Raw genomic sequence first — 54,656 nt, 5'->3', positions numbered from 1 at the left:
ACGGCATCGAGGCGGATGATCCGCACCCCCTGGTCGATATGCAGGCGCAGGAGGCGGATGATCTCCAGCAGCACCTCCGGATTGTGGAAATCGAGGTCGACCTGATCGTGGCTGAAGGTGCACCAGACATGACGGGTGCCGCGGCTGGTCTCGACCGCGCGCAAGAGGGGCGTGGTGCGGGGCCGGACCACGGCCGAGAGGTCGTCCTCGGGCGAGGCTTCCTTGAAGAAACCGTCATAGGGCGGCTTGCCCTGCCGGTAATCGGTGAACCAGGGGCCCTGGCTCGACACATGGTTCAGCACCATGTCGGACATCAGCGTGAAGGCCGCGCCGATGCGGCGGATATCGGGCCAGTCGCCCAGGGCCGGGTCGACCCTTGTGTAATCGGTGACGGCGAAGCCATCGTCCGAGGTATAGGGAAAGAACGGCAGGATATGCACGCCGTTCAGCGCGCCGCCCAGCCTCCGGTCGAGGAAATCCAGAAGCAGATCCAGAGGCTTGTGGCTGCCGTCGGTGATGGAATTGCCATAGGTGATGACCAGCGCGTCCCGCTCGGACCAGAGCGCGTTCGAGGGCCGCCGCGGCCGCTGGCGCCGGGTGCGCCCCTCGGGCCAGAAGGCGGCGATCACCGCGCCTGTCAGCGCCATCGCGTCGCGGTCCGGGTAGAGCGTGGCGAGCAAGCCGTGAAGGCGGCTGCGCAGGCTGCGGGTGACGGCGGGATCGGGGATGGGGACCTCGACTTGGCTTGGGGTGGTCCGGAAAGTGTATCGCCCGGGGGCCAAAGAACAAGCCGCGGGGCGCCCGGGGGCGCCATCACCCCGGCGCTGCCCGCGCGCTGAGCGCCGCTGCCCGATCCGGTGGCGCCTGTCGGATGGGCAAAGCGGCGGGAGGCACGCTCCCACCCGCCCACCCCGCGCGCCTCCCGCCGCGGCGAGGTCGGCACGGGTTGCGAGACCCGGGGGCCTTCTGCCCCCGGACCCCCGAGGATATTTGCAGAACGAAGATTGAGGCTGGAGGCCTCTTAACCCTCATCTTCGTTCTTGAAATATCCTCGGGAGGATTTTCAAGGAGGGTGGAAAACCCTCCTTGAAGCTGGGGGTGCGGGGTGCGGGCTCCCGGCCGCGCCACGGGCGCGGCGTTCGCGGCTGAAACGCGCCACCGGCGCGTTTCCAAGACGCCGCTCACCCCCCCGCCTCCGGTCGCCCGCAGCGCCCGCGGGAGCGGGGAAGGAGGGCGAAGCCCCTCAGCCCTTCAGCGCGGCGATATCGGCGGGTGTGCCGACTGCCTTGCAGTCGGCCTCGCGGTCGATGCGGCGGATCATGCCGGAGAGGGCCTTGCCCGCCCCGATCTCCCAGAATTCGCGGACGCCCTGCTCGACCATCCAGGCCACCGACTCGCGCCAGCGGACCGAGCCCGTCACCTGCTCGACCAGCAGCTGGCGGATGGTTTCGGGGTCGCTCACCGCCTCGGCGCGGACGTTGGCCACCACCGGCACGGCAGGGGCGTTGATGGTGACGGCGGCCAGCGCCTCGGCCATGGCCTCGGCCGCGGGCTGCATCAGCGCGCAATGGAAGGGGGCGGAGACCGGCAGCATCAGCGCCCGTTTGGCGCCGCGGGCCTTGGCCAGTTCCACCGCCCGCTCGACCGCCGCCTTGTGGCCCGAGACCACCACCTGCGCCGGGTCGTTGTCATTGGCGGCCTGGCAGACCTCGCCCTGCGCCGCCTCGGCCGCGACCTCGGACGCAGTCGCGAAATCGAGGCCCAGGAGCGCGGCCATGGCCCCCACGCCCACCGGCACCGCCGATTGCATGGCCTGCCCGCGGATCCGCAGCAGCCGCGCGGTATCGGCGAGGCTGAGCGAGCCCGCGGCCGCGAGCGCCGAGTATTCGCCCAGCGAATGCCCGGCGACGAAGGCCGCGTCGGTCAGCGCGAAGCCCTCGGCCTCGAGCGCCCGAAGCGCCGCCAGCGAGGTGGCCATCAGCGCCGGCTGGGCATTGGCGGTCAGCGTCAGCTCGGCGATATCGCCCTCCCAGATCAGCGAGGACAGAGTCTCGCCCAGCGCCGCATCGACCTCGTCGAAGACGGCTTTCGCGGCCGGATAGGCCAGGGCCAGATCGCGCCCCATGCCGATGGTTTGCGCCCCTTGTCCGGGGAAGACGAATGCGCGGCTCATGCAATTCTCCTGAAAGTCCGATTCAGGATTAGGCATAGCGTCAAGAAAAAATCCACCCCCGACCCTTGAACCCCGGCTTGCCATGCCCACCTATGTGAATGTAAATAACATTTACACCACAACAGAAGGAGACCTCATAATGACCGCCATCGCCGCCTGGCCGCGCAGTGCCGAAACGTGGCTCGACGAACGGGGCAAGGGGGCGTGGATCGCCGCCATGGTGCTCGGCTTCATCGTCTTCTGGCCCATCGGGCTGGCCATTCTTGCCTATATGATCTGGGGAAAGCGCATGTTCAACAAATCCTGCAACCGTTCGCACCGCCACAACCAAAGCCACGCCTGGGCAATGCACCGCCCCTCGGGCAACGCGGCCTTCGACGCCTACAAGACCGAAACGCTGAAGCGGCTCGAAGAAGAGCAGGAGGCCTTCTCGGACTTCCTGCGCCGGCTGCGCGAGGCCAAGGACAAGGCCGAGTTCGACCAGTTCATGGATGACCGCGCCCGCCGCCGTGCCGACGAGGCCCGCAGCGTCCAGCCGGTCGACAACTGATCGGGGCAACCTCCCCCCAGGACGAACCCAAGACCAACCCAAGACTGACAACGAAAGGGGCCCACGGGCCCCTTTTTCCTATTCCCACCAGCGGTCTATCGTGGCGATGTCCTCGTCCGACCAGCCCAGGTGATGGGCAAGTTCGTGGACATAGACATGGGTGACCAGCGCATCCAGCGCCACATCGCCGCGCGCGCACCATTCGTCGAGGATCGCGGCGCGGAAGAGCCAGATCATGTCCGGCTGCTGCGCCACATCCATCAGGGATTTCTGCGTCAGCGGCACGCCGTCATAGAGCCCGGTCAGCTCCAGCGGGTCGTCGATGCCCAGCTCGTCCAGGATGTCGTCGGGCGCGATGTCCTCGACCTGCACGGCGACGCCCCGGGCGGCGGTGGCGAAGGGTTCGGGCAGCGCGGCGATGGCGGATTGCACCAGCGCCAGCAGCTCGTCCACGCTGGGCGCGAAGCGTCCTTCCCAGCTCATGCCCCGCGCCTCCAGAGGCCCGGCGGCAGGCCATAGGCCGCGCGGAAGGCGCGGGAAAAGGGCGCCGGGTCGCCATAGCCCACGGCGAGCGCGATCTCGGCCACCGGGCGATGCGCCTCGGCCGGGTCGCGCAGCATCTGCGCCGCCAGTGCCAGCCGCTCGCGGCTCAGCGCGGCGGCGAAGCCGTCGCCGTCGACCGCCAGAAGCCGCTGCACCTGCCGCGGCGAGAGGCCCAGCTCGGCGGCGCAATCACCGAGGCTCCAGCCCGGCCGCGCCGCCCTGGCCCGGATCAGCGCCCGGAGGCGCAGGAGCGGCCCGGCTTCGCCGGTGTCGGCCCCCGCGACCAGCCCCAGCAGCGTCCGCAGCACGGCGTGCAGACCCTCCACTGCCACCCCGCGCTCGGCGCCCTGAAAGAGGGCCTGCGCCGCTTCGGTCAGCAGGCGGCCATAGACCGGATGATCGGACAGCCGATGCGGCCCGGGGGCGAAATCCGCCGCCACCAGCCGCTTGGGCAGCAAAAGCGAGGCCACCCTCAGGCCCGGGCGCCGCGAATGGTCCAGCGTGAAGACCCGGTCGCTGTCAAAAAGCCCCAGCTCGCCCGGATGCAGGTCCAGCCGCCGCCCGGCCTGTTCGATGCCGCAGATGCCGTCGAACTGCAGGTTCACGTACCAGCAGGGCTCGGGCGCGGCGGCGATCCCGGCCGGGGTGCGGCGGACCTGATGGGCGCGGGCCGAGACATGGTTCAGCGCCCCCTCGGGCATGGCATGGGAACGCACGGTCGAGCGGAAGCCCGCGCGCGCGGCTTTCGGCAGGTCCGGCGCCAGCGGGGTGAAGGCGGCGCAGATCCCTTCGCGGTAGAAATCGAAGGCCTCTTCCGGGCGCACGTCGCGGGTGTCCCAGACGCGGGGCGGGCTGGCGGATCGGGTCATCGCGGCGGCGGTTTGGGTCATGGTCGCCAGATGAACATTCTGACAAGGTGCCGTCCAGTCAAAGCTGAATGAGGAGCAGATGGCGACTTACGTTCTCGTCCATGGCGCGTGGCATACCGGCGCCGAATTCGAACCTACCGCGCAGGCGATGCGCGCCGAGGGCCATATCGTCCATTGCCCCACCATCGCCGGGAACCGGAAGGGCGACAGCAGGCGCGTCGGGCTGGAGGAGGCCATCGCCTCGATCGTCGATTATCTGGCCGACAACGGGCTGAGCGATGTCGTGCTGCTGGGCCATTCCTATGGCGGGATGGTCATCACCGGCGTTGCCGACCGGGTGCCCGAGCGGATCCGGCGCCTTGTCTACTGGAACGCCTTCGTGCCCAACGACGGCGAGGCGCTGAACGATCTGGTGCCGGCGCATTACGTGGCGCTCTTCGATGCGGTGTCGAAGGCGCGCGGCGACAATTCGGTCATGCTGCCATTCCCGATCTGGCGCGATGCCTTCATCAACGACGCCGATCTGGCCACGGCCCAGTCGGCCTTCGACGTGCTGAACCCGCATCCCTATGCCACCTTCACCGACAAGATCCGCCTGTCGAAGAACCCGGCCGCGATGGAACTGCCGAAATCCTATCTCTATTGCACCGAGGATTGCGCGCTGCCGCAGGGGCTGGGCTGGCACCCGCGGTTGTCGGAAAAGCTGGGCCTCTTCCGCCTTGTCGCCATCCCGGGCAGCCATGAGCTGTGCTTCACCGATCCGGTGGCGCTGGCCGGGGGCATCATGAGGGCCGGGCGCGACTGAACCCGGGGGGCGGGACGGGCGACGATATGGACAAATCGCGGCCGCTGGTTCAAGACAGCGACCAACAGGAGTTCGCCATGACCGTCACCCGTTTCGCCCCGTCCCCCACCGGTTACCTGCATATCGGCAACCTGCGCACGGCGCTGTTCAACTACCTGATCGCCAAAAAGACCGGGGGGCAGTTCATCCTGCGCCTCGACGATACCGATCAGGAGCGGTCGAAACAGGAATATGTTGACGGCATCCTGACCGACCTCGAATGGCTGGGCCTGCATTGGGACCGGATCGAGCGGCAGTCGGAACGGCTGGAGCGCTACGCCGAGGTGGCCGACCAGCTGCGCGCCTCGGGCAAGTTCTACGAATGCTTCGAAAGCCCGACCGAGCTGGACCTCAAGCGCAAGAAGCAGCTGAACATGGGCAAGCCCCCGGTCTATGACCGCGCGGCGCTGGCGCTGACCGAGGCTGACAAGGCCAAGTACCGGGCCGAGGGGCGCGAGGGTTATTGGCGCTTCGAGCTGGTGCAGGAGCGGATCGAATGGACCGACGGCATCCTCGGGCCGATCTCGATCGACGCGGCTTCGGTTTCCGACCCGGTGCTGATCCGCGCGGACGGGCAGGTGCTTTATACCTTCGCCTCCTCGGTCGATGACACCGATATGGGCGTCACGCATATCGTCCGCGGCGCCGACCACGTGACCAACACCGCCACGCAGATCCAGATCATCGAGGCGATCGGCGGCACGCCCCCGGCCTTCGCCCACCATTCGCTGCTGACCGGCGCGCAGGGCGAGGCGCTGTCGAAGCGCCTCGGCACCCTCTCGCTGCGCGACCTGCGCGCGCAGGGGGTGGAGCGGATGGCGCTGCTCAGCCTGATGGCCCGCCTTGGCTCGTCGCAGCCGGTGGAACTGCGCGCCAACCTCGACGAGATTGCCGAGGGCTTCGACCTGTCGCAATTCGGCGCCGCGCCCACCAAGTTCGATGCCGAGGATCTGTGGCCCCTGACCCGCGCCCACGTGCAGGCGCTGCCCTTTGAGGCCGTGGCCGACCGCCTCGCCGCGCTGGGCGTCCCGGCCGAGACGGCGCCCGCCTTCTGGGCTGTGGCGAAGGAAAACGTCACGAAGTTGGCCGACGTCGACGGCTGGTGGGCGCTCTGCCGGGACGGGGCCGAGCCGCTGGTCGCGCCCGAGGATGCCGAGTTCATCGCCGAAGCCATGACGATGCTGCCGCCGCCGCCCTACAGCGCGACCAGCTGGTCGGAATGGACCAATGCGGTGAAGGCCGCCACCGGCCGCAAGGGCAAGGGCCTGTTCATGCCGCTGCGCAAGGCCGTCACGGGGATGGAGCACGGGCCGGACATGGCCTCGCTCATGCCGCTTCTGCAAAAGGTGCCGGGCCGGGGTTGATCCCGTCCCGCAAGCGAACCGACGCCGCCCCGCAACGGGCGGCGTTTTGCTTGAGGAAAGCCAATGTCCGATGCCCTCTGCCACGCGCTGGCCCGCGCGCTGATCGCCGATCCCTTCTACCGCGCCGTGACCGACCGGGCGGGGGATGAAGGCGAACGGCTGGATCTGCTGTCCCGCTACCTCGACGCTTCGCGTACCGAGGCCCGGGTGATTGGCGCCGTCGAGGAGGAGGGCGCGCAGGCGGCGGCGTTCTGGCACCTGCCGGGCGTCGCGGCGGAAGTGGCGGAAACGGCGGCGAAGGCCAAGAAGGCCGCGTTCCTCGCCGCCATCGGGGCCGAGGGGCTGACGGCCTATGAGACGCTTTGCGCGGCGATGGGGGCGCAGACACCCGGGGCGCTGGGCTCGGCCTGGTATCTCTCGATCCTCGGCACCGATCCCGCGGCGCAGGGGCAGGGGCTGGCCTCGCGCCTGCTGTCCCGGACGCTGGCCCGGGCCGATGCGGCGAGGGCGGTCAGCTATCTGGAGACGTTCAACGAGGCGAGCCTGCCGTTCTACGCCCGCCACGGCTTCACCGAGGCGAAAGCGCTGGCCGAGCCGGTGACCGGCAGCGCCTATTGGCTGCTGGTCCGCCCCGCACGCTGAGGGCCGCCCGCGTGGGGCGGCCCCCCGGGGCTCAGCCCGCGCGCCAGAAGCGGTGCAGGCCTTCAACATCGCCGCTGGTCAGAAGCGGCATCGCGGATTTGAGCCGCTCTTCTGGCCAGTCCCACCAGCGCATCTCCTGCAACAGGGCGATCCGCTCGGGCGTGAACCGCGCCCGGATCGGCCGCGCCGGATTGCCGCCGACGATGGTGTAGGGCGCCACGTCCTTCGTCACCAGCGCGCGTGTGCCGATCACCGCCCCGTCGCCCACCGTGACGCCGGGCAGGATCACCGCCTCGGCCCCGATCCAGACATCATGGCCGATCACCGTGTCGCCCGCGGGCAGATAGCCGTTGGCGGCACCCGCGAAGGCCTCGACCTCGGACATCCAGAAGAAGGGGAAGGTGCTGATCCACTCGGCCCGGTGGCCCTGATTGCCGGCCATGATGAAGGCCGCCCCCGTACCGATGGAGCAGAAGCTCCCGATCACCAGCCGGTCGGCGCCCGGTTCGGGCGACAGATAGCGCGCGCATTCGTCGAAGCCATGGCCGTGATACCAGCCGGAATAATAGCTGTAGCGGCCGACCACGATGTTGGGATTGGTGACCAGACGGTCAAGGGTGATCCCCCGGAAGGGGCTGTCGAAAACCTGGGTCATGAGAGACTCCGTTCTGAAGAGCCTGCGCAGGGCAGGCGAAAACCCGGCACGGACCCCGGGGTCCGGCCGCCTTGCCCCGCGTTCTGGCGGGGCCGTCTTCAGAGGGTTCGTCGGGTCGCTTTCATGGTCCCTTTCGCCCGCAGGGGCGGTCCTGTCCGCATAAACTGGGGCAGGGAAGGGGCGGCGTCAATCCGGGGAAAGACGCCGCCCGCAGGTCACTTGCCGGGCGCCGCCGGGGCAGGGGGCGGCACGATCCCCGGCACCACGGTGATCGCCCGCCGCGCCAGGATCTGCCGGTTGCCGCGCATGTCCTCGGCCACGAAGCGCAGCTCGTAATCGCCATTCTCGGCCGGGGCCCAGAGCGTCATCCGCGAGGACCCCGGGGCGAGGTAATCGTAGCTCAGCTCGCCCGAGAAGTCCTGATTGCCCACCGGGCTCAGGTCGATCCAGCTGCGGCCATTGGCAGGGCCGGTGAAATCGACCGTGACCTCGGTCCCCGGGCCGACCCGGTCGGGGGCGCTGAGCGTCGCCTGCGGGGCGGTCACCGTCAGCGGGCGGGTCAGGGCGATGACGCGGCCCTCGGCGCCCTCGACGATATAGCGGATGTCGTAGGACCCGGGCGCCAGCGGCAGGATCAGCGACAGAGGATTGCCCTCGTTCACATAGGCATCCGAGGCCGCGGCATTGGTGCGCTCGGCGCCCGCCTCGATGATGTCGATGTAATCGCGCTCACCGGCGGGGCCGACCCAGTCGACGTTCAGCATCGCGCCGCCCATCCCGCTGTCGGGTGCCTGCAGCGCGTAGGCCAGCTCCGTCACCTCCAGCGGTTGCGAGGCGAGGACGCGGGGTTCCTGGCCCTCGACCTCCTCGACATAGCGCAGGGTATAGCGGCCGGGCGTGGCGGGCACGGCGATCCGTGCAGGCACGCCGTCCCGCAGATAGACATAGCTCGGCACGGCGTTGAACCGGTTGCCGCCCTCCTCGATGATGTCGAGGTAATCGAGGGGGTTCAGCGGTCCGCCCACCTCGACCGTCAGCACGCTCAGCGCCGGGGCGCTCAGCGGCGCGGTGAGGTTGGCGTCGGGCAGCGGCCGCTCGAAGGGGCGGGTGAATTGCGGCACCTCGGGGTTGGTCCCGGCGACGAAACCGGCGTCGAAGGAATAATCGAACTCCGCATCGCCATTGAACAGGGTGCAGCGGGCTTCCTCGATGAAATACGAGCCCGGCGGGTCGAATTGCCAGGCGGCGCAGGCCGTGTCATCGGCGCAGGCCTGCTGGCACATCTCGGGCGTGCCATCGGCGGGGAAGCTGATCTCGGCGGGGAACGCCCCGCCCAGACCACGGCTGCGGCCGGTCGGCTGCAATTGCAGACCGTTCATGAACGCGGGGCCGGGATACCAGGGGCCGGGCTGGACGACAGGTTCGACCGGCAGCGGCTCGGGCTCGGGCTCCGCCACAGGTTCCGGGGCGGGCGCGGCCAGCGTCTGGGTCAGCGCCTCGGTCAGCGCCGCCGCGTCATCGGCCTGGAAATAGCGCCCGCCCGTTTCCTCGGCGAGGCACGCGACCTGCGCGCCTTCCTCGGCGCTGAGGCCGAAGCCCACCACATGGGCGGTGAAATTCACGCCCGAGGCTTCGAGTTCGCGCCCCAGGGCGCAGGGATCGGCCTCGCAGGTCTCGATCCCGTCGGTGACCAGCACCACCGTTGCCGGATCTTCCGAGGACCGCAGCACCTCGGCCGCGCGGCGCACGGCCTCGGTCAGCGGCGTCCGCCCCTGAAACCGCATGGTGTTGACCCGCTCGGCGATGGCCGAGGCGCTGCCCGGCGCGGGTTCGACCATCACCTCGATGTCCGAGCAATCGCCCCGGCGGCGGTGGCCATAGGCGATGAGGCCCAGCGTGGCGCCCGGGTCCATCCCGGCCAGCACATCGGCCGCCACGTTGCGGGCGATCTCCAGCTTCGGCACGCCGTCGATCTGGCCCCACATGGAGCCCGATCCGTCCATGACGATCATTGTGCGGGGGGTGATGGGGGTGGTCTGCGCCAGAACGGGCAGGGCGGTCGGAACGGCAAGGCCCAGAAGAAGCGGCCTGAGGAATGAAGGCATCACGGAAATCCCGGTAGTTGAAAACCGGGAAGTATTCTCGCGCCTTGGGCTTCAAGGCAAGAGGGGGTCACGGCGACGTCAGATGCGGACCGCCGATCAGGCGATCCGGCGGAACATCGACTCGGGGCCGGAATTGTCGAAGAAGGGCACCGAATCCTGCGGCCCCTCGCGCAGCACCGCCTCGGCCTCGGCCAGCACCACCTCGGTGATGAAGGGCAGATCCAGCGCCCGCGCCTCGGCCAGGCCGATCCAGTGCAGGTGGCTCAGCTCGTCCGTCGCGCGTGAGAAATCGTCGGGATCGCCCGCCAGATCCTCGGACCGGGCCAGGAAGAACCGCGCGTCAAAGCGGCGCGGGCGGCCGGTCGGCGTGACGGCGCGGAACACGAAGCGCAGGCAATCGCCCGCGGGCAGCATCCCGGCGCTGGCGAAATCGGCCCAGTCGGCGGGCGCTTCGCCCGGCCATTCCCCGGGGCGGCCCAGCATCAGCCCGGCCTCTTCCCAGAGCTCGCGCACGGCGGCGGCAGCCATCGCTTCGGGCGTGGGCGCGGTCTTGGTCACCGGCAGTTGCACCAGCCGCCGACGCTCGGCCTCGGGCAGCGGCGCGGCGGGGGTGACGCTGCGGTCGCCCGGATCGACGGCGCCGCCCGGGAAGACGTATTTCGACGGCATGAAGACCGCTCCGGCCCCGCGCTGGCCCATCAGCACGCGGGCGCGGTCGGTGCCGCCGTCGCGCACGAGGACAATCGTCGCGGCGTCGCGGATCTGCGGCGGGGCGGGGGCCTCGTCCTTCATCGTGCGCTCAATCCTCGCCGCCAAAGCCGTGCATCCGGCGCGACCATTGCAGGGCGACCAGCGCGCCCTTGAAGCGCGGCAAGAGCCACAGCGCCATGACCAGCGCCAGCGTCCAGCAGAGCGTGATCATCACCCAGGGCTCGGGCCGGAAGGCCAGGAAGACGGCCAGATACAGCGCCATGATGGATTTGCCGACCACCAGAATGGTCAGATAGGCCGGGCCGTCATCGGCGCGGTGATGGTGCAGGTCCTCGCCGCAATCGGGGCAGGCATCGGCCACTTTCAGATAGCCCGTCATCATCCGCCCGGTGCCGCAATTGGGACAGCGGCGCGCCCAGCCGCGGCGCAGGGCCGGGCCAAGCGGGCGGTCGTCGACGGGTTCGGTCGAGGTGACGGTCAGGGTCATGATGCGCCTTTCGCCGAAGAGCGGCAATGCGGGGTGCGCGCGGGTCTTCTGGCGCACCAGCACGTCTGCAGTGGCATGTCTGGATTGGCCAGACCATGGTCCAAGCAAACGGACAGGTCAAGTTCGCCTTTTGCCGAAACCCTGCGACGGAATGACCGGCGTGGCCCGTTAGACAGGCATCAACGCGCCGACAGAGGCTTCGGCGCCGGATAGGAGAGAGAGAATGAACGCCAAGACCCTGACCGCCGTCGCGCTGCTGATCGCCGCCCTGCCGGCCGCGTCCTTCGCGCAAGGCGCCCCCGTCCGTCCGACCCCGCCGACGCTCGATTTCGCGGCGGCCGATACCGACGGCTCGGGCGGCATCTCGGCCCAGGAATGGACCGCCTATTCGGCGACGCTGCACAGCGAGATGCGGGCCCAGCGGATCGCCGAGCGTGCCGATGCGCTGATCGCCGCGGGCGATGCGAATGGCGATACCGCGCTGGACCGGGACGAGCTGATCGCGGCGATGACCGCCCAGGCCGACGAACGCCGCGAGGCGCGCGGCGAGCGCCGCGGGCCGATGGGCGGCATGATGCGCGGGATGATGGGCGGTCACCACGGCGAGGATGGCCACGGCCGCGGCGGCTGGGGCCGTGACGGCGGGCGCCCGGAAATGCGCGGTGACATGCACGGCCCGCGCGGCGGTGAACGCGGCGGCGACCGTGGCCCGCGGGCGATGGGCGGCGATCGTGCCGGCCACGGCTTTGCCCGCATCGACGCCAATGGCGACGGCCAGATCGACGCCGAGGAACTGGCCCATGCGCAGGAGATGATCAACTGGATGGCGCAGCGCCCGGTCCGTAACTGACCCCGGCAACCGCGTAACGGTTGCACGATGACCTCCCGGGCGCTAGGCCGAAGCCTCGGCGCCCGGGTTTCCGAACCCCCGGCGACCTACCGGAATGTCATGCCAAGGGATACCACCGAGCGAATGACCGCCCCCGAGAGCGAGAGCCTCAGCGACGACGCGCTGCTCGGACGCTATGCGGCGGGCGATGCCTCGGCGGCGCGGGTGCTGGTCGACCGGCTGGCGCCCCGCATCCTGCGGCTGGCCACGCGCCTGCTGCAGGACCGGGCCGAGGCCGAGGACGTGACGCAGGAGGCGCTGCTCAGGCTCTGGCAGATCGCGCCGCGCTGGGAAGCGGGCGGCGCCCAGCCCTCGACCTGGCTGCACCGGGTGGCGGTGAACCTGGCGACCGACCGGCTCCGGCGGCGGCGGGGCGTGGATTTCGACAGTATCGACGAGCCGGACGATCCCGCCCCGGCGGCGGTCGAGACGATGATTGATGACGACCGCCGCCGGGCGCTGGATCAGGCGCTGGCGGCGCTGCCCGAACGGCAGCGCGTGGCGGTGGTGCTGCGCCACCTGGAGGGATTGACCAATCCCGAGATCGGTGCGGCGATGGGGATCGGGGTCGAGGCCGTGGAAAGCCTGACCGCGCGGGGAAAACGGCGTCTGGCCCAGCTGCTTGAGGGCCGGCGCGATGAACTGGGGTATGACCGATGACGACGGATCGCAGGACGGATGACGCGGGCGGCTTCGACGACAGCCTGCTCGACGCGCTCTTCGCCGAGGCCCGGGACGAAGCCCCGGCGCCGCTTGCGCAGGCATTCGAGGCACGGCTGGTGACGGCGGCGCTGGCCGCCCAGCCGGGGGCCATGGCCCCGCGTCCCGGCTGGCTGGCGCGGTTCCGGGCGATGCTGGCCGATGTCGGCGGCGCGCCCTCGCTCGCGGGCATGGGCGTGGCGGGGCTGGCGGGGATCTGGATCGGCTTTGCCGCGCCGGGCTCGACCTCGGATCTGGTGACGACTTTCTGGCAGGGGGCGGCCAGTGTCTCGCCCTCGGTCTCCGACTGGGCGCCCGCCACCTCCGGCGAGACGCTGGCGCTGGGCGAGCTGCTGACCCTGATCGGCGACGAGACGCAATGAGGCGGATATGACCGAGCCTGTGACCCCTTCCCCCGCTCCCCCTCCGGCGCCCAAGGCCCGCAAGCCCGGTCGTGGTCTGCGCGTGGCGCTGGTGCTGTCGGTGATGCTGAACCTTCTCGTGGTCGGCGTTCTGGCGGGCGGCGCCCTGCGCGGCCCGCATTTCGCGCCGCCCGGCATGCCGGGTCAGCCCGATATCCGCGCCCTCTGGCGGGCGCTGCCCGCCGAGGCCCGCGCCGATCTGCGCGCCATGGGCCGCGAACGGGGCCTGCCGGGCGAGCCCGGTCCGCGCCCCAGCCGCGAGGAGCGCCGGGCCCGGGCCGAGGCGCTGAACGCGCGGATCCTCGACGCGCTCAGGGCCGAGCCTTTCGATGCTCCCGGTTTCTCGCGGCTGATCGACGGCGACCGCGAGGCGCTGGCGAGGCGTCTCGACGCCGCGCGCGAGGCCTTCGCGGCCGAGGTGGCCGAGCTGAGCCCGGCCGAGCGTCAGGCCATGGCCGACCGGCTGCAGGAGCTCTGGGCCGAGCGCGGCAGGGACTGACCCGGCCGCGAGGCCGGACCAGAGACACGACCAGAGACGGGGGGCCACGGCCGGAGAGCGCTCCCGCCCGCCCACCCCGCGCTCTCCGGCCGTGGCCCGGCCTACAGCGCGCTGCCCTCTGGCGGTGTGCAGGACTGGGGGAGGGTCAGGGGCAGGGGGCCGAGCCCCTCGGCGGCAATGGCCTGCGCCATCGAGGGGCGGGCCTCGACCCGGGCGGCGAGTGCCTTGAGCGCCGGGAAATCCGTCAGCCGGAACCAGGCGCCGCCTGGCGCGTAAAGCGCGGCCCAGCGCAGCGTCGTCGCGACATAGAGGTCGAGCACCGAGACCTCTGCCCCGCCGAACCAGGGCACGCTGCCGCACAGCGCATCCAGCAACCCGTAATGCCGCTGCATCCGCGCCGTGACACCTGCGTGCAGCGCGGCCTCCGCGCCGGGCGCGTATTGGCCGGGATAGAACACCATCCTGAGATCGGCGTGCATCGTGTTCGAGGCGAAGAACAGCCATTTCAGGAAAGCCGCGCGCTCGGGCGCGCCGACCCCCGGCCCCAGCGCCCCGTGCCGGTCCACCAGCCACAGCAACACCGCCGCCGTCTCGCTGACCGGGCCGTCGGGCGTCTCCAGCACCGGGATCAGCCCGGCGGGATTGAGCCGCCTGTAGGCGGCGCTGTCCTGCTGGCGGGCGCGGCGGTCAACGAGCAGGGTGCGGAACGGCTGGTCCAGTTCCAGAAGCGCCAGCCGCACGATCAGCGAGGCGTTGTCGGGGGCGTAATGCAGCACATAGGTCATCGGGGGTCCTCCCTCGGCCGGGGCGAGTGAAGCGCGCCTGCGCGCCGAGGGCAAGACCCCGGGAGGGCGCGCAGGGGCGGGCAAACCGCGGCAGCCCTGCCACGGGCACGCGGAACATGCAGCGGGGGCTTGATTTCCAATCGCCACCCTGCGGCGGGCATAGTACCTTGCGAGCAACCGATTTCTGCCCGGACCGGGCAACCGCATTATCCCGAGAGGCCGTTCCCGCATGCCCAAGCCGACGCTCAGCCGCCAGCTTCACCCCTTGCGGGCCGGGACCGAAGCGGCGCGCCGCCTTCTGCGCGGTGCCGCCCTGGCGCTTTTCGGCCTGGGCCTGGCCATGGCTCCGGGCACCGCCCGTGCCCAGCAGGTGCCGGGGGACACGCCCGCCTTCCATGATGTCGGCGGCCGCATCATGATCGATTACAGCGCGCTGACGCTGACCAGCGGCGGCGATTTCGACCTGATGGGCGTGCATTACCTGCAGAACATCAACGAATGGCTCTCGTTCGGCGTCGGCGCCAGCGCGCCCATTGCGGGCGGCAATTACGGCGGCTTCTTCGCCGCCGACGTGACCCTGCACGCGCAGCGCGACATCGGCCGGAACTTCTTTGTCAACGCCGGCGTCGCGGTCGGCGCGGGCGCGGGCGGGGCCAGTGTCAACGGCATCCGCCGCCTGTCGGGCGAGGGGTTCTATACCCGCGCCTATGCCGGGATCGGCTATCACCTGCGGCGCTTCAGCTTCGGGGTGAATTATTCGCGCGTCGCCATCTCCGGGTCGGAGCTGAACGATTCCGCCCTGAATGTCTTCGTGCAGGTGCCTTTCTCCTTCGCCGTGGGGCGCTACCGCGACGCGGGCCGGGTACTGAGCGCCGACGCGTTCCGCGCCCCCCGGCACGAGAACATCGTCTCGCTGCAATACAACCATGTGCGGCAGATCAATCCGACCGGGCTCTATCAGGGTGACATCGGCTTTGCCTCGACCCAGTTCACCCATTTCCACAACCCGACGCTCTATTCCTATTTCGCCGTCGACATCGGCGCGACCGGCCTGCTGTGGTACAATCAGGCCCATGGCGGGGTCGGGGGGCGGGTGGCACTGGGGCGCAACGTCAACCTCTACGCCCAGCTCGGCATCGGCAGCGGCGGCTGGGTGACGGATACGATCGACACCGGCTCGGGCTTCATCATCTATCCCAAGGTGACGCTGGAATACCTCTGGGGCAACGGGCTCGGCACCACGCTGTCGGCGGGCTATTTCTACGCGCCCTTCGGCACCTCGCGGAACTGGACCGTGGGGCTTGGCCTCAATTACCACCTGTCGCATCCCGAACGCCGCGGCGGCGGGGCGCTGGCGGGGGCGGATTACACGCTGCGCGGCATCCGGCTGCACACTTTCGGCCGTATCACCTCGCCCATCTATTACAACGGGCGCGAGTCCGAGGGGCTGACCATGCTGGCGCTCCAGGCGGATTACATGCTGAACGAGCGCTGGTATCTGGCCGGACAGATCGCCGCCGCCACCAATGCCTTCCGCGGCTTCGCGGGCTATGCCGAGGGCTTCTTCGGCGTCGGTTGGCAGACCCGCCCCTATGTCGGCGGCCGCCTGCAGGGCTATGCGCAGGTGCTCTACGGCCTCAATGACGTGGGCGTCGATCCGGCCCGCGAAGTGGGCGCGCTGCTTTATCCCGCCATCGGCGTGAACTACCACCTGAACGAGCGTGTCTCGCTCTATGGCCAGCTGGGCGCCACGATCTCGCTGGGGCGCTACATGAATGCCTCGATGACCAATTCCTGGCGCAACACCTCGATCGGCCTGGGCATGACCTACCGCTTCGCCCTGCCGACGCGCTCCTGAGCGCGGGGCCGCGCAGGCAGCGGGCGGGGCAGGGGCGGCTTTCCCCCTGTGCCCCGGCCGAGGGGATGCTATAACGCGGCCATCGAGCCCAGGAGCCCGCCATGCCCGTGCAACTCACCCCCATCGACCGCGCCAAATACGCCGCCGCCCGCCGCGCCGTCGATCTCGTCGAAGACGGCATGAAAGTGGGCCTCGGCACCGGCTCGACCGCCGCCTGGATGGTCCGCGCCCTGGCCGAGCGGGTCCGGGACGAGGGGCTGAGGCTGACCTGCGTGCCCACCTCGGTCAGGACCGGCGATCTGGGGCGGGAACTCGGGCTGAAGATCGTCTCGCTGGAAGAGGCAGGCTGGCTCGATCTGACCATCGACGGCACCGATGAATTCGACGCAGATCTCACGTTGATCAAGGGCGGCGGCGGCGCGCATCTGATGGAAAAGATCGTGGCGACGGCCAGCGACCGCATGGTGGTGATCACCGACGCCTCGAAAGAGGTGAAGACCCTGGGCCATTTCCCTCTGCCGGTCGAGGTCATCCCCTTCGGCTGGCAGGCCAGCCGCATGCTGATCGAGGAACTCCTGAACGCCATGGACGTGATGGGCACCTCGGCCCGGCTCAGGATGAACGGCGAGCGGCCCTTCGTCACCGATCAGGGCAACCATATCCTCGATCTGGCGCTGGGCCGGATCGGCAACCCGCGGCAATTGTCGCTGGCCCTGAACCAGGTGCCGGGCGTGGTCGAGAACGGGCTTTTCATCGACATCTGCGACGCGGTGGTGATCGGTTTCGGCGACGGACGGGTCGAGATGCGGGATATCGCCTCGGGCACGGTCGAGCATGAGCGGATCGTCTTCGAGGAACCGGATAACATCTTCAAGGACCTCTGATCCGGCCCCCGCGTTGCGCCAGAAGGGCGTATTGGGGGCAGAATGAAGCAGGCGGGCGGCGCTTGTCCTCGGGCGCTTGTTCTCCGGGGATGGGGCGATTACCTAGACGGGACACGGCCGCCTGGAGAGAATGATGCCCGATTTCGACTACGACCTCTTTGTCATCGGTGGCGGCTCGGGCGGGGTGCGCGCGGCGCGGATCGCGTCCAGCGAATATGGCGCCAAGGTCGCCATGGCCGAGGAATACCGCATGGGCGGCACCTGCGTGATCCGCGGCTGCGTGCCGAAGAAGCTGATGGTCTTCGCCGCCGGTCACGGCGCCTCGATGGACGAGGGCGCGGCCTATGGCTGGCAGGTCGAAAAGGGGCGTTTCGACTGGATGGCCTTCCGCCACCGGCTGGATGCGGAACTGAACCGGCTCGAATCGATCTATACCCGCAACGCCGAAAGCGCCGGGGTGACGATCTTCCACCAGCGCGCCACCGTTTCCGGCGCCCATGAGGTGACGCTGGCCGATGGCCGTAAGCTGGCCGTGAAGCATATTCTCATCGCCACCGGCGGCACGCCCTTCGTACCCGAGGCCTTCCGCGAGGCGGGCGCCTGGACCTCGAACGAGGTGTTTCTGTCGGACCGTCTGCCCGCCTCCCTTCTGGTGCTGGGCGGCGGCTTCATCGCCTGCGAAATGGCGGGGATCTTCCAGGGGCTGGGGTCGCAGGTCACGCTGATGTACCGCGGCCGCCAGGTGCTGCGCGGCTTCGACGACGATCTGCAGGAGCATGTGGCGGCGGCGCTGGTCGGGCAGGGCATCGGGCTGGAGGTCAACACCGACCTCACGGCGCTGGAAAAGCTCGATGACGGCCGGTTCCGCGCCACCGACACCCAGGGCCGGACCCGCGAGTTCGAGGCGGTGCTCTTCGCCACCGGCCGCACGCCCAACACCCAGGGGCTGGGGCTGGAGACCGCGGGCGTCACGCTGGGCGAGGGCGGCGAGGTCATCGTCGATGCGTTTAGCCAGACCAACGTGCCCTCGATCTTCGCCGTGGGCGATGTCACGAACCGCATCCAGCTGACCCCTGTGGCGATCCGCGAGGGGCATGCCTTTGCCGATACCGTCTTCGGCGGCAAGCCGGTCAAGGTGGACCATACGAATGTCCCCTCGGCGGTCTTCACCCGGCCCGAGGCCGGCAGCGTCGGCCTGACCGAGGCCGAGGCGCGCAAGGATCACGCGGTCGAGGTCTATATCGCCAGCTTCCGCCCGATGCAGACCTCGTTCATCGGTGCCGAGACCAAGGCGCTGTTCAAGCTGGTCGTTGACCGCGACAGCCGCCGTGTGCTGGGCTGTCATATCGTCGCACCCGGGGCGGGCGAATTGATCCAGATCGCCGGGGTCGCGGTGAAGATGGGCGCCACCAAGGACGATTTCGACGCCACGATTGCCGTGCATCCGACGATGAGCGAGGAACTGGTGCTGATGAAGAAGCCCACCCGCTGAGGGCGTGCTTCGGTTAAAATGCCCGTCAGACGGGCAGGGCGGCGGCGGATTTGGCTTGAATCCCCGCCGAACGTGCCCAATTGAGGGCATGATACGCGAGAGATGACAGACCTGAACCAAGGAGAGGCCATGTCAGGCAACAGTGGAGGCCCGTGGGGCGGCGGCGGTAACCGCGGCAACTCGGGTGGGGGCGGCAATCGCCCCGGCGGCAACGGCGGCGGCAACAACAACGGTCCCGAGCGGCCCCCGCTCCCTGAAATCGAGGATATCGTCAAGAAGGGCCAGCAGCAGCTGAAGGTGATCTTCGGCGGCCGCGGCAATGGCGGTGGCACTGGCGGTCCCGGCCGTGGCGGCTCGGGTCCCGGGATCACCGGGCGTGGCGTGATCATCGGCCTGCTGGCGCTGGGGGCCCTCTGGGTCTATGCCTCGGTCTATCAGGTCCGGCCGGAAGAACGCTCGGTCGAGCTGCTCTTCGGGCAGGAAAGCAGCACCGGCAGCCCCGGTCTGAACTTCGCCCCCTGGCCGATCATCCAGGCCGAGATCGTGCAGACCACGACCGAACGCATCACCGAGGTCGGCACCGGCCGCTCGGCGCTGGATTCGGGCCTGATGCTGACCCGCGACGAGGCGGTGGTGGACATCGAATTCCAGGTCGTCTGGAACGTGACCAACCCCTCCGATTTCCTGTTCAACCTGGCCGATCCCACCAACACGGTGCGGGCGGCGGCGGAATCGGCGATGCGCGACATCATCGCGCGCTCGGAACTCTCGCCGATCCTCAACCGCGACCGCGAGGCGATCGCCGCCGAGCTCAGGACCGCCGTGCAGGAGATCCTCGACGATTACGCCTCGGGCGTGCAGGTCATCCGGATCAACTTCGACCGCGCCGACCCCCCGCGCGAGGTGATCGACAGCTTCCGCGAAGTGCAGGCCGCCCGCCAGGAGCGTGACCGCCTTGAGCGTCAGGCCGACGCCTATGCCAACCGGGTTCTCGCCGGGGCCCGCGGTGAAGCCGCGCAGGTGCTGGAAGAGGCAGAGGCCTACCGCGCCGAGGTGATCAACAACGCCGAGGGTGAGGCCAGCCGCTTCCTGTCCGTCTGGACGGAATACCGCAACGCCCCCGAAGTGACCCGCGAGCGGATGTATCTGGAAACCATGGAACGCGTGCTTGGTGGCATGGATCTGACGATCCTCGACAATGTCACCGGTGAGGGCGGTTCGGGCGTCGTGCCCTATCTGCCGCTCGACAGCCTGCGCCGCGATCCGGCGCCGAGCACCACGCGCAACGGCCAGACCAGCCAGGGGAGCAACTGATGAAACGTCTCACGCTTCTGATCCCCGCGGCGATCATTGCCGGCGCGATTGCGCTGTCGGCCATGTTCATCGTCGACGAACGCGAAAACGTGCTGGTCCTGCGCTTCGGTCAGGTCGAGCAGATCCGCACCGATCCGGGCCTCTATTTCCGGCTGCCCTTCTTCGACCAGGTGGTGCGCTACGATTCGCGCATCCTCGGCCTGCAATCGCAGCCGCTCGAGGTCACGCCGGCCGATGACCGCCGTCTGGTGGTCGATGCCTTCCTGCGCTGGCGCATCTCGGATGTGCAGCAGTTCCGGCAGGCCGTCGGCACCGAAGGCGTGCGCGCCGCTCAGGTCCGGATCGAGCGGATCCTGAACGCCGCCATCCGTCAGGTGCTGGGTTCCGTGCCCTCGAACGCGGTTCTCTCCGAGGACCGGACCGGGCTGATGAACCAGATCCGCGACGTCTCGCGGCGCGAGGCCCGGTCGCTGGGCGTCGACGTCATCGACGTGCGCCTGACCCGCACCGACCTGCCCGAGCAGAACCTCGCCGCCACCTATGCGCGGATGCGCGCCGAGCGTGAGCGCGAGGCCGCGGACGAGATCGCCCGCGGTAACGAAGCCGCGCAGCGGGTTCGTGCCCAGGCCGACCGGACGGTGGTGGAGCTCGTCTCCTCGGCCCGTCGCGACAGCGAGATCGTTCGCGGTGAGGCTGATGCGCAGCGCAACCGGATCTATGCCGAAGCCTTCGGTCAGGATCCCGAGTTCTTCGCCTTCTCGCGGTCGCTCACCTCCTACGAACGGGCGCTGACCGGATCGAACACCGCCATGGTGCTGAGCCCCGACAGCGACTTCTTCCGCTTCCTGCGGCAGATCGACCCGTCCGGCTCTGCCGCCGCCGATCAGGCGGCCGAGGATGAGGCCCGCGCCGATGCCGCCGCTGCCACCCCGGCCGAGCCCGAACCGGCCGCCGCCGAGGCCCCGGCGGGAGCACCGGCCGAGGCACCCGCCGAACAACCGGCGCCCGCCGCCGGCAACTGACCTACCCGCGCCCCCCTTACCGGGGGCGCGGCCTTTTCGGGACCCTGCCATGACCGCGACGACCGACCACCCCCATCTTGAACCCGGCGAGAAACTGATCGAGGCGATCCGCCCCGACCGCGGCCGCTACTGGCGCGATCACGGGGTGATGGCCGTGGGGCTGATGGCGCTGGCCGGGGGCGTCCTCTGGGCCACCGGCACGCCCTATCCGGCCATCGGCTCCTTGGGCGCGATCCTCGCCGTCGGCGTGCGCGCGGCCTATCTGGCGTCGGAAACGCTGGGGCTGAGGTGGTTCCTGACCGACCGGCGGGTGATCCTGCCGGGCCAGCGCAGCGTGCCGCTTCTGGAGCTGGAAACCGCCCGCACGCTGCTGGGCGATGTGCAGCTCATCACCCGTTCGGGCGACAAGCATCTGCTCAAGCATGTGGCAGATGGCGCCGGGCTGGTGACGAAAATCCTGCAAGCGCGCGAGCGGCGGGCGAAACGCCGCGCAGACTGAGCCGCGCACGAACGCTTTACTGGCCGCTAACGGGATTCGGTCCACCCTTTGCCCTGACGCAAAGGGTTTGTCCGATGAACGCCTCTGTCTCCGCCGAGATCCTGATCCTTGTCCCGCTCGCCCTGGCGCTGCTCTGGCGCCTGCCCGGCCTCGCGCCGGTGCGGCAGGCCTTCCTCACCCGACGACCGGCGCTGATCCTCGGCCCCGGAGAGCGGATCCTGGCCGAGATCCGCCCCGATCCCCGGGTGCTGGGCATGCTGGCCTTGTTCCTGCTGGCCGTGACCATGGCCGCGGCGCTGGCCGAACAGCTGGTCTTTGGCGCGGGGCCGGCGGTGGCCTATCTGTTCCTCGCGCCCTTCCTTCTGGCGGGTCTGGCCTATCTGGCGCAGGCAGCGGGCAGCCGCTGGATTGTCACCGACCGCCGCGTCGTCACCGATCTGGGCGCCAGCCTGCCACTGGCCGAGATCGGGCGCATCGCCGTCGCCCCCGCCCGGCTGCGGCTCGACGGGCAGGGCATCCAGTCGCTGCGGCTGACCGGGCTGGCGGATGCCCATGGCGCCGCGCGGATGATCCAGGGGCTTGTCGCCCGGCGCACTGGGCAGGGGGCCGGTCCGCGGCCCCTTGAGCCCGCACAACCCCGGTAGCGCCGCCCGCCGTCCGGCGCTATAAGCCGCCCGGGCCCCGTGCCGGGGCGGAACCGAGGCGGCGCGCATGATCCTTCACTTTGACAACGCACGGCTGATCGACCCCGAGGCCGGGACCGACGCCCAGGGCAGCCTCACCGTCATCGATGGCAAGATCGCCGCCCTGAACCAGCCCGCCCCCGCAGGCGCGACCCGCCTGGATGCGCGCGGCAAATGCCTGGCCCCCGGGATCGTCGATTGGGGCGTCCATGTCGGCGAACCGGGCGCGCGCCACAAGGAAAGCTACCGCTCGGCCGGGCTGGCCGCGGCCGCGGGCGGCGTCACCACCTTCATCACCCGCCCCGACACCACGCCCGTCACCGACACGCCCGAGGCGCTGGATTTCCTCGCCCGCCGCGCCGGGGTCGAGGCTTTGGTCAACGTCCGCCACATGGCCGCCCTGACCCGCGGACGCGAGGGGCGCGAGATGGCCGAGATCGGCTTTCTGCTCGATGCGGGCGCCGTGGCCTTCACCGACGGCGAAAAGGTGACGCGCGATACCAAGGTGCTGTCGCGCTGCCTGACCTATGCAAGGTCGCTGAATGCGCTGGTCGTGGGCCACCCGCAGGACCCGGGACTGTCCGCCGGGGCCGCCGTCACCTCGGGCAAATTCGCCTCGCTCAGGGGCCTGCCCGGCGTCTCGCCCATGGCGGAACGGATGGGCTTTGACCGCGACATGGCGCTGATCGAGATGACCGGCGCGCGCTATCACGCCGACCAGATTACCTGCGCCCGCACCCTGCCGGCGCTGGAGCGGGCCAAGAAGAACGGGCTCGACGTGACGGCGGGGATCTCGATCCACCACCTGACGCTCAACGATTTCGACGTCGGCGATTACCGGACCTTCTTCAAGCTGACCCCGCCCTTGCGGTCCGAGGACGATCGGCTGGCGGTGATCGAGGCCGTGGCCTCGGGCCTGATCGACGTGATCGGCTCCATGCACACGCCGCAGGACGAGGAATCGAAACGCCTGCCCTATGAAGAGGCCGCGCCCGGCGCCGTGGGGCTTGAAACCCTGCTGCCCGCCGCGCTCAGGCTCTATCACAACGGCCACCTGACCCTGCCGCAGCTCTGGCGCGCGCTCAGCCTCAACCCGGCGAAACGGCTGGGCCTGCCCGCCGGGCGGCTGGGGGCGGGCGCCCCCGCCGACCTCGTGCTCTTCGACGCCGATGCGCCCTTCGTGCTGGACCGCTTCACGCTGCGCTCCAAATCCAAGAACTCGCCCTTTGACGGCGCAAGGCTGCAGGGTAAGGTTCTGGCAACCTATGTCGCCGGTGCGCCGGTCTATCAGCGCGAGGCCGCCTGATGCTCCCCGAGATCACCTCCGCGCCCCTGACGCTCGCGTTGGTCGCGATCGGGGCCTATCTGCTGGGCTCCATTCCCTTCGGCGTGGTCATCACCCGGGCGATGGGGCTGGGCGATGTGCGCAAGATCGGCTCGGGCAACATCGGCGCGACCAATGTGCTGAGGACCGGCAACAAGGGCGCCGCGGCGGCGACGCTACTGCTGGATGCGGGCAAGGGCGGGGTGGCGGTGCTGATCGCCCGCGCCATCGCCGGGGCCGATGCGGCGCAGCTGGCGGCTCTGGCCTCGTTTTTGGGGCATCTGTTCCCGGTCTGGCTGGGCTTCAAGGGCGGCAAGGGCGTCGCGACCTTCCTCGGCACCATGCTGGCGCTGGCCTGGCCGGTGGGTCTGGCCTGCTGCGCCACTTGGGCTGCGGCTTTCGCGCTGCTGCGCATCTCCTCGGCCTCGGCGCTGATCGCCACGGCGTCGGCGGCGGTCTGGCTGTGGGTGCTGGGGCCGCAGACGATGATCGTGCTGGCGCTGCTGTTGGCGGCGCTGGTCTGGTTCCGTCACGCCGCCAATATCCAGCGGCTGATGGCCGGCACCGAACCCCGCGTCGGCAAGCGCTGAGGGTGACAAAGCGCGGCGCGTTCCGCGGCCGCGCAGGGGGGAGGGGCCTCCCCCCTCGGCGCTGACGCGCCTCACCCCCCGCCCGCGGCGCCCCGCTTGCGACAACGGCGCGCGCGCGACTGGTTGCCGCAGTGCGGCATCGCGCCCGATGGTCCGGCTCCCCGGCAAAAGCCATATCCCGGTAAATCCTTTATCCCGGAGATACCAATGGCCAGCGCCGACATCGCCGTCCCCAACACCCGCCGCTCCTTTGCCTATCGCCTGCCGATCCTCGGCGCGATGGCCCGCGAATGGACCGATGGCGACCCGGATTTCCCGCTCTATGTGATCGTGGCGCTGGTCTCGATCTGGGGCATGGCGATCCTCTTCTTCGGCCTGCCCGCGCTCTATCTGCCCGCCGTGGTCGCCGCGTTCCTCATGGTGATCATGCTGGTGCTGATCACCCGGGGCTGAGACGCGCTGTCGCCTCGCCCCCGCCACCGGAACGCGCTAAGGAAGGCGCAACGATGGAGGCAGCGATGCAGAAGACAGCGGTGGATGTGCTGATTTCGGGCGGCGGCGTCGCGGGACTCGCGGCCGCCGCCGCTTTCGGGGCGGCGGGCTATTCGGTGATCTGCGTCGATCCGGCGCCGCCGGTGACCTCGGGCGATGCACCCGGCGCCGACCTCAGGACCACGGCCTTCCTGCAACCCTCGATACCGGTGCTGCAGGCGGCGGGGCTCTGGGCGCGGCTCGAACCCCATGCGATGCCCTTGCAGGTCATGCGCATCGTCGATGCGGGCGGGGTCGAGCCGGTGGCCCGGGTGGTCCACGATTTCGACGCCTCCGACGTCTCGGCCCAGCCCTTCGGCTGGAACCTGCCCAACTGGCTGCTGCGGCGCGAATTCGTGGCCCGGCTGGACGAGCTGCCGACGGTCGATTTCCGCCCCGGTGTCGCCACCAAACGCCTGCTGACCCGCGACCGCGAGGCGCTGGTCTGGCTTTCGGACGGCAGCAGCGTGACGGCAAGGCTGGTCGTGGCCGCCGACGGGCGCCACTCGCCGGTGAGGAAAGCGCTGGGGATCGGCGTGAAGACCACGCGCTATGGGCAAAAGGCGCTGGCCTTCGCCGTGACCCACCCCGATCCGCATAACAACGTCTCGACCGAGGTCCACCGCTCCGGCGGCCCCTTCACCCTGGTGCCGCTGCCCGATCACCAGGGCAAACCCTGCTCGGCCGTGGTCTGGATGGAGACGGGGCCCGAGGTCGACCGGTTGAAATCCCTCTCCCGCGAGGATTTCGCGCAAGCGATGAACGAGCGCAGCGCCGGGCTGTTCGGCTGGCTGGAGCAGGCCTCGGCGCTCACCGTCTGGCCGATCATCACCCAGCAGGCGGAGCGCATGATCGGCCAGCGCACGGCGCTGATGGCCGAAGCCGCCCATGTCGTGCCGCCGATCGGCGCGCAGGGGCTGAACATGAGTTTGGGCGACCTCACCGCGCTGATCGACCTCGCCAACCCCGAGACGCTGGGCGAGCCCGGTCCCTTGGACGCCTACCAGCGCCGCCGCTGGCCCGAAGTGGCGCTGCGGCTGGCCGGGGTGGACGCGCTGAACCGCGCCTCGATGATCGAGGCGCGCCCCCTGCGCGATGCCCGCGCAGCGACCCTGAACGCGCTTTATTCGCTAGCACCGGTCCGCAAGGGACTGATGCAGCTAGGGATCGGCATGCGCTGAGCGGGGCGGGGCGCCCGTGGCGGCCCCCGGGGGTTTCACACCCCCGGACCCCCGTGGGATATTTGCAGAACGAAGATGGCGGTTAGGGTTTTGTTAACCTTGATCTTTGCGCCTCAAATATCCCGGGGGGTCCGGGGGCTGGCCCCCGGCGCGTGCCACCGGCGCCTCGTTCAGATCTCGGCCGCTGCCAGCGCCTCGGCGATCACCGTCTCGTCGCCGATATGGTTCATCAGGATCAGGATCAGCCGTGCGTTGAAGGCGTCGCTTTCGGCCTTGGTCTTGCCCTCATGGGCGTCGATCAGCTGTTGATAGACGTCATCGGCATGGGGCGTGTTGCGGGTCAGGATCAGGGACATCTCAGGCCTCCTTGCCGAGGGCGCGGTTCAGTGCGGCGTCAACGGCCATGCGGTCGAAGCCGGGCCAGCGGGCGGCGACATGCTGGTCGGGGCGGATCAGGTAGAGGGCCGCCGGGGCCTCGCCCAGATAGCGTTCCTTCAGCGCCGGCGAGGCGTCGGGGGCGAGCGCGATCACCTCGATCTCGATCCCCGGGACGGTCAGATCGGCGGGAACCTCCACGCCGATGGCGAGGAGCTGGAAGCGGGGCGCGCTGCGACCGCCAAGGCGTTCCAGCAGGAAGCCCTCGGCCAGCGGCAGGTCGGGGCAGGGGGCGCCGGGGCGGGCGCGGGCCGGGCCGCCGGGCAGCGCGTCCGGCGTGTTCAGGGGCGAGCCGTCATAGGTGCAGGGCACCGACAGCCGCCCGGAATTGACGAAGGGCCGGGCGAAATCGTGGCGTTCCGACAGGTCCAGCACCGCGTCGCGGAAGATCCGGCTGGTTTCCGACTTGGGCGTGATGAAATCGGTCGAGCGGGTGGAGTTGAGGATATTCTCCTTCGCCCCATGGATCCGTTCGACATCGTAGCTGTCGAGGAGGCTCTCCGGTGCAGTGCCGTCCTCGATCAGCTTCAGCTTCCAGGCGAGGTTGTCGGTATCCTGCAGCCCCGAATTCGCGCCGCGCGCGCCGAAGGGCGAGACCTGATGCGCCGAATCCCCGGCGAAGATCACCCGGCCCTCGTGGAACTTCTCCATCCGGCGGCACTGGAAAGTGTAGATCGAGGACCATTCCAGCTCGTACTGGATATCCTCGCCCAGCATGGCCTTCAGCCGCTTGTCGATATTGGCCGGGTCCAGCTCTTTCTCGCGGTCGATGTCCCAGCCGATCTGGAAGTCGATGCGCCAGACATTGTCCGGCTGCTTGTGGAGCAGCGCCGACTGGCCCCGGTTGAAGGGCGGGTCGAACCAGAACCAGCGTTCGGTCGGGAAATCGGCCTCCATCACCACATCGGCGATGAGGAAATTGTCCTGGAAGACCTCGCCCACGAAATCGAGGCCCAGCATCCGACGCACGGGCGAGCCGGCGCCGTCGCAGGCGATCAGCCAGTCGGCGCGCAGGCGGTAGGGGCCTTCGGGGGTGTCGATGTCCAGCATCACATGGTCGGATTGCTGGTCGATGGCGGTCAGCTTGTTCTTGCCGCGCAGCGAAATCGGCGCGCCCTCGGCCTGCAGCGCGCGGGCGCGGGCGACCAGGTAATCCTCGAAATAATACTGTTGCAGGTTGATGAAGGCCGGAAATTTATGGCCTTTTTCCGGAAGAAGGTTGAATTCGTACACTTGCCGGTCGTCGAAGAACACCTTGCCGAGGTTCCAGACCACGCCCTTGTCGACCATCGGCACGCCGCAGCCCAGCCGGTCCAGGATCTCCAGCGGCCGCTTGGCGAAGCAGATGGCGCGGGAGCCGAAGCTCACCTTGTCGTTGTCGTCGATGACCAGCACCTCGACGCCCATCTGCGCCAGGTCGATGGCCAGCGCCAGCCCCACCGGCCCCGCGCCGACCACCACCGCGGTGTGGCGCGCGGGCGTGGCCGCGTCCTGATCGGGGTGGCGGGCATAGGGGTAGAGCGGGGTCTCGAAAATCTTGGTCTGGGCGGTCATGGCCCCTCCTCCGTCAGGCAAACCAGGCCCGTGCGCTGGGCACGCGGCCGAACTCCAGGTGGAAATCGTCCAGTTGCGGCGGCGCGATGCCTGCGTCGCCGATCATCGTATGGGCCTGGCCCCGGTGGTGGATCTGGTGCTGGAACAGATGCAGCAGCAGCGGCCCCACCTGTTCCGTCACCGGCCCGCCCGGGCGGTCGGTGGCGCGCGGCGCGTCCAGCAGGGCGGGCGTCAGCCCCACGCAGAAGCGGATCAGCCGTGCGTCGGCCCCGGCCTGCGCGGCGCTCAGGGCGGCGACCGAGGTCAGCTCGGCCCGGTCGAAGACGCGGCGCCCCTCGCCCCCCTCTTCCAGTGCGTCGATATAGTAAAGATCGACCAGCCAGATGTGGTTGAGCGTGGCCTTGAGCGAGGGGAAGAACCCCGGCCGGGGCGCGGCGAGATCGGCGTCGCCCATCCCGGCGATGGCGGCATAGAGCGTCTGGTTCGCCCAGGCGTTGTTCTGTGCCATCGTCAGGAACGGGTCGCGCATCGGCTCAGCCCTGCAGATCGGCCCACATCTGCTGATCGCGCTCGGCGGTCCAGATGCGGGGGGTGTCGAGGCCGCGGGCCTCGTCATAGGCGCGGGCGACGTTGAAGGGCAGGCAATGCTCGTAGATCGCGTAGTCCTTGAACTTGGGGTCGCATTCGGCGCGGACCGCGTCCCAGGCTTCTTTCAGGGAGCCTCCGCGCGCCGCCACCTTCTGCACCGGGCGATAGGTGGAGCGGACGAAATCGGCGGTGTTTTCCAGGGCCTTGGCGACCATCTCCTCACCGACCAGCGCGTCGCCGCGGCCGGGGGCGATGGCCTTCGGCTCGTAGGCGGCGATGTTCATCAGCGTGTCTTCCCAATCGCTGAAATGCCCGTCGCCGCAATAGCAGGCCGAGTGGTATTCGACGATATCGCCGGTGAACATGACCTCCTGATCGGGGACCCAGACCACGGCGTCCCCCGCCGTATGGGCGCGGCCGAGGTGCAGGATGTCGACCCGGCGGTTGCCGAGATAGACGGTCATGGAATCGCTGAACGTGGTGGTGGGCCAGGTCAGGCCGGGGATTTCCTCATGCCCCTGGAAGAGGCGCGGGAAGCGGCCGAATTCGCTGTCCCAGTCTTCCTGCCCGCGTTCCACGACCATCGACCGGGCGACGTCGGACATGATGATTTCCCGGGCACCATAGGCGCTGGCGCCCAGCACGCGGACGGCGTGGTAATGCGTCAGGACGAGGTGGCTGATCGGCTTGTCGGTCACGGAACGGACGCATTCCATCACCTTCCGGGCCAGCCGCGGCGTCGCCTGCGCCTCGACGATCATCACCGATTCATCGCCGATGATGACGCCGGTGTTCGGATCGCCCTCGGCGGTGAAGGCGTAAAGGCCCTCGCCCACTTCGGTAAACGAAATCTTCTTTTCCGCCATGTCGCCGGCCGAAGCAAAGCTCTTCGTCATCCGCAACTCTCCCGTTTCTTGTCTATGCGAATCATCTTTGCACAGGGTATTAGTTGAAAATGTAACTATCAACGGGAAGCGATATCCCCATGTTTCTGAAAGGGTATCTGCCCTACAGGCTGAACCTTCTCGCCGAATTGACCTCGGAAAACACCCAGGCGATCTATCGCCGCCGCCACGATCTGACACGGCCGGAATGGCGGGTGCTGGTCAATCTGGCGGAGGCCGAGAGCCTGACGGCCTCGGAGCTTTGCGACAGGGTGCCCGCGCACAAGACCAAGGTCAGCCGCGCGCTGGCCTCGCTGGAGGCCAAGGGCTGGCTGACCCGGCGGACCGACGCCGCCGACCGCCGCGTCGCCCATGCCAGCCTCACGCTGAAAGGCAAACGCGCCTTCAACCGCATCCGCCCCGAGATGGAGCAGGCGACCGAGGCGCTGCTGGCGCCGCTCACCCCCGAGGAGCGGCAAAGGCTGGACGAGGGGCTGAAAGTGCTGGAACGTCTCTTCGGACAGGCATGAGGAGCAGACCATGGCGAAACCGGTGATCGGGCTGGCGCTGGGCTCGGGTGGGGCGCGCGGCTGGTGCCATATCGGCGTGCTGCGCGAGCTGGAGGCGATGGGCATCACGGCCGAGGTCGTCGCGGGCTCGTCCATGGGGGCGCTGGTCGGCGCCGCCTATGCGGCGGGGCGGCTCGACGCGCTGGAGGATTGGGCGCGGGGGCTCACCATGCGCTCCATGCTGCCGCTGATCGACATCGGCATCCCCGGCGCCGGGCTGGTCGGCGGGCAGGGGATCCTGACCATGCTGCGCGGCCTCGGCCTGCCCGAGACGATCGAGGAATTGGCCCGCCCCTTCGTCGCCATCGCCACCGACCTGCGCCACGGGCGCGAGATCTGGCTCAGGCAGGGGCCGCTGATCCCGGCGGTGCGGGCCTCGGTCTCGATCCCCGGGGTGCTGAAGCCGGAACTTCTGGACGGGCGCTGGCTGATCGACGGCGGCGTGGTGAACCCGGTGCCGGTCTCGGCCGCGCGGGCTCTGGGCGCGGAATCGGTGATCGCGGTCAATCCCAATGCCGCCGTCAGCGCCGGGTTCTATGACGAGCCCGAGCCGAAGCCCGACCTCGCCGCGCTGCTGCCCGAGGGGCTGCGCGCGCTTTTGGGCAGCGAGGCGCCGGGCGAGCCCACGCCCGCCTCGCCCTCCTACATGGCGCTGGTCAACGCCACGATCGACATCATGTCCGACCAGATCCGCCGTTCCCGGCTGGCGGGCGATCCGCCGCAGGTGCTGCTGGGCGCGCGGCTGCCCGGGATCACGGTGATCGAATTCCACCGCGCCGCCGAATGCATCGAGGAAGGCCACCGCATCGTCAAGGCGCAGGCCGACCACCTGGCGGGGAGCCTGGGCCTCTGAGCAAGAGCCGGGTTCAGGCGCATTTCAGCGCTCCGATCCGCAGGCCACGGGATTTGTCGTTGAGCCCCCGGGGCAATCCGCGCGAGGCCGCGCCGCGCGCCACGATCCGTTGCCAGATGGCAGGCGGCGCTCGTGCGGACCCGAATGCGCGTCGTCCGCTGCTCCCCTAACAGCTTGAAACCGCGTTGCTCTGCCGTCTGGCCGGAGTTCCGGCAGCCTGTTCCAGGGCCGGGGACTTCTTCGCCGGGTTGACCCGGCGTCGCCCCTCGCGGCCATCACGCGCCGCAACCCTGGCGAAAGACCGCGGCGTTATCGGGCAAATGCAGGCCCGCCTCCCCCTTTCACAGGGGCATTGCTTGGGTTATCTGCTGCCCTGAAGCCAAGGAGCGCGCGATGGACTACGAAAAGCCCGGCCCCGTCGAGGAAAACTGGCGCGATGCCATCTCGTCGATCGAAGAGATCATCGACGAGGCGCGCAACGGCCGCATGTTCATCCTCGTCGATCACGAGGACCGCGAGAACGAGGGCGACCTCGTGATCCCCGCGCAGATGGCAACGCCCGAGGCGATCAACTTCATGGCCACCCATGGCCGCGGGCTGATCTGCCTGTCGATGCCGGGCCACCGGATCGACGCTTTGGGCCTGCCGCTGATGTCGACCAACAACGCCTCGCGACATGAGACCGCCTTCACCGTCTCCATCGAGGCGCGCGAGGGCGTGACCACCGGCATCTCGGCCTATGACCGCGCCCGCACCGTCGCCGTGGCCATCGACCCGTCGAAAACCGGCGCCGATATCGCCACGCCCGGGCATATCTTCCCGCTCCGCGCGCGGGAAGGCGGGGTGCTGGTTCGTGCCGGTCACACCGAGGCGGCAGTGGATATTTCGCGTCTGGCGGGCCTCAACCCCTCGGGCGTGATCTGCGAGATCATGAAGGACGACGGCGACATGGCCCGTCTGCCGGACCTGATCGCCTTCGCCCAGAAGCACAACCTGAAGATCGGCACGATCAGCGATCTGATCGCCTATCGCCGCCGCCACGACAATCTGGTGCGCGAGACGGCGCAGCGGGCGGTAAGCTCGGTCCATGGCGGCGACTGGCTGATGCGGGTCTTCACCGACCAGACCCAGGGCGCCGAACATATCGTGCTGTCGATGGGCGACCTGACCACGGCCGAGCCGGTTCTGGTGCGGATGCATGCCATGAACCCCTTGGAGGACGTGCTGGGCATCGGCGACGGCCATGCGGGCGATCTGCGCGGCGCCATGCGGCTCATCGCGGCGCAGGGGCGGGGCGTTGTCGTCCTGCTGCGCGATACCGCGATGAAACTGGCGCTGGACGAGGGTTCCTCGCCGCAGATCCTGCGCCAATACGGGCTGGGCGCGCAGATCCTCGCCGCGCTGGGCCTGCACGAACTGACGCTGGTCACCAATTCGCCGACCCCGCGCGTGGTCGGGCTCGAGGCTTACGGCCTCCATATCGCGGGCACCCGCCCCATTCCCAAGGAGTGAGCCATGGCCGGAGCCAGCCACTACACCCTGCCGCTGCCGAGCTTCGACAAGCCGGTGAAACTGCTGATCGTCGTCGCCCCCTATTACCGCGACATCGCCGATGATCTGATCGCCGGGGCCAAGGCCACCATTGAGGAGGCCGGCGGCACTTGGGACCTGATCGAGGTGCCCGGCGCGCTGGAGGTCCCCGCGGCCATCAGCCAGGCCTGGCGCATGTCGAATTTCGACGGCTTCGTCGCGCTCGGCTGCGTCATTCGCGGCGAGACCACGCATTACGACACCGTCTGCAATGACAGCTCGCGCGGGCTGACGCTGCTGTCGCTGCAGGGCTGCTGCCTCGGCAACGGCATCCTGACCGTGGAGAACCACGAGCAGGCCGCCGTCCGGGCCAACCCCAAGGACCAGAACAAGGGCGGTGGGGCCGCCGCCGCGGCGCTGCATCTCATCGCGCTGCAACAGCGCTGGGGCAAGCCGAAGGGCGCGGTCGGCTTCCGTCCGCTGGGCGAGACGATCCAGCTGGCCGAGGGGGGATCCAAGGCATGAGCACCGCCAAGGATCAACGCGCGCAGGAAAAACGCGCCCTGCGCTCGGCGGCGCGTTTCTACGCCGTGCAGGCGCTTTTCCAGATGGAAAGCTCGGGCCAGACCGTCGACAAGATCCGCGCCGAATTCGAGAATTACCGCATCGGCGCCGAGGGCGAGGATGAAACCTGGGTCGAGGCCGATGTCTCGCTGTTCCGCACGCTGGTGGACAAGGCGGTCGACCAGCAGGGGACCATCGACCAACTGACCGACCGGGCGCTGGTCGCCAAATGGCCGATTGCCCGCATCGACCCGACGCTGCGCGCCCTGTTCCGCGCCGCCGGGGCCGAGCTGGTCGAGACCGAGACGCCGCCCCGCGTCATCATCACCGAATTCGTGCAGATCGCCCAGGCCTTCTTCCCCGAAGGCAAGGAATCGAAATTCGTCAACGCCGTGCTCGACCATATGGCGCGCGAAGTCCGGCCCGCGGCGTTCTGAGCTGCGCCCCTCGCCGCAATCGGCAGGCGAGGGGTCGCTCGCGGGCGCCCGGTTCTGACCCGTCAGGCTAGGCTTCGCGAAACCCTCGCGGAGCCTTTTCCATGTTCCTCTCCGTCTTCGACATCTTCAAGATCGGCGTCGGCCCGTCGTCCTCGCACACGATGGGGCCGATGGTGGCGGCGGGCCGGTTCCTCGACCGGCTGCGCGTCTCGCCGTTTCAGGCCGCGGGGCTGCGCGCCTCGCTGCACGGCTCGCTGGCCTTCACCGGCGTCGGCCATGCCACCGACCGGGCGGTGATCCTGGGCCTCGCCGGTTTCCTGCCCGAGAGCTACGATGGCGAGCGGGCCGAGGCCGTGCTGGCCGAGATCCGGGCGACGAAAACCGTCAGCCCCCCCGACCTGCCGCCCCTGCGCTTCGACCCCGAGGCCGATCTGATCTTCGATTACGGCCCGGCGCTGCCCGGCCACGCCAATGGCATGATCCTGATGGCGACCGACGCGCAGGGCGACGTGATCCTGAAAGAGACCTATTTCTCCATCGGCGGCGGCTTCGTGGTGACTGAGGCCGAGATGAACGGCGCGGCCAGCGGACCCAAGGGCCCGCCCGTGCGCTTCCCCTTCGAGAGCGCCGAGGCGATGCTGGCCATGGCGAAGGACTCTGGCCTGTCCATCGCGACGATGAAACGCGCCAACGAGCTGACCCGCCGCGACGCCGCGGCGCTGTCCGCCGGCATCGCCCGGATCTGGGCGGTGATGGACGCCTGTATCGAGCGCGGGCTGGTGACCGATGGCATTTTGCCCGGCGGGCTGAAGGTGCGCCGCCGCGCCAAGGGGATCCATGACGCGCTGATCGCCGAGCGCGGCCTCAACCTGACCGCACCGCATGTGATCAACGACTGGATGTCGGTCTATGCCATGGCGGTGAACGAGGAAAATGCGGCCGGGGGCCAGGTGGTGACGGCGCCGACCAATGGCGCGGCGGGCGTGGTGCCGGCGGTGATCCGCTATTACCTCGACCACGTGCCGGGCGCGTCCCGCGACAAGATCGAGGATTTCCTGCTGACCGCCGCGGCCATCGGCGGGCTGATCAAGCACAACGCCTCGATCTCCGGCGCCGAATGCGGCTGTCAGGCCGAGGTCGGCTCGGCCGCGGCCATGGCGGCGGCGGGGCTGTGCGCGGTGATGGGCGGCAGCCCCGAACAGGTCGAAAACGCCGCCGAGATCGCGCTGGAGCATCACCTCGGCATGACCTGCGACCCGGTGAAGGGGCTGGTGCAGGTGCCCTGCATCGAGCGCAACGGGCTCGGCGCGATCAAGGCGGTCTCGGCCGCGTCGCTGGCGCTGCGGGGCGACGGCGTGCATTTCATGCCGCTCGATAATTGCATCGAGGCCATGCGCCAGACCGGCGCCGACATGAGCGAGAAATACAAGGAAACGGCGCTGGGCGGGCTGGCGGTCAACGTGCCGAACTGCTGAGGGGTTTCGCCCTCGTTCCCCGCTGACGCGGGCGCCTCGGGCGACCAGCGGCGCGGCTTCGCCGCGCCGGCACCGGGGGGCTGCAAGCCCCCCGGACCCCCCGCCCCAAGGGGGGCACGCCCCCCTTGGGAAACCCCGTGGATATTTTCAGCGCAAAGAAGGGCTGGGCGTCTGACATTTGATTGGCCTCGGGGACAGATCGGCTTTGTTCCAGATCTGCTGCCGTATAGGGCGGATTGACGGGCAGGGATGTTGGGAAATTGCTGGTCGGGGTATGGGCTCGGCCCGGGAGTGACGGAGAAGAGCGGCGCAGTCGGTCGTTCGGTGCCGTCCCAGAGTGTGACGAGCGGCGGCCAGGAGGCAGGCGATTCGAGAGGGGCGGATGGGCCAGGCCGGCGTCGAGCGGCAGGGGCGGGGGGAGACCTGGCCCTGTTGGCTCGGCGACAGACTTGCGCGATTGCCCGCGTCGGAAGGGAGCCTTCTGCCCCCGCCAATGCCAGCCTTGGCGCATAACCCTGCGCCCGATGTCGCAAACGGAGTGGACGGTTCCGCCGCCAGCGCGTAGCCCCACCCCATGACCAGTGTGACCCCGACCCTGTCCACCGACCGCGTGCCCCTGGGCATCCTGATGATGCTGGCCTTCTGCGCCATCGCCCCCCTGATCGACGTCTCGTCGAAGATCGCGTCGCAGGAGGTGTCGATCGCCCAGGTCACCTTCTTCCGCATGGTGTTCCAGGCCGTGCTGATGGCGCCGGTCGTGCTGGTTCTGGGCCAGTCCCTCAGGCTGAGCCGGCGGCTTGTCTGGCTCAACATCTGGCGTTCGCTGATGCTGATCGGCTCGACCGCGGCTTTCGTCGGCGCGGTGCGCGAGATGCCTTTGGCCGATGCGCTGGCCATCGTCTTCATCGAGCCCTTCATCCTGCTGGCGCTGGGGGCGCTTCTGTTCGGCGATCAGGTCGGGCCGCGGCGGATCGCCGCCTCGGTCGTGGGGTTCCTGGGGGCGCTGCTGGTGATCCAGCCGAATTTCGCGGCTTTCGGCGTGGTGGCGCTGTATCCCTTGGCGACGGCGCTGTTCTTCGCCTTCTACATGCTGCTGACCCGCCGCGTCGCGCAGGAGGTCCCGCCCGAGGCGATGCAATTCCACACCGCCTGGATCGGCACGCTGCTGATGCTGCCGGCGCTGGCGCTGGGTCACGGGCTGAGGCTGGAAGGGCTGATGCTGACCAATCCCGCGCCGCAGATCTGGTTCTGGCTGATGGGCGTGGGGCTCGCCGCCAGCGTCTCGCATATGGCGATGACCTATGCGCTGCGCTGGGCGCCCTCGGCCACGCTGGCGCCGCTGCATTATCTGGAGATCGTCAACGCCGTGCTCTTCGGCTGGCTTTTCTTCGGCGATTGGCCGAACCGGCTCAGCTGGGCCGGGATCGCGATCATCGTCGCCTCGGGCCTCTATATCATTGCCCGCGAGCAGGTGCTGGCCAGGTCGGCGCGGCGCGCAGCGCGGCGCTGAGGGGCGCCAGCGTCTCGGGCGGCAGAAGCAGCAGCATCCGCGGCGCCGAGGGGGTCAGCGTCACCGGTCCGCCCGTTGCCGCGTTCGAGGTGCCGATCCGGCCCAACGGGTCGAAATGCAGGGGATCGGTCGGCCATTGCAGGCCCGTCGAGCCGCAGCGCAGCGGCGAGAGCGGATAGAGCGAGACGCGCGTCCCCGCCGCCAGATCCAGCGTCAGATGCGGCGGGCAGAGCAGCACCAGATCGTGCCCGGTATCCAGAATCACCCGCCGGTCCGGGTTCTGCGCCAGCGTCGACATCGCCGCCAGCGTATGGTCGAGCCGCCCGCCGGTGAAGCCCACGCCCAGGACCAGCGGCGCCTGGGTCAGCGCCAGCGCCTTGTCGAAATCGGTCGTCTCCTGATCGGGATCGTGGTGCAGTCTGTCGGGGCCCAGCGTCGCCCGCGCCGCCTCGGAGATCGAATCGAAATCGCCCAGCGCCAGCTCCGGCGTGAAGCCCAGCGCCAGCGCCGCATCCGTGCCGCCGTCGACGCCCACCAGCGTGGGGGCGATGCTCAGGGCTCGGGACAGGCTCGCGGCATCGGTGCCGCCGCCTCCCACAAGCGTGATCCCCAGGGGTTTTGCAAATGCGCGCGCCATGCGTTGTTCTTGTCAATTGGGGCAGCCAAGCGCAAGCATGGCCATAATCCGATCAAGAAATTACCTTTTGGACTCCTTACTGAGGTACCGTCGACGCAGGCATGGTGAACCGGAGTATGAACAAGGGACGAATTCCTATGGTCGGTCCGAGCAAAATTCTGACGGTGTCCTATGGCACCTTCTCGTGCACGCTGGAGGGCTTTGACGAGCCTTTCGACACGATGAAGGCGATTGCCGAGTATTTCCGTGACCTTGCCGCCGAGGATCGCTATTTCGGCGCCGAGCCGCCGACGCCTGACGCCGAGATGCTGCACAAGATCGCCGAGCGCGAGATCAAGCGCCGGGTCGAGGCCAAGATCCAGGACAATGGCGTGATTCTCCGCCCGCAGATCGAGGCGGCCGAGGAAGCTCCGATGCCGCGGGCGACGATGCACCAGCGCCCGGCCGCGCCTGCGCCGGTGGCCGCCGCCGCGTCGATGGTCTCGGCCCCGGTCGCCGCCGCGGGTCTGGCCGAGCGCGACGAGGCGGGGTCGGTTTCCGGCATCTCGGCCAAGCTGCAGCGCATCCGCGCCGCCGTGGCCCGGGTCCGCGATTACGAGGACGAGACCGAGGAAGACGCCGCTCCCGCGCCGGTCGCCCTGACCCCTGAGGCGCCGCTCTTCGACGAGGAGGAGGTCGCCGCCGCCGAGGCCGAGGCGGACGAGGCCCGTCTGGAAGCGGAACGTCTGGCGTTTGAAGATGCGGCGCGGCTCGAGGCTGAACGTCAGGCTTTTGCGGAGGCTGAGCGGCTTGAGGCCGAGCGTCTGGCGGCCGAGGAAGCGGCCCGTCTGGAGGCTGAGCGTCTGGCGGCTGAGGAAGAGGCTCGTCTGGAAGCGGAACGGCTGGCGGCTGAGGAAGAGGCCCGTCTGGAAGCCGAGCGGCTGGCGGCTGAGGAAGAGGCGCGTCTGGAGGCTGAGCGTCTGGCGGCTGAGGAAGAGGCTCGTCTGGAGGCCGAACGTCTGGCAGCTGAGGAAGCGGCCCGTCTGGAGGCTGAGCGTCTGGCGGCTGAGGAAGAGGCCCGTCTGGAGGCTGAACGTCTGGCGGCTGAGGAAGAGGCTCGTCTGGAGGCTGAACGTCTGGCGGCTGAGGAAGCGGCCCGTCTGGAGGCGGAGCGTCTGGCGGCCGAGGAAGAGGCCCGTCTGGAGGCTGAGCGTCTGGCGGCCGAGGAAGCGGCCCGTCTGGAAGCCGAACGGCTGGCTGCCGAGGACGCCGCCCGTGCGGCGGCTGATCAGGCGGCGATCGAGGCGGCGTCTCTGGCGGCGCTGGAACGTCAGACCATTGAAGGTCAGACCGCCGAGGTCGCCGACGCCGCAGCAGCCGATGCCGAGCGCGAGCGCTTGGCCGCCGAACGCCGCAAGCTGGAGGACGAGGTCCGCGCCGAGCTCGCCAAGCGCGACGGTGCGGCCCCGGCCGAGCGTCCCGTCCGCCGTGTGGTCGTCGTGCGCTCGACGCCGGTCCAACCCCCTGCGCAACAGCCCGCCCAAACCGCCGCGGCCCCGGCCGCCGCCGATGTCTCGGCCGCGGTTCGCGCGGCGCTGGCCGGGCAATCGTTGACCGCCGACCCCACCCCGGCGCCTGCGCCCGTCCCGGCACCCGTGCAATCGACGGCATCGGCCTTCGCCACCGAGGGGTTCGCCGACGAGGATGACGAGGACGACACCACCGCGCCCGCTCAGGCCGCGGATCAGGACCAGACCGACGCCGATGTCATCGACGACGACGAACCCCTGACCGACGACGACGCCCTGCAACGCCGCGTGGCGGAAGCGCTGGGCGAGACCGGCCTCACCGCCGACGAGGAAGCGGCGCTGGTCGCCGAACTCGCCGCTGTCGAGCGCGAGGCCGAAACCGCCCGCCGGGCTGAAAGCGAACGCCGGGCGCTCCTGCGCGGCGAGGCGGCCGATGCCTCGGTCGACCGGCTGATCAGCCAGGCCGACAGCGCGCTGTCGGGCGCCGAGGCGCAGCGCCGCCAGTCGACGCTGAGCCACCTCAAGGCCGCCGTCGTCGCCACCCGCGCCGAGGAAGAAGCCGGCGCCCCCCGCGACGCCGAACAGGAAGAACGCGACGAGATCGCCCGCTACCGCGCCGATCTGGAGCGCTCGGTCCGCCGTGGCGCCGACGAGCCCGCCGACGAGGGCGCGCCCCGCCGTCCGACCCGCCCGCAGGTGCAGCGCACCGAGCGTCCGCGCAATGCCCAGCCGCCGCTGGTCCTGGTCAGCGAGCAGCGCATCGACAAGCCGGCCGAGACCGAGCTGGTGCGCCCGCGCCGCATCAACACCGGCGCGCTGGCGATGGAGGAGCTTTTTGACGAGGATGCGGTGGCGACGCCCGCCCCGCGCGGCAAGGCCTTCGGCGATTTCGTCGGCCCGATGCATCTGACGACGCTGGCCGAACTGACCGAGGCAGCCGCGGCCTATGTCACCCATGTCGAGGGGCTGGAGGAATTCACCCGCCCGCAGGTCATGCGCCATGTTGCCTCGACCGGCCAGCCGATGACGCGCTCGCGCGAGAACCTGCTGCGCACCTTCGGGCTGCTGATGCGGCAGGGGACCATGCAGCGCTCGCGCCGCGGCCAGTTCGAACTGGCGCCGGGGTCGGAGTTCGCCGAACAGGCCAAGCGCTTCGCCCAGGCCTGAGACGCCGCCAAGCCCATGAAAAAGGCGCCGGGAAACCGGCGCCTTTTCTCATTTCAGGATTTTGATCACTCTTCCGGGGCGTCGGGATCGGCCTGGCCGACCCCCTTGAAGATCGCCTTCAGGGGGAAGGCCCAGATCACCCCCAGCCCCACGTAAATCGCCAGTTCCAGCAGGAACGGCGGCCGGTCGAACAGCCCGACCAGCGTGATCGCCACGACGATATAGGCCGGCAGCGCGACCAGGAGGATCAGCACCGAGAGGCGCTTGCGGGTGCGATAGGACAGCGCCATCAGTCTTCGAACGGGTCGGTGACGAGGATGGTGTCGTCGCGCTCGGGCGAGGTCGAGAGCAGCGCCACCGGGCAGCCGATCAGCTCCTCGACCCGGCGGACATATTTGATCGCCGCGCCCGGCAGGTCGGCCCAGGACCGCGCGCCTTCGGTCGATTCCGACCAGCCCTCGATCTCCTCGTAGATCGGGGTGCAGCGGGCCTGCTGGTCGGCGGCGGTCGGCAGATAATCCAGCGTCTGGCCGTCGAGTTCATAGCCCACGCAGATCTTCAGCGTCTCGAACCCGTCCAGCACGTCCAGCTTGGTCAGCGCGATGCCGTTGATGCCGGAAATGGCGCAGGTCTGCCGCACCAGCGCCGCATCGAACCAGCCGCAGCGGCGCTTTCTCCCGGTCACGGTGCCGAATTCATGGCCACGCGTACCCAGACGCTCGCCGTCATCGTCCATCAGCTCGGTGGGGAAGGGGCCTTCGCCGACGCGGGTGGTATAGGCCTTGACGATGCCCAGCACGAAATCAATCGCGTTCGGGCCCATGCCGACGCCGGTCGCGGCTTGACCGGCGATGACGTTGGACGAGGTGACATAGGGATAGGTCCCGAAGTCGATGTCCAGAAGCGAGCCCTGCGCGCCCTCGAAGAGGATGCGTTTGCCGGCGCGGCGCAGGTCGTTCATCACCTTCCAGACCGGGGCGGCATATTCCAGGATCTGCGGCGCGATGGCATTGAGGGACGCGATCAGCGCGTCGCGGTCGATGGGCTCCAGCCCCAGACCCGCGCGCAGCGGGTTGTGGTGCAAAAGCGCCCGGTCCACGCGCAGCTCCAGCGTCGCCGGATCGGCGAGGTCGGCGACCCGGATAACCCGGCGCCCGACCTTGTCCTCGTAGCACGGACCGATGCCGCGCCCGGTGGTGCCGATCTTGGCCTTCGAACCCGCGGCCGAAGCCTCGCGCGCGCGGTCCAGCTCGCCGTGATAGGGCATGATGAGCGGCGTGTTCTCGGCCACCATCAGCGTCTCGGGGCTGATCTCGACCCCTTGCTCGCGGATCTTGGCGATCTCGCCCACCAGGTGCCAGGGATCCAGCACCACGCCATTCCCGATGACGGACAGCTTGCCGCCCCGCACCACGCCCGAGGGCAGCGCGTTCAGCTTGTAGACCTTGCCGTCGATGACCAGGGTATGACCGGCGTTATGGCCCCCTTGGAAACGCGCGATCACATCCGCGCGCTCGCTGAGCCAGTCGACGATCTTGCCCTTGCCCTCGTCGCCCCATTGGGCGCCTACGACAACCACGTTGGCCATGCCGGAATCCTTCCTCGGTTCGCTGAAGCCGTGCGTTCTATAGCGACACGGGCGCCCGGGCGAAACACCCTTTTGATCGAGGGGCCGGGCAGGGGCACTGGACAGGGCGTCGCAGGTTGGGCACCAATCGAGGATCGGACACCAAGGATTTTCACCATGACCTTTCTGATGCGCTGGCTCATCGCCTTTATTCTGCTCGCCGCCACCTGGAACCCGACCCAGTGGAACTTCGTCAACTGGGTGAGGGCGAACGGCACCGATAACCTGCCGATCACCGTGCTGGTGGGGCTGGTGCTGCTGGCGGGTTATGTCGTCTATCTGCGGGCCACCTTCCGCTCCATCGGGCCGCTGGGCGTGGGGCTGGTGGTCGCGCTTTGTGCCGCGGTGATCTGGGTGCTGGTCTATTACGGCCTGCTCGGCACGCAGAACGCGGCGCTGAACCAGTGGCTCGCGGTCTTCATCGGCTCGCTGGTGCTGGGCATCGGCATGAGCTGGTCGATCATCCGGCGCCGAATCAGCGGTCAGGCGGACGTCGACGACGTGGATCAGGAATGATCCGCTACGTCGACGTGGGCACGAACGACCTGGCGCGCGCCGCCCGCTTTTATGACGCGGTGCTGGGCGCGCTGGGCTACCAGCGCCTCTCGACCGGACCGCAGAGCCTCGGCTACGGCGCCCCGGGGATGGAACAGGCGGTCTTCTGGGTGATGCGGCCCTGGGACGGGCGCGAGGCCAGCGCCGGCAACGGCTCGATGCCCGCCTTCACCGCCCCCAGCCGCGCCGCCGTCGATGCCTGCCACGCCGCGGGTCTGGCGCAGGGCGGCACGGACGAGGGGGCGCCGGGCCTGCGCGACTATGGGCCCGATTTCTACGCCTGCTATCTGCGCGACCCCGATGGCAACAAGCTCTCGGCGGTCTGCGACCAGCCCGGCTGAGCCCGGCAGAGGGGCAAAGGGCTTGCACGCCCCGAACACGCGGCATAGATAGGCCCGAACCGGAGACAAGGGCCCGTCCATGCAGACTGTCGTTCTCATCATCCATCTCCTCCTCGCGCTGGCGCTGATGGGGGTGGTGCTGCTTCAGCGTTCCGAGAATGGCGGGCTGGGCATGGGGGGCGCGTCGCTCGGGCCGCAGGCCGGTCGTCCGCCGCTGACGGGGCTGGCCAAGCTGACCTGGCTTTTCGCCGGGGCCTTCATCATGACCTCGCTGGCGCTCACGGTCATCGCCGCTTCGAACTCGGCCGATACCTCGGTGCTGGAGCGCTTCGGCGTCGATGCGCCGACGGCTCCGGCCCCCGCGGCACCCGCCACGCCGGGCGTGCAACTGCCCGATATCCAGTTGCCGCCGGCCGGTGACGCACCCGTCCTGCCGCCGCGGCAGGACTGATCTCTCAAGATTTTGGGGCCTGCACCCAATTAACGCAGGATGTTGGGTCCGTATTGCGGAAGCCGGGGGTTTGAGGTATAGCTCGACTCCCGTGATCCGATCATTTTGGCTGCGACGAACACGGGGGTTTCCAGCATGGCGCGCTACGTCTTCATCACCGGTGGTGTGGTGTCGAGCCTTGGCAAAGGGCTGGCCTCTGCGGCGCTGGGTGCGCTGTTGCAGGCCAGGGGCTTCACGGTCCGCCTGCGCAAGCTCGATCCCTATCTCAACGTCGACCCGGGCACGATGTCGCCCTTCGAACATGGCGAGGTCTTCGTCACCGACGACGGGGCCGAGACCGATCTCGACCTCGGGCATTACGAGCGCTTCACCGGCGTTCCGGCCCGCAAGACCGATTCCATCTCTTCCGGCCGGATCTATTCCAATGTGCTGGAGAAGGAACGCCGCGGCGATTACCTGGGCAAGACGATCCAAGTCGTCCCGCATGTGACGAACGAGATCAAGGATTTCCTCCGCATCGGCGACGATGAGGTCGATTTCATGCTCTGCGAGATCGGCGGCACGGTCGGCGATATCGAGGGTCTGCCGTTCTTCGAGGCAATCCGCCAGTTCATCCACGAACGCCCGCGCGGCCAGTGCATCCTGATGCACCTGACGCTGCTGCCCTATCTGGCGGCTTCCGGGGAACTGAAGACCAAGCCGACCCAGCATTCGGTCAAGGAACTGCAATCCATCGGCCTTGCCCCCGATGTGCTGGTCTGCCGCTCGGAACACCCGATCCCGGCCAAGGAACGCGCCAAGATCGCCCTGTTCTGCAACGTCCGCCCCGATGCGGTGATCCCGGCCTATGACCTGAAGACCATCTACGAAGCGCCCTTGGCCTATCACCGCGAGGGGCTGGATCAGGCGGTGCTGGACGCCTTCGGGATCACCCCGGCGCCGCGCCCGAACCTCAGCCGCTGGGAAGACGTGATGGACCGTCTGACCCATGCCGAAGGGCAGGTGCGGGTGGCCATCGTTGGCAAGTATACCCAGCTGGAAGACGCCTACAAATCCATCGCCGAGGCCCTGACCCATGGCGGGATGGCCAACCGGGTGCGGGTCAAGGCCGAATGGATCGACGCCGAACTCTTCGAGAAGGGCGATCCGACCGAGGTGCTCGAAGGCTTCCACGCCATCCTGGTGCCCGGCGGCTTCGGCGAACGCGGCACCGAGGGCAAGATCCGCGCTGCCGCCTGGGCGCGCGAGCGCAAGATCCCCTATCTGGGCATTTGCCTCGGCATGCAGATGGCCGTCATCGAGGCCGCGCGCAACCTCGCCGGCATCAAGAACGCCGGGTCCGAGGAATTCGACCACGAGCGCGGCAACAAGAAATTCGAACCGGTGGTCTATCACCTCAAGGAATGGGTGCAGGGCAACCACGTGGTCGAGCGCAAGCTCGGCGACGACAAGGGCGGCACGATGCGTCTGGGCGCCTATAACGCCGCGCTCGACCCCGAGTCGCTGGTGGCCCGGGTCTATGGCGCGACGCAGATCGAGGAACGCCACCGCCACCGCTACGAGGTCGACATCCGCTACCGCGACAAGCTGGAAGCCTGCGGGATGCATTTCTCGGGCATGTCGCCCGATGGCCGCCTGCCCGAGATCATCGAGCACAAGGGCCATCCCTGGTTCATCGGCGTGCAATTCCACCCCGAGCTGAAATCCAAACCCTTCAAGCCGCATCCGCTGTTCGCCGATTTCGTCCGCGCCGCGGTCGAGGTTTCGCGGCTGGTCTGAGGTCGCAAGGCGGGGGCCGCAGGCTCCCGCCCGCCCACCCCGCCTGTGGCCCCCGCCTTCCGGCAACAGGTGCGCGGCATGAGAAAAGGGGCGCAAGCAGCCAGCTTGCGCCCCTTTTGCGTCGGGGAAGGGGGCGTCAGTACTCCGGCCCGCTGTCCTGCTGCCAGCTCTGCACCAGGTTGCCGAAGCGCGTGAAGCGGCCCTCGAAGGACAGTTCCACCGTGCCGATCGGCCCGTGCCGCTGCTTGCCGATGATCACCTCGGCCTTGCCATGCGTGCGTTCCATGATCTCCTGCCACTTCGCCATGGCGTCGAGATCGTGGTCCGAGGGCTTCTCGCGCTCGCGGTAATATTCCTCGCGGAACACGAACATCACCACGTCGGCGTCCTGCTCGATCGAGCCCGATTCGCGCAGGTCCGACAGCTGCGGCCGCTTGTCGTCGCGGCTCTCCACCGCGCGGCTGAGCTGCGACAGGGCGATGACCGGGATGTTCAGCTCCTTGGCGATGGCCTTGAGGCCCTGGGTGATCTCGGACACCTCCTGCACCCGGCTTTCCTTGGACGAGCCGCGCAAAAGCTGCAGGTAGTCGACCATCAGCACGTCGAGGCCATGCGTCCGCTTCAGACGCCGGGCGCGGGCCGCCACCTGGCTGATCGGCAGGGCGGGCGTGTCGTCGATGTAGAGCGGGCAATTCTCCAGCGTCTTCGCCACTTCGACGAAGCGGCGGAACTCTTCCTCCGACATATCGCCGCGGCGGATCTGTTCCGAGGGGACCTCGGCCGCCTCGGACAGGATCCGCGCCGCCAGCTGGTCGGCCGACATCTCGAGGCTGAAGAATCCGACCGCGCCGCCGTTCACCGCGCCCTCCTGCCCGTCGTGGCGGATGCCGCGCTTGTAGGCCTTGGCGATGTTGAAGGCGATATTGGTGGCGAGCGAGGTCTTGCCCATCGACGGCCGCCCGGCAAGGATGATGAGGTCCGAGGGGTGCAGCCCGCCCAGCTTCTTGTCCAGATCGACAAGGCCGGTCGAGATCCCGGCCAGCCCGCCGTCCCGCTGATAGGCGGCGGCAGCGACGTTCACCGCCTCGGTCACGGCGCGCAGGAAGGACTGGAAGCCCTTCTCCGCTACGCCCTGCTCGCCCAGCTTGTAGAGCGCCTGCTCGGCGGCGACGATCTGTTCCTTGGGCTCGTCCTTGACCTCGACGGTGGCGGCGCGGGCGGCGATGTCGCGGCCCAGCTGGATCAGCTCGCGCCGCACGGCCAGGTCGTAGATCATCTGCGCATAATCGCGCGCGGCATAGGAGGCGACGGCGGCCCCGGCGATCCGCGCCAGATAGGCCGCGCCCCCCAGTTCCTTCAGCCCGGCATCGTCCTCCATGAAGGCCTTGAGCGTGACCGGCGAGGCCAGCGCGTTCTTCTGGATCCGCGCCGCGGCGATCTCGAAGATGCGGCGGTGCACGGGCTCGAAGAAATGGTCGGGTTTCACCAGGGACGAGATGCGGTCATAGACGTCGTTGTTGGTCAGGATCGCGCCCAGAAGCTGCTGCTCAGCCTCGACGTTATGCGGCAGGACCTCGGCGGCTTCGGACGCGTCGGCGCCCGGCGCGGCGGCAGTGGCGGGACGAAGGGCGGCGATTTCGGTCATGGGCGGGTCCGGGGCAGGGGGCGGCAAACGCGGTGGGGCGCGGGCACGAAACAGGGCGACGGCGCCCGGCGGTCCGGGGCCCGGAAGGGGCGGAGGTCCGGCGGCACCGTGCCCCCTTATCGCAAATGCGACCCCTCGCGGCAATTGGGTCGGGGCGAATTAGCGGGGGACGGGCCTGTGGATAACTCCGCTGCGCCGGGGCGCGCGCGGAGGGGCCGGGCAAAGGCAGGGGGGCCTTCTGCCCCCCTCTTGGCCTGACGGCCAATTCACCCCCCGAGGATACTTGCAGAACGAAGATGATGGTTAATCAAGCGTTAACACCCGCCATTGCCCGCGAGGCGGAACCGGCCGGGCGCCACCCGGTGCCCCCCGTGCCATCCGGCGGCGCCCGCCCGCGCTGCCCGATCTATCTTCGTTCTGCAAATATCCCGGGGGGTGAGGCCGCAGGCCGAGGGGGGCAGCGCCCCCCTTTCGGCGCGGCTCTGCCGCGCCGTTGGTCGCCCGCAGGCGAAGCCCAGGGCGAAACCGTTCAGGCGGGCGGCGTCCAGCTCTTCGGCGCGCGCAGATAGGCCTCGACCGAATCCAGCGTCTCGGTGTCGAAATCTTCCCGCGCGCGAGCCTCGGCCAGCACATCCCACCAGGTGCAGAGGTAATGCAGCGACACGCCATGGTCGCCCAGTCGGGTCACCGTCTCGGGGTAGATGTCGTAATAGAAGATCACCGCCGTATGGGCGCAGCTGGCGCCGGTGTCGCGGATCGCATCGACGAACGACAGTTTCGAGCCGCCATCCGTGGTCATGTCCTCGACCAGCAGCACGCGCTGGCCCTCGGTCATAACCCCCTCGATCCTTGCATTGCGCCCGTAGCCCTTGGGCTTCTTGCGCACATAGGTCATCGGCAGCGCCATCCGCTCGGCCACCAGCGCCGCGAAGGGGATGCCCGCGGTCTCGCCGCCGGCGATGTTGTCGAAAGCCTCGAACCCGGCCGCCCCCATCACCTTGGCCACCAGGAAATCCATCAGCGTCGCGCGGATCCGCGGATAGGAGATCAGCTTGCGGCAATCGACATAGGTCGGTGCCTTGTTGCCCGAAGCATGGGTGAAGGGCTCGCGCGCGTTGAAATGCACGGCGCCGATGTCCAGGAGCATGCGGGCGGCGAGGCGCGCCATGATGGCCGGATCGGTATGCGAGGTCGGGATCATCGGGTCACTCCTGCGGCAGTTTGGGGATTCCCGGCGTCCTAGCGGCAAACGCCATCGCTGACAATCGCGCGCGCTGCTATCACGGCCCGAACAGGAGGCCCCATGCCGCGACTCACCCCTTCCCTGACCTGCGCCGCGCTTCTGTGCGCCGCGACCCCTGCCTTTGCTGCCTCCGAGGGCGCCCGGATCGAGGGCACCTGGATGGCCATCGGCGACATGCTGGGCGTGCTGCCCGGCCATATCGAGGTGCTGACCATCGAAGGCGACCGCGCGACCTCGGTCACCTGGCGCAAGCCCAGTGTCGATTGCGGCACCGAGCGGCAGGCGCCGGGCTGCGTGCTGCCGATCCCCACCGCCTCGGGCGCCTTCCACGGCAACAGTTTCGAGATCGGGATCGAGCCCGACGCCACCAATGCCTCGCCCTTCGCCGGGGAGGAGGTGGCGCCGCTCTGGCCGCTGCTGGCCCTCGACGGCGCGCCCTGGACCATGTTCCGCCAGGACGGGCGGCTGATGACCACGCGCGAGGCGACCATTGCCGAGACCACGATCCCGATGATCCGTCTCTGGCTGCAGGTCGATCCGGCCCTGCCCGGGGCGCTGTACGATTACCTTGTGACCTTCGATCTGGACATCGCCCGCGCCCTGTGCCCGGTCAGCACGCTGCACGCCGATCCCCAGGCCTGGGAAGCGCTGTCCGCCACCCTCATCGCCGCCGCGCCGGTGCTGGAGGGCCAGCGCATCGCCGTCAGCGGCCTCGCCCCTCCGCCCGCCGCGGCCGAGAGCGAGGCGGCCGAGGCCTTCGCGCTGCTGGCCGAGCTCGCGGCCGAGGACGCCGAGCCGCCCGAGGGCGTCACCCTGCTGCCGGGCCTGCCCTGGCCCGCCTCGCAGGCCATGGCCGATGCGGCGCAGGACTGCCTCGACCGGGCCTTCGGCGGCTGAGGGCGGAGCGGGCGGAACCCTGCGACCCCGCGCCGCGTTCCACTGGGTGGAAGACTTGACAGGGGCCGGGGCAAGGCGTTCCGTCAGGCGATCACAGGAGGTTTCCATGACCCGGCACTTCACCCTTTCCGTCCCCGACATGAGCTGCGGCCATTGCCGCGCCTCGATCGATTCGGCCGTGACGCCGCTCGGCGCCAAGGCCGATTTCGACATGAGCCAGCGCCGCGTCACCGTGACCGGCGAGGCCACGCCCGAGGCGGTGATCGCCGCGCTCGACCGGATCGGCTTCCCGGCCGAGCCGGTCTGACGGCGGCGTGTTCAGACTCCTCGTCTGGCTGAGGCGCCTTGCCCATGCGCTCTGGCTGAGGGTCGCGCTCTTCGCGGCCCTCGCCTTCCTGGCGGTGATCGCCGCCCATCTCGCCGCGCCGCTGGTGCCCGATTGGCTGGAAGAACGGATCAACGCCGAGGCGGTGCTGCCGGTGCTGGAGATCCTCGCCTCCTCGATGCTGGCGGTCTCGACCTTCTCGCTCGGGATCATGGTGCAGACCCACCGCGCGGCGCTGCAGAACGCGACGCCCCGGGTGCTGGACCTGATGCTCGAGGACGGGCTCACCCATAACGTGCTGGGCATCTTCATCGGGGCCTTCGTCTATGCGCTGACCGCGCTGATCCTGTTTCAGGCGGGCTTCGATTCGGGCGCGGCACTGGTCCTCGGCGTCACCCTGGCGGTGACCGGCGCCGTGGTGCTGGCGCTCTTGCGCTGGATCGCCCATCTGACCACGCTCGGCACACTGCGCGACGCGCTGGCCCGGGCCGAGGATCAGGCCCGCAGCGCCCTGAAACGCCACCGCCACAAACCGGCGCTGGGCGCCAGCCCCATCGGCCCCGAGACCGTGCTGCCCGACGACGCCCGCACCATCGCCGCGCCCCGCTCGGGCGTGTTGCAGGTGATCAACGTGCAGGGCCTCGCCCGCTGTGCTCCGGGGCCGGTCTGGGTGCTCAGACGCCCCGGCCAGCAGATCCTGCGCGGGGCGCCGTTCCTGCAGGTGCCGGCGGGGCAGGGGGATGCGGCCAGCGACGAGGCGATGCTCGATTGCTTCGTCATCGGCGATACGCGGACCTTCGAACAGGACCCGGCCTTCGCGCTGACCGTGCTGTCCGAGATCGCCTCGCGGGCGCTGTCGCCCGCGGTCAACGATCCCGGCACGGCGATCGAGGTCGTCTCGCGGCTCGAACGGCTGCTCTGGGACTGGGCGCAGGCCTCGAAAAGCGACGCGGTCGAGGGGGCGACGGTCTTCGTCCATCCCTGGACCCCGCCCGAACTGATCGAGGCCGCCTTTGCCGCCATCGCCCGCGACGGCGCGCCGATGCTGGAGGTCGCGGGCCATTTGCTGGAGGCGCTGACGGCGCTGGGCCAGGCGCCTGAGGGCAGCCTGGCCGAGGCCGCCCGCGCCATGCAGGCCCGCGCCCGCGCCCATGCCGAGGCCGCGCTCAGGCTCGAGGCCGACGCCGACCGACTGCCGCCCGAGGCCTGAGCGCGGCCCCCGTAGGATGGGCAATATTGCCCATCCTACCGGCCGCCCGCGCTCGACAAGCGCGGCCGAACCCCCTAACCCGGCGGGGAAGATCCCTTGCCCCGAGGCCCCCGTGACCGCCGCCCCTCCTGCCGCCCGCCTTCTGCTGGGCATCGGCCTTGCGGTTTCGGCCGTGTTCCTCTTCGCCGCCGGCGACACGCTGACCAAGGTCCTGACCGAACGCCATCCGGTCGAGCGCATCGCCGCCGTGCGCTATGGCGTCGGTCTCCTGATCCTGCTGATCTTCGTGGCGCCCCGGGCCGGGCGCCTGCTCTGGACCGTGAAGCGGCCGGTGCTGGTGGGGATCCGGGCGCTGATCCTGACCCTTGCCACGCTGGTCATCGGCTACACGCTGAGGCTGCTGCCGGTGGGCGAGACCATCGCCATCATGTATCTCGCGCCCTTCGCGGTGATGGCGCTGGCCGTGCCGCTGCTGGGCGAGAAGGTCACCCGCACCGGCTGGGTGCTGGCGGCGCTGGGCTTTGCCGGGGTGCTCCTGATCGTGCGGCCGGGCTCGGCGCTGAACCCGGCGGGCGTGGGGCTGGCGCTGCTGCTGGCCGCGTCGAATACGGTCTTTCACCTGATGACCCGGGTGCTGACCCGGACCGAGACGCCGCTGGCGCTGCTCTTCTGGGTCAATGCGATCGGCGCCAGCTTCTTCCTCGTCGCGGCGCTGCCGACCCTGGACGCGCCCCTGCCGGATCTCACCGACGCGCTGATGATGGCGGCGCTGGGGGCGATCTTCACGCTGGGGCATTTCCTCTTCGGCATGGCCTATCGCGAGGCGCCGACCTCACTGATCGCGCCGGTCAATTACCTGCATTTCGTCTGGGCCACGCTGATGGGATGGAGCCTTTTCGGCCATATCCCCGATACGGTGACGCTGGCGGGCATGGGGCTGATCCTGGTCTCGGGCAGCGCCATCGCCGTCATGGCCCATGTCATGAGCCGCCCGCCCCGCTGAGCGGCCTGCGCCGGATGGGCAGGATTGCCCATCCTACCCCGCCGCTACAGCGCCCCCAGCAGCAGCGGCCGGAACTCGCGTTCCAGCTTGATCCGCATGGCGCGGGAGAAGTCCTCGTAGCCTTGCGCCTCCAGCACGAAGGCGCCCGGCCCCTGCAGCACATTCGCGGCGTACCAGCGGCCGAGCCCGTCCACCGCCCCGTCGTAATCGAGCGGCATGTTCCCCGCCACCGCCAGCGCATTGACCGTCACCGCCTCGAACCGCACCGTCTCGGGCCCGTCGTTGTTCTGCCCGTCGCCCGCGAGGTCAATGACCTGCGCCTCGCAATCCGGCGCCCGCTCCAAGAGCCGCCCGCCCGCCGCCAGCGCCGCGCCGACGCCGGTGCGCCCCGACCAGATCCCCAGCGGATCGCCCGAGGGTCGGGGAAACCCCGCCAGCCGGTCGGCCAGCTCGGCCAGATCCGTGGCGCTCTGGATCACCCGCCAATCCGCCGCGATCGCCTGTTCGCGCCGCCCGGCCCAGACATAGGCCGCCACCGCCACCGGTGCCCCGCTCAGCGCCGCCGCCTGCACCTCGGGCGCCCTGAGTGCGGCCGCCGTCCCCTCCATCATCAGCCGGTATTCCCGCTGATCGACCGAGGCCGAGACATCGAAAGCCAGCACCAGCGCCAGCCGACATTCCTGCGCCCCCGCCGGTCCCGCCGCCAAGACCCCCGCCAGCAAAAAGCGCGCGCCAGGCCCCAGGCCCCGCGCGCGCCCCTTCATTCTGCCCCAAATACGCCTTGCGCCCGGGGCCATCCCTCACCAATGCCCGGTATTGGGCATCGACGCCCAGGGCTCGGTCGGGGCCAGCGCATCGCCCGCCTGCAGCAGCTCCACCGACACATTGTCGGGGCTGCGCACAAAGGCCATATGCCCGTCCCGCGGCGGCCGGTTGATCACCACCCCGTTGTCCATCAGATGCTGGCAGAGCGCATAGATGTCATCCGTCCGGTAGGCGAGATGCCCGAAGTGCCGGCTGTCCGAAGGCAGCCCCTCATCCCCGTCCCAATTGTAGGTCAGCTCGACCGGGCATTCCGGCTGGCCGGGCGGCGCCATGAAGACCAGCGAGAAGCGGCCCTTCTCGCTGTCCATCCGCCGCGTCTCCTCGAGACCCAGCAGCCGGTAGAAGGCCATCGAGGCCTCCAGATCCTTCACCCGGACCATTGTATGCAGATAAGTCAGGCCCATGCGCCCCTCCGATGTTGCTTTCCCCCAACATAACCCGCCGCAAGCGTTTGTCAGGGGCTTTCGGTGACACCCATCATGTTGCGTGCCACCCCCACGCGGGTGCTATAGATGGACCAACCCGAATCCCCCAGGAGGCCCGCCATGACCATCACCCCCGAGCAAGAGGCCGAGATCGCCGCCGCCCGCGCCAATCCCCAGATGACGCTGCGCGCCGTCGCCCCGGGGATGGAGGCGCATCTCTACACCGCCCATCCGGTGCTGGATCACGGCTTCGTCCGGGCCATCGACTACATGGGCGACGATTCGGCCATCGTGCAGGCCGCCCGCGTCAGCTACGGCGCCGGGACCAAGCATGTCTCCAACGACGAGGGGCTGATCCGCTACCTCATGCGCCACTGGCACTCGACGCCCTTCGAGATGTGCGAGATCAAGCTGCATGTGAAGCTGCCGGTCTTCGTCGCCCGCCAGTGGATCCGCCACCGCACCGCCAACGTCAACGAATACTCGGCCCGCTATTCGATCCTCGACCGCGAGTTCTACATCCCCGAGCCCGCGCAACTCGCCGCCCAATCGACGGTCAACAACCAGGGCCGCGGCGCCGTTCTGGAAGGGGCCGAAGCCGCGCGGGTGCTGGCACTCCTGAAATCCGACGCCGCGCAGATGTACGACCATTACGAGGAGATGCTCTCGCAGGACGGCCAGCAGGGCCTCGCCCGCGAATTGGCGCGGATGAACCTGCCGATGAACATCTATACCCAATGGTATTGGAAGACCGATCTGCACAACCTCTTCCATTTCCTGCGCCTGCGCGCCGATGCCCACGCCCAATTTGAGATCCGCGTCTATGCCGAGGCGATTGCGAAAATGGTCGCCGATTGGGTCCCCCTCGCGTTCGGGGCCTTCGAGGATTACCGGATGGGTGGGGTGACCCTCTCGTCCAAGGCGATTGACGCGTTGAAGCGGATGTTGAAGGGTGAAGAGGTGACGCGGGAATCCTCGGGGATGAGTGTCGGGGAGTGGCGGGAGTTTAAGGGGGTTTGGGGTGAAGAAGGCTGAGTCGGCAATCGAGAAGATCTTAAGTGACCATTTTCATGTTTCTCCGGATCGAGCGCAGAATCAACCGATTTATGATTTTGGCTTTGATTATGCTGCGCTCCTTGGTGAGCGGGATGCTGCGAATGAGGATTGGAGAAAGCTTCCGGCCGGAGATAAAGCGCGATACGAGCGCGGATTGCCCGATTTTCTACAAGAGCGGGGTGTAGAGAATCCGAAAGACTTGCAGTATAGCCGCGCAAAAAACGCACACCTTGTTCGTCAGGAGGTCAGCGCGAGGATCTCTGAGCCACCATTCTTAAAGGCACTTCCGCTCGGCCGTATCGACTACCAGAGTTCTTTGGCGGAGCTCGCCGAGAGTGTCGAAAATGTTGAGCAAATCAAAAGCCTGTACAGGCTTCGAAAGATTACTTCCGGCAGCACAAAGAATGCCGGAATATCGTCCGATGAGGCTGTAAAGCTCAAGAATTGCTTTAGCCAAGGCAGGGAATTGTATTTTGCAGGTTGCGGGGGCTCGCTCATGGTCAAGCCTCTAAACCATTTTTACTCCGCAACCGCCTACTCTTACGGAATGATCGTTCTCAATAATCCGATCAGGTATAGCAAAGATAATTTGCCAAGTTCGCACGGAATGATCTATTTGCCGGATGTGATACAATGCCAGTTTGGAGGTGACAGTCCGTCAGGAACTTTCTCCGAGCTTTTCTGCTCGTTTCCAACCCAATTGATCCGCAATAACAATATTGAGTTCACTCAAGATTGTACAAGTAGTATTCAGGCCTTCCAAACGCATAGAATCAATGTGAGTATTGGGACACTGCTCAGTATGTTGCCCGAAATGTCGAATTACTACTCGCTTATGACTGGGCGTCGCTCGCGGGCTTTCCCGATGGAAGTAGTCAACGCTAATAACCCAAGAATGCTAACTTGGGAGTTCCAGATTGGGGATGGTACTTCTTTGCCAACGAGAGACATTGTTGAGCGCTCGTTCGCAGGGTTTGAGATAAATGAGCGTTTCGGAAAGTATATCGTTTCAGTTCCCGCTGTTAGGGCTTCAGAGATACGCGCCCTAATTTATTCAGACATTAGTGGTCGCTTGTCGTTCATCGAGAATCCTTTCTTTCCGGTCTTGCTGCCGGAGATATGTACGCACTTTCTTTTGAATCACATATATTCATGTATCATGCGTTACCGGCCGGACGATTGGGGAAACGTTATCTTGAATGAGGTTTCGACTGATACGTCTCTGCTAACGCGTCATTATTTTGCGAATTTCGAGAGGAAGTTTCTTCTCTTGGTCTTGCGTTGCCTTTCTCGTTACACGCCGACGGTATCTCTCGGAGACGCTGTGTGATCGAAACTGACTTGATGAAGCCAGCCGTAGGGTGCGCATTCATTGCGCACCATTCCCGACCCCAAACCCTCGCTCAATCAATGATCCCGACAGCCTGCGGCTATTTTTTCATTGTCGCACAGCCGGGAGCCCTGCCGGACACGTTGGACGGTGCGCAGTGAATGCGCACTCTACGGGTTATCGCGGTGCCAACTCGAATACGGGCATTCGCGGGGATGCTCGACAAACCCGTGTTTCACCGGCTTGACCCAACAAGTCCGGATGGGGCTGTCCCGATCCTCGGCATCGCGCATACGGTGTTCGCAGATCCGCCGCTGCCACACCCCATGCTCGCGCCGCCGCCTGAGGCTTTCCCGCCGCGCGACCGGCGGCATCGCGCGCGCGAACCGGGCCTTGATCACCCGCCACCGTGTCGAAAAATCGGCATCCCCCTCGGGCAACCCGCAGACGCAATGCCGATGCTCCGGCAAGACCACCCAGGCGTCGATGCCGAACGGGCGTTCGATCCGCGTGCGCAGCCAGCCGTAGGGTGCGTGCTGGCACGCACCGCCACTGCGCGACCATCGCCTCTTGTCATCTCGGGTTCCAAAATCGGTGCGTGCGAGCACGCACCCTACA

General features: G+C 68.6%; 58 protein-coding genes (1 of these 58 running past the window's edge). 37 read left to right on the top strand and 21 right to left on the bottom strand.

All coding sequences use genetic code 11. From position 1 onward, the window contains the following. Positions 1-647, bottom strand: the 5' end (the start) of a protein-coding gene (locus VDQ18_RS06285; RefSeq protein ID WP_323020150.1) for a sugar phosphorylase. Its footprint begins 1,021 nt before the window's first position; 647 of the gene's 1,668 nt are visible here — the first part of the coding sequence; the start codon lies at positions 645-647; its stop codon lies beyond the left edge, outside the window. 596 nt (positions 648-1,243) lie between these two features. After that, complete coding sequence (gene fabD, locus VDQ18_RS06280; RefSeq protein ID WP_323020135.1) at positions 1,244-2,173, bottom strand: ACP S-malonyltransferase; 930 nt, start codon at positions 2,171-2,173, stop codon at positions 1,244-1,246. Between the two features lie 139 nt (positions 2,174-2,312). Here fabD and VDQ18_RS06275 point away from each other — a divergent pair, with 139 nt between their 5' ends. Then, the gene (locus VDQ18_RS06275) at positions 2,313-2,723 is read left to right on the top strand and encodes a DUF2852 domain-containing protein (RefSeq protein WP_107754836.1); all 411 of its coding nucleotides are present in this window, start codon (positions 2,313-2,315) and stop codon (positions 2,721-2,723) included. A gap of 78 nt (positions 2,724-2,801) precedes the next feature. Here VDQ18_RS06275 and VDQ18_RS06270 read toward each other — a convergent pair whose 3' ends face one another. Continuing rightward, entirely contained in the window at positions 2,802-3,206 is a 405-nt protein-coding gene (locus tag VDQ18_RS06270; protein ID WP_323020134.1) for a metallopeptidase family protein, read from the bottom strand. Then, positions 3,203-4,156, bottom strand: a complete 954-nt coding sequence (locus VDQ18_RS06265; protein WP_323020133.1) for a helix-turn-helix domain-containing protein — start codon at positions 4,154-4,156, stop codon at positions 3,203-3,205. Before VDQ18_RS06265 ends, VDQ18_RS06270 begins: the two co-directional genes overlap by 4 nt. Before the next feature lie 58 nt (positions 4,157-4,214). Between VDQ18_RS06265 and VDQ18_RS06260 the strand changes: the two genes are divergently transcribed. From VDQ18_RS06260 to VDQ18_RS06250, 3 genes are all read left to right on the top strand, one after another. Continuing rightward, a complete protein-coding gene (locus VDQ18_RS06260) occupies positions 4,215-4,940 on the top strand; it encodes an alpha/beta hydrolase (protein ID WP_323020132.1) in 726 nt (241 codons plus the stop codon). Between the two features lie 77 nt (positions 4,941-5,017). Beyond that, entirely contained in the window at positions 5,018-6,343 is a 1,326-nt protein-coding gene (gene gltX, locus VDQ18_RS06255; RefSeq protein WP_323020131.1) for a glutamate--tRNA ligase, read from the top strand. A 63-nt stretch (positions 6,344-6,406) separates the two neighbouring features. Further along, positions 6,407-6,985, top strand: coding sequence for a GNAT family N-acetyltransferase (locus VDQ18_RS06250; protein WP_323020130.1), 579 nt, complete (start codon positions 6,407-6,409; stop codon positions 6,983-6,985). Between the two features lie 31 nt (positions 6,986-7,016). Here the strand turns inward: VDQ18_RS06250 and catB are convergent, their stop codons facing one another. From catB to VDQ18_RS06230, 4 genes are all read right to left on the bottom strand, one after another. Further along, a complete protein-coding gene (gene catB / locus VDQ18_RS06245; RefSeq protein WP_323020129.1) occupies positions 7,017-7,640 on the bottom strand; it encodes a type B chloramphenicol O-acetyltransferase in 624 nt (207 codons plus the stop codon). 215 nt (positions 7,641-7,855) lie between these two features. Continuing rightward, positions 7,856-9,745 (bottom strand): vWA domain-containing protein, encoded by a 1,890-nt coding sequence (locus VDQ18_RS06240; RefSeq protein WP_323020128.1) that lies wholly within the window; start codon positions 9,743-9,745, stop codon positions 7,856-7,858. A gap of 96 nt (positions 9,746-9,841) precedes the next feature. Further along, on the bottom strand, positions 9,842-10,537 hold the full coding sequence (locus tag VDQ18_RS06235) for an NUDIX hydrolase (protein WP_323020127.1): 696 nt from the start codon (positions 10,535-10,537) through the stop codon (positions 9,842-9,844). Between the two features lie 7 nt (positions 10,538-10,544). After that, positions 10,545-10,943 carry a DUF983 domain-containing protein gene (locus VDQ18_RS06230; RefSeq protein WP_107754828.1) on the bottom strand — a complete coding sequence of 133 codons (399 nt, stop codon included), beginning with the start codon at positions 10,941-10,943 and terminating at the stop codon, positions 10,545-10,547. Positions 10,944-11,166: 223 nt separating this feature from the next. Between VDQ18_RS06230 and VDQ18_RS06225 the strand changes: the two genes are divergently transcribed. The 4 genes from VDQ18_RS06225 (at position 11,167) to VDQ18_RS06210 (ending at position 13,452) form a co-directional block, all read left to right on the top strand. Next, on the top strand, positions 11,167-11,793 hold the full coding sequence (locus VDQ18_RS06225) for a hypothetical protein (protein WP_323020126.1): 627 nt from the start codon (positions 11,167-11,169) through the stop codon (positions 11,791-11,793). A 99-nt stretch (positions 11,794-11,892) separates the two neighbouring features. Next, positions 11,893-12,492, top strand: a complete 600-nt coding sequence (locus VDQ18_RS06220) for an RNA polymerase sigma factor (protein WP_323020125.1) — start codon at positions 11,893-11,895, stop codon at positions 12,490-12,492. Beyond that, positions 12,489-12,914: a hypothetical protein gene (locus tag VDQ18_RS06215; protein ID WP_323020124.1), complete on the top strand. Its 426-nt coding sequence runs from the start codon at positions 12,489-12,491 to the stop codon at positions 12,912-12,914. The genes VDQ18_RS06220 and VDQ18_RS06215 overlap by 4 nt, the downstream gene beginning before the upstream one ends. Before the next feature lie 7 nt (positions 12,915-12,921). Then, complete coding sequence (locus tag VDQ18_RS06210) at positions 12,922-13,452, top strand: periplasmic heavy metal sensor (RefSeq protein WP_323020123.1); 531 nt, start codon at positions 12,922-12,924, stop codon at positions 13,450-13,452. Between the two features lie 101 nt (positions 13,453-13,553). On the opposite strand, the gene VDQ18_RS06205 is transcribed toward VDQ18_RS06210, so the two are convergent. After that, on the bottom strand, positions 13,554-14,237 hold the full coding sequence (locus tag VDQ18_RS06205) for a glutathione S-transferase family protein (protein ID WP_323020122.1): 684 nt from the start codon (positions 14,235-14,237) through the stop codon (positions 13,554-13,556). Between the two features lie 229 nt (positions 14,238-14,466). Here VDQ18_RS06205 and VDQ18_RS06200 point away from each other — a divergent pair, with 229 nt between their 5' ends. From VDQ18_RS06200 to VDQ18_RS06150, 11 genes are all read left to right on the top strand, one after another. Continuing rightward, the gene (locus VDQ18_RS06200; protein ID WP_323020121.1) at positions 14,467-16,095 is read left to right on the top strand and encodes a hypothetical protein; all 1,629 of its coding nucleotides are present in this window, start codon (positions 14,467-14,469) and stop codon (positions 16,093-16,095) included. Positions 16,096-16,196: 101 nt separating this feature from the next. Then, positions 16,197-16,979, top strand: a complete 783-nt coding sequence (rpiA, locus tag VDQ18_RS06195; RefSeq protein ID WP_323020120.1) for a ribose-5-phosphate isomerase RpiA — start codon at positions 16,197-16,199, stop codon at positions 16,977-16,979. Between the two features lie 130 nt (positions 16,980-17,109). Further along, the gene (gene gorA / locus VDQ18_RS06190) at positions 17,110-18,471 is read left to right on the top strand and encodes a glutathione-disulfide reductase (protein ID WP_323020119.1); all 1,362 of its coding nucleotides are present in this window, start codon (positions 17,110-17,112) and stop codon (positions 18,469-18,471) included. Positions 18,472-18,600: 129 nt separating this feature from the next. Beyond that, the gene (hflK, locus tag VDQ18_RS06185; protein ID WP_323020118.1) at positions 18,601-19,785 is read left to right on the top strand and encodes an FtsH protease activity modulator HflK; all 1,185 of its coding nucleotides are present in this window, start codon (positions 18,601-18,603) and stop codon (positions 19,783-19,785) included. Further along, positions 19,785-20,807: a protease modulator HflC gene (locus VDQ18_RS06180; RefSeq protein WP_323020117.1), complete on the top strand. Its 1,023-nt coding sequence runs from the start codon at positions 19,785-19,787 to the stop codon at positions 20,805-20,807. The genes hflK and VDQ18_RS06180 overlap by 1 nt, the downstream gene beginning before the upstream one ends. Before the next feature lie 49 nt (positions 20,808-20,856). Further along, a complete protein-coding gene (locus VDQ18_RS06175) occupies positions 20,857-21,306 on the top strand; it encodes a hypothetical protein (RefSeq protein WP_323020116.1) in 450 nt (149 codons plus the stop codon). 74 nt (positions 21,307-21,380) lie between these two features. After that, the gene (locus VDQ18_RS06170; protein ID WP_323020115.1) at positions 21,381-21,950 is read left to right on the top strand and encodes a hypothetical protein; all 570 of its coding nucleotides are present in this window, start codon (positions 21,381-21,383) and stop codon (positions 21,948-21,950) included. 67 nt (positions 21,951-22,017) lie between these two features. Next, positions 22,018-23,295 carry a dihydroorotase gene (pyrC, locus tag VDQ18_RS06165; RefSeq protein WP_323020114.1) on the top strand — a complete coding sequence of 426 codons (1,278 nt, stop codon included), beginning with the start codon at positions 22,018-22,020 and terminating at the stop codon, positions 23,293-23,295. Continuing rightward, positions 23,295-23,903 (top strand): glycerol-3-phosphate 1-O-acyltransferase PlsY, encoded by a 609-nt coding sequence (gene plsY / locus VDQ18_RS06160; protein WP_323020113.1) that lies wholly within the window; start codon positions 23,295-23,297, stop codon positions 23,901-23,903. The genes pyrC and plsY overlap by 1 nt, the downstream gene beginning before the upstream one ends. Positions 23,904-24,110: 207 nt before the next feature. After that, positions 24,111-24,356 (top strand): hypothetical protein, encoded by a 246-nt coding sequence (locus VDQ18_RS06155; RefSeq protein WP_323020112.1) that lies wholly within the window; start codon positions 24,111-24,113, stop codon positions 24,354-24,356. A gap of 65 nt (positions 24,357-24,421) precedes the next feature. Next, entirely contained in the window at positions 24,422-25,615 is a 1,194-nt protein-coding gene (locus VDQ18_RS06150; RefSeq protein WP_323020111.1) for a UbiH/UbiF family hydroxylase, read from the top strand. Positions 25,616-25,785: 170 nt separating this feature from the next. Here the strand turns inward: VDQ18_RS06150 and VDQ18_RS06145 are convergent, their stop codons facing one another. From VDQ18_RS06145 to VDQ18_RS06130, 4 genes are read right to left on the bottom strand one after another with little or no spacing between them, the layout of a single operon-like run. Then, positions 25,786-25,971, bottom strand: a complete 186-nt coding sequence (locus VDQ18_RS06145) for a DUF2783 domain-containing protein (protein WP_323020110.1) — start codon at positions 25,969-25,971, stop codon at positions 25,786-25,788. A 1-nt stretch (position 25,972) separates the two neighbouring features. Continuing rightward, the gene (locus VDQ18_RS06140; RefSeq protein WP_323020109.1) at positions 25,973-27,604 is read right to left on the bottom strand and encodes an FAD-dependent oxidoreductase; all 1,632 of its coding nucleotides are present in this window, start codon (positions 27,602-27,604) and stop codon (positions 25,973-25,975) included. Positions 27,605-27,617: 13 nt separating this feature from the next. Next, positions 27,618-28,133 (bottom strand): DinB family protein, encoded by a 516-nt coding sequence (locus VDQ18_RS06135; protein ID WP_323020108.1) that lies wholly within the window; start codon positions 28,131-28,133, stop codon positions 27,618-27,620. Between the two features lie 4 nt (positions 28,134-28,137). Then, complete coding sequence (locus VDQ18_RS06130) at positions 28,138-29,088, bottom strand: MBL fold metallo-hydrolase (RefSeq protein WP_323020107.1); 951 nt, start codon at positions 29,086-29,088, stop codon at positions 28,138-28,140. Positions 29,089-29,177: 89 nt separating this feature from the next. Here VDQ18_RS06130 and VDQ18_RS06125 point away from each other — a divergent pair, with 89 nt between their 5' ends. From VDQ18_RS06125 to VDQ18_RS06095, 7 genes are all read left to right on the top strand, one after another. Continuing rightward, entirely contained in the window at positions 29,178-29,606 is a 429-nt protein-coding gene (locus VDQ18_RS06125) for a MarR family transcriptional regulator (RefSeq protein ID WP_323020106.1), read from the top strand. 10 nt (positions 29,607-29,616) lie between these two features. Next, positions 29,617-30,498 (top strand): patatin-like phospholipase family protein, encoded by an 882-nt coding sequence (locus VDQ18_RS06120; protein WP_323020105.1) that lies wholly within the window; start codon positions 29,617-29,619, stop codon positions 30,496-30,498. Between the two features lie 393 nt (positions 30,499-30,891). Then, on the top strand, positions 30,892-32,010 hold the full coding sequence (gene ribB / locus VDQ18_RS06115) for a 3,4-dihydroxy-2-butanone-4-phosphate synthase (protein ID WP_323020104.1): 1,119 nt from the start codon (positions 30,892-30,894) through the stop codon (positions 32,008-32,010). 3 nt (positions 32,011-32,013) lie between these two features. Further along, positions 32,014-32,553, top strand: coding sequence for a 6,7-dimethyl-8-ribityllumazine synthase (locus tag VDQ18_RS06110; RefSeq protein ID WP_323020103.1), 540 nt, complete (start codon positions 32,014-32,016; stop codon positions 32,551-32,553). After that, positions 32,550-33,029, top strand: a complete 480-nt coding sequence (gene nusB / locus VDQ18_RS06105) for a transcription antitermination factor NusB (protein WP_323020102.1) — start codon at positions 32,550-32,552, stop codon at positions 33,027-33,029. The genes VDQ18_RS06110 and nusB overlap by 4 nt, the downstream gene beginning before the upstream one ends. 101 nt (positions 33,030-33,130) lie before the next feature. After that, on the top strand, positions 33,131-34,504 hold the full coding sequence (locus VDQ18_RS06100) for an L-serine ammonia-lyase (RefSeq protein ID WP_323020101.1): 1,374 nt from the start codon (positions 33,131-33,133) through the stop codon (positions 34,502-34,504). A gap of 574 nt (positions 34,505-35,078) precedes the next feature. After that, positions 35,079-36,014 (top strand): DMT family transporter, encoded by a 936-nt coding sequence (locus VDQ18_RS06095; protein WP_323020100.1) that lies wholly within the window; start codon positions 35,079-35,081, stop codon positions 36,012-36,014. Here VDQ18_RS06095 and VDQ18_RS06090 read toward each other — a convergent pair. Further along, positions 35,959-36,651 (bottom strand): thiamine diphosphokinase, encoded by a 693-nt coding sequence (locus tag VDQ18_RS06090; RefSeq protein WP_323020099.1) that lies wholly within the window; start codon positions 36,649-36,651, stop codon positions 35,959-35,961. The two genes, VDQ18_RS06095 and VDQ18_RS06090, sit on opposite strands and share 56 nt — an antisense overlap. A gap of 137 nt (positions 36,652-36,788) precedes the next feature. Between VDQ18_RS06090 and VDQ18_RS06085 the strand changes: the two genes are divergently transcribed. Beyond that, complete coding sequence (locus VDQ18_RS06085) at positions 36,789-39,326, top strand: hypothetical protein (RefSeq protein ID WP_323020098.1); 2,538 nt, start codon at positions 36,789-36,791, stop codon at positions 39,324-39,326. Between the two features lie 65 nt (positions 39,327-39,391). Here the strand turns inward: VDQ18_RS06085 and VDQ18_RS06080 are convergent, their stop codons facing one another. Together VDQ18_RS06080 and VDQ18_RS06075 are read right to left on the bottom strand one after the other, a co-directional pair. Then, positions 39,392-39,616 (bottom strand): DUF2842 domain-containing protein, encoded by a 225-nt coding sequence (locus VDQ18_RS06080; RefSeq protein WP_323020097.1) that lies wholly within the window; start codon positions 39,614-39,616, stop codon positions 39,392-39,394. Beyond that, the gene (locus VDQ18_RS06075) at positions 39,616-40,914 is read right to left on the bottom strand and encodes an adenylosuccinate synthase (RefSeq protein WP_107751958.1); all 1,299 of its coding nucleotides are present in this window, start codon (positions 40,912-40,914) and stop codon (positions 39,616-39,618) included. The genes VDQ18_RS06080 and VDQ18_RS06075 overlap by 1 nt, the downstream gene beginning before the upstream one ends. Positions 40,915-41,070: 156 nt before the next feature. Between VDQ18_RS06075 and VDQ18_RS06070 the strand changes: the two genes are divergently transcribed. The 4 genes from VDQ18_RS06070 (at position 41,071) to VDQ18_RS06055 (ending at position 44,079) form a co-directional block, all read left to right on the top strand. Continuing rightward, positions 41,071-41,469, top strand: a complete 399-nt coding sequence (locus tag VDQ18_RS06070; protein WP_323020096.1) for a DUF6524 family protein — start codon at positions 41,071-41,073, stop codon at positions 41,467-41,469. Next, positions 41,466-41,849, top strand: a complete 384-nt coding sequence (locus VDQ18_RS06065; protein ID WP_323020095.1) for a VOC family protein — start codon at positions 41,466-41,468, stop codon at positions 41,847-41,849. The genes VDQ18_RS06070 and VDQ18_RS06065 overlap by 4 nt, the downstream gene beginning before the upstream one ends. Positions 41,850-41,928: 79 nt before the next feature. Continuing rightward, complete coding sequence (gene secG, locus VDQ18_RS06060; RefSeq protein WP_107751955.1) at positions 41,929-42,300, top strand: preprotein translocase subunit SecG; 372 nt, start codon at positions 41,929-41,931, stop codon at positions 42,298-42,300. A 135-nt stretch (positions 42,301-42,435) separates the two neighbouring features. Next, the gene (locus VDQ18_RS06055; protein WP_323020094.1) at positions 42,436-44,079 is read left to right on the top strand and encodes a CTP synthase; all 1,644 of its coding nucleotides are present in this window, start codon (positions 42,436-42,438) and stop codon (positions 44,077-44,079) included. Positions 44,080-44,215: 136 nt separating this feature from the next. Here VDQ18_RS06055 and VDQ18_RS06050 read toward each other — a convergent pair whose 3' ends face one another. Together VDQ18_RS06050 and VDQ18_RS06045 are read right to left on the bottom strand one after the other, a co-directional pair. Beyond that, positions 44,216-45,724: a replicative DNA helicase gene (locus VDQ18_RS06050; RefSeq protein ID WP_323020093.1), complete on the bottom strand. Its 1,509-nt coding sequence runs from the start codon at positions 45,722-45,724 to the stop codon at positions 44,216-44,218. Between the two features lie 529 nt (positions 45,725-46,253). After that, a complete protein-coding gene (locus VDQ18_RS06045) occupies positions 46,254-46,925 on the bottom strand; it encodes an orotate phosphoribosyltransferase (RefSeq protein WP_323020092.1) in 672 nt (223 codons plus the stop codon). A 102-nt stretch (positions 46,926-47,027) separates the two neighbouring features. On the opposite strand from VDQ18_RS06045, the gene VDQ18_RS06040 reads away from it, so the two are divergent. The 4 genes from VDQ18_RS06040 (at position 47,028) to VDQ18_RS06025 (ending at position 50,402) form a co-directional block, all read left to right on the top strand. Beyond that, positions 47,028-47,864 (top strand): hypothetical protein, encoded by an 837-nt coding sequence (locus VDQ18_RS06040; protein WP_323020091.1) that lies wholly within the window; start codon positions 47,028-47,030, stop codon positions 47,862-47,864. Positions 47,865-47,970: 106 nt separating this feature from the next. Further along, a complete protein-coding gene (locus tag VDQ18_RS06035; RefSeq protein ID WP_323020090.1) occupies positions 47,971-48,171 on the top strand; it encodes a heavy-metal-associated domain-containing protein in 201 nt (66 codons plus the stop codon). Positions 48,172-48,178: 7 nt separating this feature from the next. Further along, positions 48,179-49,399 (top strand): DUF2254 domain-containing protein, encoded by a 1,221-nt coding sequence (locus tag VDQ18_RS06030; protein WP_323020089.1) that lies wholly within the window; start codon positions 48,179-48,181, stop codon positions 49,397-49,399. Positions 49,400-49,511: 112 nt separating this feature from the next. Then, positions 49,512-50,402: a DMT family transporter gene (locus tag VDQ18_RS06025; protein ID WP_323020088.1), complete on the top strand. Its 891-nt coding sequence runs from the start codon at positions 49,512-49,514 to the stop codon at positions 50,400-50,402. Between the two features lie 44 nt (positions 50,403-50,446). Here the strand turns inward: VDQ18_RS06025 and VDQ18_RS06020 are convergent, their stop codons facing one another. Next, positions 50,447-51,109 carry a DUF1194 domain-containing protein gene (locus VDQ18_RS06020; protein ID WP_323020087.1) on the bottom strand — a complete coding sequence of 221 codons (663 nt, stop codon included), beginning with the start codon at positions 51,107-51,109 and terminating at the stop codon, positions 50,447-50,449. Between the two features lie 93 nt (positions 51,110-51,202). Next, entirely contained in the window at positions 51,203-51,631 is a 429-nt protein-coding gene (locus VDQ18_RS06015; protein ID WP_323020086.1) for a VOC family protein, read from the bottom strand. A 141-nt stretch (positions 51,632-51,772) separates the two neighbouring features. Between VDQ18_RS06015 and thyX the strand changes: the two genes are divergently transcribed. Next, positions 51,773-52,687, top strand: coding sequence for an FAD-dependent thymidylate synthase (thyX, locus tag VDQ18_RS06010; RefSeq protein WP_323020085.1), 915 nt, complete (start codon positions 51,773-51,775; stop codon positions 52,685-52,687). After that, on the top strand, positions 52,674-54,038 hold the full coding sequence (locus VDQ18_RS06005) for a YaaC family protein (protein ID WP_323020084.1): 1,365 nt from the start codon (positions 52,674-52,676) through the stop codon (positions 54,036-54,038). Before thyX ends, VDQ18_RS06005 begins: the two co-directional genes overlap by 14 nt. Before the next feature lie 170 nt (positions 54,039-54,208). On the opposite strand, the gene VDQ18_RS06000 is transcribed toward VDQ18_RS06005, so the two are convergent. Further along, positions 54,209-54,646 carry an REP-associated tyrosine transposase gene (locus VDQ18_RS06000; RefSeq protein ID WP_416235090.1) on the bottom strand — a complete coding sequence of 146 codons (438 nt, stop codon included), beginning with the start codon at positions 54,644-54,646 and terminating at the stop codon, positions 54,209-54,211. Positions 54,647-54,656: the final 10 nt, after the last annotated feature.

Origin of the sequence: Pararhodobacter sp. (assembly GCF_034676075.1) — a bacterium.
Lineage (GTDB): Bacteria > Pseudomonadota > Alphaproteobacteria > Rhodobacterales > Rhodobacteraceae > Pararhodobacter.
The sequence above is the reverse complement of the archived record's forward strand: the minus strand, read 5'-3'. Positions and strand labels throughout refer to the sequence as shown.

Coding starts and splice junctions, on each gene's coding strand:
- fabD (WP_323020135.1), bottom strand. CDS start 2,173: ATGAGCCGCGCATTCGTCTTCCCCGGACAAGGGGCGCAAACCATCGGC.
- VDQ18_RS06275 (WP_107754836.1), top strand. CDS start 2,313: ATGACCGCCATCGCCGCCTGGCCGCGCAGTGCCGAAACGTGGCTCGAC.
- VDQ18_RS06270 (WP_323020134.1), bottom strand. CDS start 3,206: ATGAGCTGGGAAGGACGCTTCGCGCCCAGCGTGGACGAGCTGCTGGCG.
- VDQ18_RS06265 (WP_323020133.1), bottom strand. CDS start 4,156: ATGACCCAAACCGCCGCCGCGATGACCCGATCCGCCAGCCCGCCCCGC.
- VDQ18_RS06260 (WP_323020132.1), top strand. CDS start 4,215: ATGGCGACTTACGTTCTCGTCCATGGCGCGTGGCATACCGGCGCCGAA.
- gltX (WP_323020131.1), top strand. CDS start 5,018: ATGACCGTCACCCGTTTCGCCCCGTCCCCCACCGGTTACCTGCATATC.
- VDQ18_RS06250 (WP_323020130.1), top strand. CDS start 6,407: ATGTCCGATGCCCTCTGCCACGCGCTGGCCCGCGCGCTGATCGCCGAT.
- catB (WP_323020129.1), bottom strand. CDS start 7,640: ATGACCCAGGTTTTCGACAGCCCCTTCCGGGGGATCACCCTTGACCGT.
- VDQ18_RS06240 (WP_323020128.1), bottom strand. CDS start 9,745: ATGCCTTCATTCCTCAGGCCGCTTCTTCTGGGCCTTGCCGTTCCGACC.
- VDQ18_RS06235 (WP_323020127.1), bottom strand. CDS start 10,537: ATGAAGGACGAGGCCCCCGCCCCGCCGCAGATCCGCGACGCCGCGACG.
- VDQ18_RS06230 (WP_107754828.1), bottom strand. CDS start 10,943: ATGACCCTGACCGTCACCTCGACCGAACCCGTCGACGACCGCCCGCTT.
- VDQ18_RS06225 (WP_323020126.1), top strand. CDS start 11,167: ATGAACGCCAAGACCCTGACCGCCGTCGCGCTGCTGATCGCCGCCCTG.
- VDQ18_RS06220 (WP_323020125.1), top strand. CDS start 11,893: ATGCCAAGGGATACCACCGAGCGAATGACCGCCCCCGAGAGCGAGAGC.
- VDQ18_RS06215 (WP_323020124.1), top strand. CDS start 12,489: ATGACGACGGATCGCAGGACGGATGACGCGGGCGGCTTCGACGACAGC.
- VDQ18_RS06210 (WP_323020123.1), top strand. CDS start 12,922: ATGACCGAGCCTGTGACCCCTTCCCCCGCTCCCCCTCCGGCGCCCAAG.
- VDQ18_RS06205 (WP_323020122.1), bottom strand. CDS start 14,237: ATGACCTATGTGCTGCATTACGCCCCCGACAACGCCTCGCTGATCGTG.
- VDQ18_RS06200 (WP_323020121.1), top strand. CDS start 14,467: ATGCCCAAGCCGACGCTCAGCCGCCAGCTTCACCCCTTGCGGGCCGGG.
- rpiA (WP_323020120.1), top strand. CDS start 16,197: ATGCCCGTGCAACTCACCCCCATCGACCGCGCCAAATACGCCGCCGCC.
- gorA (WP_323020119.1), top strand. CDS start 17,110: ATGATGCCCGATTTCGACTACGACCTCTTTGTCATCGGTGGCGGCTCG.
- hflK (WP_323020118.1), top strand. CDS start 18,601: ATGTCAGGCAACAGTGGAGGCCCGTGGGGCGGCGGCGGTAACCGCGGC.
- VDQ18_RS06180 (WP_323020117.1), top strand. CDS start 19,785: ATGAAACGTCTCACGCTTCTGATCCCCGCGGCGATCATTGCCGGCGCG.
- VDQ18_RS06175 (WP_323020116.1), top strand. CDS start 20,857: ATGACCGCGACGACCGACCACCCCCATCTTGAACCCGGCGAGAAACTG.
- VDQ18_RS06170 (WP_323020115.1), top strand. CDS start 21,381: ATGAACGCCTCTGTCTCCGCCGAGATCCTGATCCTTGTCCCGCTCGCC.
- pyrC (WP_323020114.1), top strand. CDS start 22,018: ATGATCCTTCACTTTGACAACGCACGGCTGATCGACCCCGAGGCCGGG.
- plsY (WP_323020113.1), top strand. CDS start 23,295: ATGCTCCCCGAGATCACCTCCGCGCCCCTGACGCTCGCGTTGGTCGCG.
- VDQ18_RS06155 (WP_323020112.1), top strand. CDS start 24,111: ATGGCCAGCGCCGACATCGCCGTCCCCAACACCCGCCGCTCCTTTGCC.
- VDQ18_RS06150 (WP_323020111.1), top strand. CDS start 24,422: ATGCAGAAGACAGCGGTGGATGTGCTGATTTCGGGCGGCGGCGTCGCG.
- VDQ18_RS06145 (WP_323020110.1), bottom strand. CDS start 25,971: ATGTCCCTGATCCTGACCCGCAACACGCCCCATGCCGATGACGTCTAT.
- VDQ18_RS06140 (WP_323020109.1), bottom strand. CDS start 27,604: ATGACCGCCCAGACCAAGATTTTCGAGACCCCGCTCTACCCCTATGCC.
- VDQ18_RS06135 (WP_323020108.1), bottom strand. CDS start 28,133: ATGCGCGACCCGTTCCTGACGATGGCACAGAACAACGCCTGGGCGAAC.
- VDQ18_RS06130 (WP_323020107.1), bottom strand. CDS start 29,088: ATGACGAAGAGCTTTGCTTCGGCCGGCGACATGGCGGAAAAGAAGATT.
- VDQ18_RS06125 (WP_323020106.1), top strand. CDS start 29,178: ATGTTTCTGAAAGGGTATCTGCCCTACAGGCTGAACCTTCTCGCCGAA.
- VDQ18_RS06120 (WP_323020105.1), top strand. CDS start 29,617: ATGGCGAAACCGGTGATCGGGCTGGCGCTGGGCTCGGGTGGGGCGCGC.
- ribB (WP_323020104.1), top strand. CDS start 30,892: ATGGACTACGAAAAGCCCGGCCCCGTCGAGGAAAACTGGCGCGATGCC.
- VDQ18_RS06110 (WP_323020103.1), top strand. CDS start 32,014: ATGGCCGGAGCCAGCCACTACACCCTGCCGCTGCCGAGCTTCGACAAG.
- nusB (WP_323020102.1), top strand. CDS start 32,550: ATGAGCACCGCCAAGGATCAACGCGCGCAGGAAAAACGCGCCCTGCGC.
- VDQ18_RS06100 (WP_323020101.1), top strand. CDS start 33,131: ATGTTCCTCTCCGTCTTCGACATCTTCAAGATCGGCGTCGGCCCGTCG.
- VDQ18_RS06095 (WP_323020100.1), top strand. CDS start 35,079: ATGACCAGTGTGACCCCGACCCTGTCCACCGACCGCGTGCCCCTGGGC.
- VDQ18_RS06090 (WP_323020099.1), bottom strand. CDS start 36,651: ATGGCGCGCGCATTTGCAAAACCCCTGGGGATCACGCTTGTGGGAGGC.
- VDQ18_RS06085 (WP_323020098.1), top strand. CDS start 36,789: ATGGTCGGTCCGAGCAAAATTCTGACGGTGTCCTATGGCACCTTCTCG.
- VDQ18_RS06080 (WP_323020097.1), bottom strand. CDS start 39,616: ATGGCGCTGTCCTATCGCACCCGCAAGCGCCTCTCGGTGCTGATCCTC.
- VDQ18_RS06075 (WP_107751958.1), bottom strand. CDS start 40,914: ATGGCCAACGTGGTTGTCGTAGGCGCCCAATGGGGCGACGAGGGCAAG.
- VDQ18_RS06070 (WP_323020096.1), top strand. CDS start 41,071: ATGACCTTTCTGATGCGCTGGCTCATCGCCTTTATTCTGCTCGCCGCC.
- VDQ18_RS06065 (WP_323020095.1), top strand. CDS start 41,466: ATGATCCGCTACGTCGACGTGGGCACGAACGACCTGGCGCGCGCCGCC.
- secG (WP_107751955.1), top strand. CDS start 41,929: ATGCAGACTGTCGTTCTCATCATCCATCTCCTCCTCGCGCTGGCGCTG.
- VDQ18_RS06055 (WP_323020094.1), top strand. CDS start 42,436: ATGGCGCGCTACGTCTTCATCACCGGTGGTGTGGTGTCGAGCCTTGGC.
- VDQ18_RS06050 (WP_323020093.1), bottom strand. CDS start 45,724: ATGACCGAAATCGCCGCCCTTCGTCCCGCCACTGCCGCCGCGCCGGGC.
- VDQ18_RS06045 (WP_323020092.1), bottom strand. CDS start 46,925: ATGATCCCGACCTCGCATACCGATCCGGCCATCATGGCGCGCCTCGCC.
- VDQ18_RS06040 (WP_323020091.1), top strand. CDS start 47,028: ATGCCGCGACTCACCCCTTCCCTGACCTGCGCCGCGCTTCTGTGCGCC.
- VDQ18_RS06035 (WP_323020090.1), top strand. CDS start 47,971: ATGACCCGGCACTTCACCCTTTCCGTCCCCGACATGAGCTGCGGCCAT.
- VDQ18_RS06015 (WP_323020086.1), bottom strand. CDS start 51,631: ATGGGCCTGACTTATCTGCATACAATGGTCCGGGTGAAGGATCTGGAG.
- thyX (WP_323020085.1), top strand. CDS start 51,773: ATGACCATCACCCCCGAGCAAGAGGCCGAGATCGCCGCCGCCCGCGCC.